Source organism: Streptomyces sp. NPDC111656, assembly GCF_055656965.1.
Genome location: NZ_JBVKCA010000031.1, coordinates 57672 through 102836 on the forward strand (window position 1 = coordinate 57672; position 45165 = coordinate 102836).

At 69.8% G+C, this 45165-nt stretch carries 38 protein-coding genes and 6 pseudogenes (1 of these 44 cut by a window edge); 26 read left to right on the plus strand and 18 right to left on the minus strand.

Translation table 11 applies throughout. The features are described 5' to 3' along the window. The 3 genes and pseudogenes from ACZ7M3_RS47425 to snpA form a co-directional block, all read left to right on the plus strand. On the plus strand, positions 1–295 hold the 3' end of the coding sequence (locus ACZ7M3_RS47425) for an MmyB family transcriptional regulator (protein WP_472072256.1). It extends 593 nt beyond the left edge of the window; the window shows 295 of its 888 coding nt (coding positions 594–888); its start codon lies off the left edge, out of view; it ends in the stop codon at positions 293–295. Positions 296–514: 219 nt separating this feature from the next. Then, positions 515–607: pseudogene (locus ACZ7M3_RS47430) on the plus strand (VOC family protein); the annotation flags it as partial. Positions 608–1156: 549 nt separating this feature from the next. After that, positions 1157–1921 carry a snapalysin gene (snpA, locus tag ACZ7M3_RS47435; RefSeq protein WP_472072258.1) on the plus strand — a complete coding sequence of 255 codons (765 nt, stop codon included), beginning with the start codon at positions 1157–1159 and terminating at the stop codon, positions 1919–1921. Positions 1922–2163: 242 nt separating this feature from the next. Here snpA and ACZ7M3_RS47440 read toward each other — a convergent pair whose 3' ends face one another. The 3 genes from ACZ7M3_RS47440 to ACZ7M3_RS47450 form a co-directional block, all read right to left on the minus strand. Then, positions 2164–2331 (minus strand): hypothetical protein, encoded by a 168-nt coding sequence (locus tag ACZ7M3_RS47440; RefSeq protein ID WP_472072260.1) that lies wholly within the window; start codon positions 2329–2331, stop codon positions 2164–2166. 221 nt (positions 2332–2552) lie between these two features. Beyond that, positions 2553–2987 carry a VOC family protein gene (locus ACZ7M3_RS47445; RefSeq protein ID WP_472072262.1) on the minus strand — a complete coding sequence of 145 codons (435 nt, stop codon included), beginning with the start codon at positions 2985–2987 and terminating at the stop codon, positions 2553–2555. Positions 2988–3382: 395 nt separating this feature from the next. Next, positions 3383–4069, minus strand: a complete 687-nt coding sequence (locus tag ACZ7M3_RS47450) for a DUF4232 domain-containing protein (protein ID WP_472072264.1) — start codon at positions 4067–4069, stop codon at positions 3383–3385. A 382-nt stretch (positions 4070–4451) separates the two neighbouring features. Here ACZ7M3_RS47450 and ACZ7M3_RS47455 point away from each other — a divergent pair, with 382 nt between their 5' ends. Next, the gene (locus ACZ7M3_RS47455) at positions 4452–4733 is read left to right on the plus strand and encodes a hypothetical protein (RefSeq protein ID WP_472072266.1); all 282 of its coding nucleotides are present in this window, start codon (positions 4452–4454) and stop codon (positions 4731–4733) included. A gap of 83 nt (positions 4734–4816) precedes the next feature. Here ACZ7M3_RS47455 and rph read toward each other — a convergent pair whose 3' ends face one another. The 3 genes from rph to ACZ7M3_RS47470 all read right to left on the minus strand — a co-directional run bounded on the left by rph (position 4817) and on the right by ACZ7M3_RS47470 (position 9131). Beyond that, complete coding sequence (rph, locus tag ACZ7M3_RS47460) at positions 4817–7423, minus strand: rifamycin-inactivating phosphotransferase (protein ID WP_472072268.1); 2607 nt, start codon at positions 7421–7423, stop codon at positions 4817–4819. Between the two features lie 543 nt (positions 7424–7966). Then, complete coding sequence (locus ACZ7M3_RS47465; RefSeq protein WP_472072270.1) at positions 7967–8323, minus strand: putative quinol monooxygenase; 357 nt, start codon at positions 8321–8323, stop codon at positions 7967–7969. A gap of 181 nt (positions 8324–8504) precedes the next feature. Further along, complete coding sequence (locus tag ACZ7M3_RS47470) at positions 8505–9131, minus strand: TetR/AcrR family transcriptional regulator (RefSeq protein WP_472072272.1); 627 nt, start codon at positions 9129–9131, stop codon at positions 8505–8507. A 120-nt stretch (positions 9132–9251) separates the two neighbouring features. Here ACZ7M3_RS47470 and ACZ7M3_RS47475 point away from each other — a divergent pair, with 120 nt between their 5' ends. Next, on the plus strand, positions 9252–10244 hold the full coding sequence (locus tag ACZ7M3_RS47475) for an aldo/keto reductase (RefSeq protein WP_472072274.1): 993 nt from the start codon (positions 9252–9254) through the stop codon (positions 10242–10244). On the opposite strand, the gene ACZ7M3_RS47480 is transcribed toward ACZ7M3_RS47475, so the two are convergent. Beyond that, positions 10205–10459 carry a hypothetical protein gene (locus ACZ7M3_RS47480; protein ID WP_472072276.1) on the minus strand — a complete coding sequence of 85 codons (255 nt, stop codon included), beginning with the start codon at positions 10457–10459 and terminating at the stop codon, positions 10205–10207. The two genes, ACZ7M3_RS47475 and ACZ7M3_RS47480, sit on opposite strands and share 40 nt — an antisense overlap. Before the next feature lie 1098 nt (positions 10460–11557). Here ACZ7M3_RS47480 and ACZ7M3_RS47485 point away from each other — a divergent pair. Next, positions 11558–12196, plus strand: a complete 639-nt coding sequence (locus ACZ7M3_RS47485) for a hypothetical protein (protein WP_472072278.1) — start codon at positions 11558–11560, stop codon at positions 12194–12196. A gap of 57 nt (positions 12197–12253) precedes the next feature. Here ACZ7M3_RS47485 and ACZ7M3_RS47490 read toward each other — a convergent pair whose 3' ends face one another. Next, positions 12254–14362, minus strand: a complete 2109-nt coding sequence (locus ACZ7M3_RS47490) for an alpha-galactosidase (protein WP_472072280.1) — start codon at positions 14360–14362, stop codon at positions 12254–12256. Positions 14363–14545: 183 nt separating this feature from the next. On the opposite strand from ACZ7M3_RS47490, the gene ACZ7M3_RS47495 reads away from it, so the two are divergent. The 7 genes from ACZ7M3_RS47495 (at position 14546) to ACZ7M3_RS47525 (ending at position 24796) form a co-directional block, all read left to right on the plus strand. Continuing rightward, positions 14546–15724, plus strand: coding sequence for an ROK family transcriptional regulator (locus ACZ7M3_RS47495; protein WP_355310666.1), 1179 nt, complete (start codon positions 14546–14548; stop codon positions 15722–15724). A 140-nt stretch (positions 15725–15864) separates the two neighbouring features. Further along, on the plus strand, positions 15865–17178 hold the full coding sequence (locus tag ACZ7M3_RS47500) for an ABC transporter substrate-binding protein (protein WP_472072282.1): 1314 nt from the start codon (positions 15865–15867) through the stop codon (positions 17176–17178). Between the two features lie 26 nt (positions 17179–17204). After that, positions 17205–18143: a carbohydrate ABC transporter permease gene (locus ACZ7M3_RS47505; protein WP_060900619.1), complete on the plus strand. Its 939-nt coding sequence runs from the start codon at positions 17205–17207 to the stop codon at positions 18141–18143. After that, on the plus strand, positions 18140–19066 hold the full coding sequence (locus tag ACZ7M3_RS47510; RefSeq protein WP_096240169.1) for a carbohydrate ABC transporter permease: 927 nt from the start codon (positions 18140–18142) through the stop codon (positions 19064–19066). Before ACZ7M3_RS47505 ends, ACZ7M3_RS47510 begins: the two co-directional genes overlap by 4 nt. Positions 19067–19102: 36 nt before the next feature. Then, on the plus strand, positions 19103–20920 hold the full coding sequence (locus ACZ7M3_RS47515) for an alpha-galactosidase D (protein ID WP_472072285.1): 1818 nt from the start codon (positions 19103–19105) through the stop codon (positions 20918–20920). 196 nt (positions 20921–21116) lie between these two features. Next, positions 21117–23549, plus strand: coding sequence for a glycosyl hydrolase family 95 catalytic domain-containing protein (locus ACZ7M3_RS47520; protein ID WP_472072287.1), 2433 nt, complete (start codon positions 21117–21119; stop codon positions 23547–23549). Further along, positions 23546–24796: an SGNH/GDSL hydrolase family protein gene (locus ACZ7M3_RS47525; protein WP_472072289.1), complete on the plus strand. Its 1251-nt coding sequence runs from the start codon at positions 23546–23548 to the stop codon at positions 24794–24796. The genes ACZ7M3_RS47520 and ACZ7M3_RS47525 overlap by 4 nt, the downstream gene beginning before the upstream one ends. Positions 24797–24818: 22 nt before the next feature. On the opposite strand, the pseudogene ACZ7M3_RS47530 reads toward ACZ7M3_RS47525, so the two are convergent. The 3 pseudogenes from ACZ7M3_RS47530 to ACZ7M3_RS47540 all read right to left on the minus strand — a co-directional run. Further along, positions 24819–25007 (minus strand): annotated as a pseudogene (locus tag ACZ7M3_RS47530) (coagulation factor 5/8 type domain-containing protein); the annotation flags it as partial. Between the two features lie 59 nt (positions 25008–25066). Further along, positions 25067–26290: pseudogene (locus ACZ7M3_RS47535) on the minus strand (RNA-guided endonuclease InsQ/TnpB family protein). 265 nt (positions 26291–26555) lie between these two features. Continuing rightward, positions 26556–26852 (minus strand): annotated as a pseudogene (locus ACZ7M3_RS47540) (coagulation factor 5/8 type domain-containing protein); the annotation flags it as partial. A 12-nt stretch (positions 26853–26864) separates the two neighbouring features. On the opposite strand from ACZ7M3_RS47540, the pseudogene ACZ7M3_RS47545 reads away from it, so the two are divergent. The 3 genes and pseudogenes from ACZ7M3_RS47545 to ACZ7M3_RS47555 form a co-directional block, all read left to right on the plus strand. Continuing rightward, positions 26865–26987, plus strand: a pseudogene (locus ACZ7M3_RS47545) (substrate-binding domain-containing protein); the annotation flags it as partial. Positions 26988–27146: 159 nt separating this feature from the next. Beyond that, on the plus strand, positions 27147–28019 hold the full coding sequence (locus tag ACZ7M3_RS47550) for a universal stress protein (RefSeq protein WP_472072323.1): 873 nt from the start codon (positions 27147–27149) through the stop codon (positions 28017–28019). Between the two features lie 124 nt (positions 28020–28143). Then, a complete protein-coding gene (locus ACZ7M3_RS47555) occupies positions 28144–28572 on the plus strand; it encodes a glycoside hydrolase family 16 protein (RefSeq protein ID WP_472072291.1) in 429 nt (142 codons plus the stop codon). Between the two features lie 93 nt (positions 28573–28665). On the opposite strand, the gene ACZ7M3_RS47560 is transcribed toward ACZ7M3_RS47555, so the two are convergent. After that, positions 28666–29019, minus strand: coding sequence for a hypothetical protein (locus tag ACZ7M3_RS47560; RefSeq protein WP_095856599.1), 354 nt, complete (start codon positions 29017–29019; stop codon positions 28666–28668). Between the two features lie 107 nt (positions 29020–29126). Between ACZ7M3_RS47560 and ACZ7M3_RS47565 the strand changes: the two genes are divergently transcribed. Next, the gene (locus ACZ7M3_RS47565) at positions 29127–29795 is read left to right on the plus strand and encodes an NUDIX domain-containing protein (protein WP_472072293.1); all 669 of its coding nucleotides are present in this window, start codon (positions 29127–29129) and stop codon (positions 29793–29795) included. Positions 29796–29814: 19 nt separating this feature from the next. On the opposite strand, the gene ACZ7M3_RS47570 is transcribed toward ACZ7M3_RS47565, so the two are convergent. Next, positions 29815–30732 carry an alpha/beta hydrolase gene (locus tag ACZ7M3_RS47570; RefSeq protein ID WP_472072295.1) on the minus strand — a complete coding sequence of 306 codons (918 nt, stop codon included), beginning with the start codon at positions 30730–30732 and terminating at the stop codon, positions 29815–29817. Positions 30733–30956: 224 nt separating this feature from the next. Here ACZ7M3_RS47570 and ACZ7M3_RS47575 point away from each other — a divergent pair, with 224 nt between their 5' ends. Further along, positions 30957–31829, plus strand: a complete 873-nt coding sequence (locus ACZ7M3_RS47575) for a helix-turn-helix domain-containing protein (protein ID WP_472072297.1) — start codon at positions 30957–30959, stop codon at positions 31827–31829. Positions 31830–31880: 51 nt separating this feature from the next. Here ACZ7M3_RS47575 and ACZ7M3_RS47580 read toward each other — a convergent pair whose 3' ends face one another. Continuing rightward, positions 31881–34424 carry a SpoIIE family protein phosphatase gene (locus ACZ7M3_RS47580; RefSeq protein ID WP_472072299.1) on the minus strand — a complete coding sequence of 848 codons (2544 nt, stop codon included), beginning with the start codon at positions 34422–34424 and terminating at the stop codon, positions 31881–31883. 256 nt (positions 34425–34680) lie between these two features. Further along, entirely contained in the window at positions 34681–35589 is a 909-nt protein-coding gene (locus tag ACZ7M3_RS47585) for a LysR family transcriptional regulator ArgP (RefSeq protein WP_472072301.1), read from the minus strand. 66 nt (positions 35590–35655) lie between these two features. Between ACZ7M3_RS47585 and ACZ7M3_RS47590 the strand changes: the two genes are divergently transcribed. Together ACZ7M3_RS47590 and ACZ7M3_RS47595 are read left to right on the plus strand one after the other, a co-directional pair. After that, positions 35656–36267, plus strand: a complete 612-nt coding sequence (locus ACZ7M3_RS47590; RefSeq protein WP_472072302.1) for a LysE/ArgO family amino acid transporter — start codon at positions 35656–35658, stop codon at positions 36265–36267. Between the two features lie 37 nt (positions 36268–36304). Then, the gene (locus tag ACZ7M3_RS47595) at positions 36305–37696 is read left to right on the plus strand and encodes an MFS transporter (protein WP_472072303.1); all 1392 of its coding nucleotides are present in this window, start codon (positions 36305–36307) and stop codon (positions 37694–37696) included. A 16-nt stretch (positions 37697–37712) separates the two neighbouring features. On the opposite strand, the gene ACZ7M3_RS47600 is transcribed toward ACZ7M3_RS47595, so the two are convergent. Beyond that, entirely contained in the window at positions 37713–38618 is a 906-nt protein-coding gene (locus ACZ7M3_RS47600) for a Gfo/Idh/MocA family protein (protein ID WP_472072304.1), read from the minus strand. Positions 38619–38739: 121 nt separating this feature from the next. Between ACZ7M3_RS47600 and ACZ7M3_RS47605 the strand changes: the two genes are divergently transcribed. From ACZ7M3_RS47605 to ACZ7M3_RS47620, 4 genes are all read left to right on the plus strand, one after another. After that, positions 38740–38895 (plus strand): hypothetical protein, encoded by a 156-nt coding sequence (locus ACZ7M3_RS47605; RefSeq protein ID WP_472072306.1) that lies wholly within the window; start codon positions 38740–38742, stop codon positions 38893–38895. A gap of 428 nt (positions 38896–39323) precedes the next feature. After that, the gene (locus tag ACZ7M3_RS47610; RefSeq protein ID WP_452981351.1) at positions 39324–39797 is read left to right on the plus strand and encodes a hypothetical protein; all 474 of its coding nucleotides are present in this window, start codon (positions 39324–39326) and stop codon (positions 39795–39797) included. 73 nt (positions 39798–39870) lie between these two features. Beyond that, a complete protein-coding gene (locus tag ACZ7M3_RS47615; RefSeq protein ID WP_472072307.1) occupies positions 39871–41679 on the plus strand; it encodes a S8 family serine peptidase in 1809 nt (602 codons plus the stop codon). Between the two features lie 323 nt (positions 41680–42002). Next, positions 42003–42233 (plus strand): DUF5958 family protein, encoded by a 231-nt coding sequence (locus tag ACZ7M3_RS47620; protein WP_472072325.1) that lies wholly within the window; start codon positions 42003–42005, stop codon positions 42231–42233. Positions 42234–42643: 410 nt separating this feature from the next. Here the strand turns inward: ACZ7M3_RS47620 and ACZ7M3_RS47625 are convergent, their stop codons facing one another. Next, positions 42644–43102 carry a DUF4291 domain-containing protein gene (locus ACZ7M3_RS47625; protein ID WP_472072309.1) on the minus strand — a complete coding sequence of 153 codons (459 nt, stop codon included), beginning with the start codon at positions 43100–43102 and terminating at the stop codon, positions 42644–42646. Between ACZ7M3_RS47625 and ACZ7M3_RS47630 the strand changes: the two are divergent. After that, positions 43086–43331 (plus strand): annotated as a pseudogene (locus tag ACZ7M3_RS47630) (ABC transporter permease); the annotation flags it as partial. The gene ACZ7M3_RS47625 and the pseudogene ACZ7M3_RS47630 overlap by 17 nt on opposite strands. Before the next feature lie 240 nt (positions 43332–43571). Further along, a complete protein-coding gene (locus tag ACZ7M3_RS47635) occupies positions 43572–44936 on the plus strand; it encodes a M1 family metallopeptidase (protein ID WP_472072311.1) in 1365 nt (454 codons plus the stop codon). 45 nt (positions 44937–44981) lie between these two features. Here ACZ7M3_RS47635 and ACZ7M3_RS47640 read toward each other — a convergent pair. Next, the coding region (locus ACZ7M3_RS47640; RefSeq protein WP_358581284.1) for an alpha amylase C-terminal domain-containing protein at positions 44982–45165 on the minus strand (184 nt) is incomplete at its 5' end.

The window sequence follows — 45165 nt, forward strand, 5'->3', positions numbered from 1 at the left end:
GATGACGGCCGCACTGCGGCGGCGCAGCGCGGAGTTCGCTGCCCTGTGGGACACCCACGACGTCGGCCTGCGCCGCACCGATCACAAGCGCATCGTGCACCCCGCGCTGGGCGTCATCGAGTTGGACTGCCACAGTCTGTTCAGCGAGGACGGCCGCCAGCGCCTCCTGTGGTTCACGGCCCCGCCCGGTACCGAGGGCGCCGCTCAGCTTGAGCTGCTCGGTGTCATCGGCACGCAGGACATGGCGGTGACCGAGAGCGCCTCCCGCACCGAAGGCGGCGTCCACGCGGACTGAGAGCGGACTGAGAGTGGATGGCCAGGCCCGGAGCCACCCGTGCGGCAGGCCCCGCCTCTCGTGGCCATCGCCAATGACGCACAGCAGAGCACCAGGCCCAGCGACAGCCCGGGCGAACAGGCGGGAGGGAAGATCGTGATTGTCTCGGCTCGCCTCGGGGCCAGGAGCCAATGCCGTGTGCTGGGTGTCTCGGATGTGCCGCGTGCGGCCGCGTTCTGGATGAAGGCCCTGGGATACGTCCCGCGCAAGGGCGTGGAAGGCGACTGGGCGGTGCTGGTCCCGGCGGAAGGGGTCGGAGTGCAGTCGGCACTCTACGACCGGGCACGCACCTATTCCGCGTGGCCGACGACAGCCCGGCCCGCATGGTCCTGAAGCCACCGGGTGAGGCGGACACGCTGCTGGTGACTCCCTGGGGCCCCTGGGCCGGTGGGGCGCGAAGGAAACGGAAGCTCATGTTCTATGACGTCGGTCACAGCGGCCCACCAACAAACCGGTGCACTTAGTAGACGCGGCATGGCAGACATCTGAGGATTTATCCGTCTTGGCCCGGATGTGGATCCTGTCGCGCGTCCCGGGATTCCGCCCGGTCGGCCCGCACGCCTGTTGCCCCGTGACGTAAGGCTTCTGACGCCGCGACAGATTCTCCTCCTGCCGCCATGTGCGGACCGGAGACCCGTGCACTGCCCTGGCGAGGTCCCGGGACCTACGAGGCGACGTAGTGGCGGGGCCCTTTGCGCTCCCTGTCGAGCCGTTCTAAGAATGTCGACCCACAGGACGTCGCCGCAGGTCGGAACCGGTGTTCACGCAGAGTCGACCGCGCACCGTGCGCTTGGCGTCACCGAGTGAGTAGGAGCCCCCCACATGAAGTCGTCCCGAACGTCCCCGAGACTCCTCGCCCTCGCTCTCGGCCTGGGTCTGGCCTCCAGCACGCTGGGCGCGGCGGTGTCGGCGAGTGCCCAGACGGCTGCCACCCCGTCCGCTGCCGCCGGTACCTCCGTGGCACGGTACGCCGGGTCGGTTGAGGAGGCCGCGAACAACAAGGCGTTCTTCGAGGCCGTGCTCAAGTCGGTCGCCGAGAAGCGCGCCGCCCAGCCCAACGCGCAGGCGGTGACCCTCTACTACGACGCCTCCCAGGCGCCGAGCTTCCGTTCGCAGATATCGAGCGCGGCCTCGATCTGGAACAGCTCCGAGTCCAACGTCAAGCTCCAGGAGGCGTCGAGCGGTGCCGACTTCTCCTACCGGGAGGGCAACGACCCGCGCGGGTCCTACGCCTCCACCAACGGCCACGGCGGCGGCTACGTCTTCCTCGACTACACCCAGAGCCAGCAGTACGACTCGGTCCGCGTCGTCACCCACGAGACCGGGCACGTGCTGGGCCTGCCGGACGACTACAGCGGGCCGTGCAGTGAGCTGATGTCGGGCGGCGCCGCCGGCCCGTCCTGCACCAACCGCTACCCGAACGCCACCGAGGCCTCGCGTGTCGACCAGCTGTGGGCCACCGGACTCGCGCAGTCCCCGGGCACGGTGACCGGCCCCGCTGACCAACCGAGCGCTACACCGCCGGTACGGACCGTGGCGCCGGGTCATGGTCCGTGGCATCGGCTCCACAGCAGGTCCTGGAGGTGAGTGCGTTCCCAAGCGGGAAGCGGCTCGCTGTCGAGGATGGCTTCAGGCACATGCTCAAGACGGTCGTCCGAGCACTCTTACAGGCTGGCCGGCTGACGCTGGTCCACGTGGGAAAGGACCTGTGGTGGCCCGTACCCACGTACGGTGTTCGGGTGTTCAATCGGCTTGAGGTCGGTGCGTTGCCCCCGGGGCCCCGATGGGCTGCCCAGTTGCGGTTCTGGGTTGATGGCGGGGAACTGGTGTCAGAGGTGGTCGGTGAGGGAGGTCGCGGCCCGTTTGCGGAGGAGGCGCTGCCCGTCGACAGCCACGGTCCCCTCTGGGCGACCGGCGAGGGGGGACGTGTAGTGCTGGGCGAGCCTGAGTGCACCGGCGGGTGCTGTGGCTACCTGTCCGTCTTCGTGCAGCGCCACGGCGGGATCGTGGAGTGGTCCCAGTGGCAGGTGCCCGTTGACAAGGTGCGGCCCCCAGCATTTCATTTCGACGCCGATCAGTACCACGCCGAACTCACCCGAGCACGGACGGACCGTCGGTGGCAGGTCCATACGGAGTGACTGACGCGCCGCGGAACGGCGACCCTCGTGATGGCGAACTGCACCAGCTCGACTCGCGAAGGTGCCATGTTCGCGGCCACTCAGTCGAGACAGAACTCGTTGCCCTCGATGTCCTGCATCCAGAGGCACGACTCGTTGTTGCCGTCGGCAAGCAGTAGTCGCACGCGTACCGCGCCGAGCGCGACCAGTCGTGCGCATTCGGCCTCGAGTGCGGCGACGCGGTCTTCACCCACGAGCCCGGTGCCGACCCGCACGTCAAGATGCAGCCGATTCTTGACGACCTTCCCTTCGGGAACGCGCTGGAAGTACAGCCGCGGGCCCACACCTGAGGGATCCATGCATGCGAACGCTGAACCCTGACGCTCAGGCGGCAGTGCGCGATCGAAATCGTCCCAAGTGGCAAATCCCTCCGGCGGCGGCGGTACGACGTACCCCAACACCTCGCACCAGAAACGAGCGACGCGCTCAGGGTTTGCGCAGTCGAAGGTGACTTGTATCTGCTTGATCGACGCCATCGGCCCATCGTAGAGGTGGGGGTCTTTCGTCGTCTCCACGTCCAGTGAGCCCGAGATCGACGACGAGGGTCGGTCGAGGAATCTGGCTTTACGTATTCACCCGCCGCTTCGCGCTTTTGGGCTGCGGCGGCCATGGCGGTCTCGATCGCGGCGACCTCGCCGAGCCGGCCCCCTCCCTGCGGCCAGGTTAGGTTCCCGGCCCCAGCCGCGAGCGCCCCGTCGCCGAGGTGCCCTGGCCATCCGCAGGCGGTCCTCGGCGACGTTGCGCCAGTCGGCCTGCGGAGGCCAGTCGGGAGGTGTCCATGAGTCAACTCGAACCCGCTGCGGAGTGCTCCGCTCGGTGACGGGGCCCCCAGTTAGGACGACATCTCGGGTACGGCCAGGGCCAGTTGCCGTCAGCCGCCGACGGGGCCGGTGTAGGTGCCGGGGTGCGTGGCGCCGTCCTGGAGCAGGACGCTGCCGCCGGGCCAGGCCAGGGTGGTCGAGGTGGTCTCGTTCGGCGGGGTGACGACGACCGAGGTGGCCTTGAACTCGGTGCCGCTGCCCTGGTTCCACGGCAGGAAGGTGATGGTGAACGTCGTGCTGCTGCCGGCGGCCAGGGTGACCTTCTTGGGCGTCGCACCGCTGCGGGTCAGCGACCAGCTGCCGCCGGAGGACTTCAGATCGACCCCGGGGAAGCCCTGGACGGTGCACGCGGCGGACGTCTTGTTCTTCAGCACCACGGCCAGCTGCTGCTGGTCGTCCGAGCTGCTGACCTTGCCGTCGCCGGAGCCGAACGAGAAGCCCAGCCCGGCGGTGTGGCAGCGGCCCGCGCCCGCGCCGGTGCCCCCACCGCTGCTGGTGCCACCAGTGCCGCCGGTGCTGGTGCCCGTACCGCTGCCTCCCGTGCTGCTGCCCGCATCCTTGGTGGCACCCGCGTTCTCGGCCGGGGCGCCGCCAGTCGCAGTGGCCGAGGCCGAGGAAGCCGGTGTGGACGACTGGTCGCCCGAGGCGTCGTTGCCGCTGCCGTTCCCGCAGGCGGTGAGCGTCAGGGCCAGCGCGGACGTGACGGCGAGTGCGGTGGCGGCGTGGAACTGGCGCATGGTGGTTCTTCTCCGTTGCATGAGGGGCGCCGGCGAGCGCCCTGTTGATCACCACAGTACGTGGTGATCCTCAACAGCCTTGTAACTGAGGCGTCCTGACCTGGCGTCAGCCATTCAGAAGGCTCTCGGCGCACTCGTCAGGTTCCGCGGTTCGCGTGCGACCGCAGTCGCCCGCCGCCGCCCACGCGTCGCCCGCCGTGACGTCCACAGCGTGGTGCAGCGTTCGCTCCGGATCGGTACTCATCAGCGGCGCATCAGGCGACCGTCCGCTCTCTCGAGGGCGAGGCTGCGACTTTCTTCCAACCATCCTCGTTTTAAAGGGACTTGTATGTATGGTCGGCTGCGGCTTCTCACCGGGAGGGGTCAACGCAGGGGGAGAACTGTGTCAGAGATATCCCGGCGGACCGTGCTGGGCGCCGCCGCCGGCACGGCCGCAGCGGCAACGCTTCTCACCACGGCAGGGACAGCGCACGCAGCCGCCACCGTGGACGACAAGAGCGACGACATCCGGCAGGCCACGAACCAGGAGACCGATACACCCATGGCCGTCACCACCGAAGAGCAGAAGTACGAAGCCTACGTGGCCAACAACGAGGGGGAATGGCTGACTCACGCCATCTTCGACCCCCACGCCGACATCGGCGACATGTGGGCCTTCGTCTGACTGTTGGGCGTGTCGGTCCCGAGAGTCGGTACGGCGGCTGTGGCACCGGCGCTGTGGGGACCGAATCCGCCTGATGCGGTCGGTCAAGACAGGATCTCGACGTATCCGTCGGTTCCGTGTACGCGGATCCGCTGCCCGTCCCGGATCAGCCGGGTGGCCTGCTCCACTCCCACGACGGCCGGCAAGCCGTACTCCCGGGCGATCACCGCGCCATGGGTCATCTGGCCGCCCACCTCCGTCACCAGGCCCGCGATTCCGACGAACAGCGGCGACCAACTGGGGTCCGTGAAGGTCGTGACCAGGATGTCGCCCGCTTCGAGATCGGCCTCCGCGATGTCAAGGACGACGCGGGCCCTCCCCTCGACGGTCCCGGCGGAAACCGGGAGGCCGATCAGGGCGCCGGCCGGCACGTCGTCGCGCCGGTACGCCCCGGTGACGGCCTCACCGTCGGAGGTGAGCACCCGGGGCGGTGTGAGCGCGTGGTACGACCGGAAGGCGTCCTTGCGAGGCTGGATGGACCGGCCGTCCACCTGGTGCGAGCGTACGACGTCGTGGAGTTCCTGGAACGTGAGGTAGAAGATGTCCTCCTTCTCAGAAAGCACGCCTGCCTGCACGAGGCGCTCGGCCTCCTCCAGTAGGGCCTGCTTGTAGACGAAGTAGCGGCTGACGATGCCGTACTTCGGGTACTCCCGGTAGCCGATGAAGGTTCTGACCCGGTCGATCATCCGCTTGGCCTCGTCGGCTTTCCGGTCCCCGTCCGGCAGGGCCCGCAAGCGTGACAGCACGTCCTGTTCCTTCTTCTGCGCCTTCTGTCGCCCTTGTTCGAAGCGCCGCTGGGCGGCGCCCGGCTCGAAGTTCCTGACGTTGTCGAGGATCACGGGCACGAGCGTGGTGGGGCGCTCGCGCCAACGTGGCCTCGTGATGTCGATCTCGCCGACGCAGCGCATGCCGTACCGGTCGAGGTAGGCCTCGATGGCGTCGCGCGCTTCGGTCCCGCCGGTGAGCTTCGCCAGCTCGTCCAGGAAGGCCTTGTCCTCGATGTACTCGACGCCCTGCAGGAACGCCACCACCTCCGAGTGCGGGCGGATCACGTCCGCGACGTCGAGCAGCGCCAGTCCCATCTCCGACGTGACGTTGTCGGGGGCGGACAGGGTGAGCGTGTCAGCGGCGTTCTTCTCGTCCAGCCACTCCTGCAGCGTGTCGTTGAGCCACCACGTGGCCTCCATCCCCGCCATGATCGCCTGCATGCTCAGTGGATCACTGAGGACCCGCTTGTGCTCCTCGAAGGCCTCCAGCAGGAAGTCGAACAGCGCCGGTCCGGTCTTCGTCCGGATGTCGCGCTCCAGGACGGCGATGGACACCTGGCTGCGCTCGATGAGCTCGGTGACGATGGCCGGGTCGGTCTCGATCGGGGCGGACGCACCGCCGGCCGGCGGCCCGCCGGGACCCGCGTCCGGGAGCGACGGGACGAAATCGTCGCGGTCGAGGACGGTCTCCAGAGCGTCCCTGATCAGCGGGTCGCCTCTCCCCATGGCGTCCAGGAGGCCGGATCGGCTCGCGGGCGAGGCCAGGCGCCGGGTGACGTCGACGAACAGCCTCCCGCCGGCCGTGTGCATCGGCACCATGGCCGTCAGCTGCCACATGGAGAGCCCCAGGGGCTTCATGGGGTCGGTCATCATCTGCCCATGACCAACGGAGACGTAGACGTGATTCTCCTGGTCGCCGGTCTCGGGGATGGGGAACAGCGTCGTGATCGGCCGGCTCTGAACGATCTGGAAGCCGCCATCGACCAGGCACCATTCGATGTCCTGCGGGCGGCCGAAGTGCGCTTCGATCCGCCGCCCGAGCTGCACGAGCCGCACGACCTGCGCATCCGTCAGCGCCGGCTGCTCCTGCCGCTGCGGGTCGATCGCCACTTCCTGCGTACCACCGGTCGGCAGGGCGTGAACGGCACGCTGTTTGGCGGCGATCGCCTTGGCGACGACTTCGCCGTGTCGCACCTTGAAGACGTCCGGGTTCACCAGGCCGGAGACCAGGGCCTCGCCGAGGCCGAAGCCGGCGTCCACGGTGGCGACCTTCCGGTTGCCCGTGACGGGGTCGGCCGTGAACAGGATGCCGGCCGCATGCGGGAAGACCATCCGCTGTACGACCACGGCCATGTGGACCGTACGGTGGTCGATGCCGTTCCGCCGGCGGTAGGTCACGGCCCGCTCGGTGAACAGCGAGGCCCAGCACCGGCTGACGTGCTGAAGGATCGCCGTCGGCCCCACGACGTTCAGGTACGTGTCCTGTTGGCCGGCGAAGGAGGCCGTCGGCAGGTCCTCTGCCGTCGCGCTGGATCGGACGGCGCAGGCGGCCTGCTCGCCGAGCTGGGCGAGCGCGCGGGTGATCGCCGCCGCGAGATCGCCCGGGACGGCGATCCCTTCGATGGTCCGGCGGATCTCCGCGCTGAGCGTGCGGATCGCCTCACGGTCGTCCGGGTTCAGGCGCGACAGCTGATCGAGCCGATCGTCGAGCGACGGTGTTTCCGCCATGATCCGCCGGAAGGCGTCCGTCGTCACGCAGAAACCACCTGGCACGCGGATGCCTTCGATCCGTGACAGTCCGCCCAGGTGCGCGCCCTTGCCGCCGACGACCGCGACCTGCGTCTCGTCAACCTCTTGAAGATCCCACACGTACCGCTCAGTCACTGCGGTACCTCCGAGGCAGCCGTGCTCCGCTGCACTGCGGTGGCCGATCGAATCACCGGCGCCTCGAACTCTGTCGAACCTCTTGTCGAGCACGTCATCGGCCGATACGTCGACAACAACACACGCACGTCGCGTCCCCATTTCCGCAGGTTGTGGCATCGGCCGACGATTCTGCGCCGTGACCCGGGTCTTGCGGCAAGCCCCCCAGTGCGCTATATGTTGAGACCGGCAAGGAGAGAGCTCTCCTTGCCTTTGCTTTTTGCCGTCCGCCGGAACTGACATGCTTCCCGCGAAGCGGTGTCACCGCCGTACGGGTCCCTCTGGAACCTGGGGCTTTGCGCACAGGGCTCGACGAGATCAGGATCGAGGTCCCGGGCCAACCCCGGCCATGCGCCGCGCAACGCTCTGTGCGGACAGGCCTTGGCCTGCGTCCGAGCGGGAATTGAGACGACGACGGCCCGTGCGGCACGCCCGAACATGCCGCACGAGCCCGATGTACGTCGGATCACGGCACCGGCGGAGTGGCCCGCCGTTGCCGGGCCGTCAGCGCTTGACCTTGCGGAAGGCGGCGTAGGCGTGGGTGCGCGGGCTGCCGAAGAGGTCCCAGAACCGGTCGCTCGCTTCGCCGAGGACGTTGACCTCCTCGACCTCGGTGGCCTCGGCCCACTCCTTCTGGCCCTCGGCGGTGGCCTCCATGTGACGCCACATGGCGTCCTCGTCGACGTACCGCTCGTGCTGGGTGTAGACGCCCTCGGCGTTCTTGTAGATGTTGTACGCCAGGACGTCCGGCTCCTTGTCCTCCACGATCGGGAGGATGTGCTCGATCGCCTTCTGGAACTGCTCCAGCTTGCCGTGCTTCACGCGGAAGCGGAACACCAGGTCGAGCTGGCCGTTGCTCATTGTGCTGACTCCTTCGGGGTGGGGCTTTGTCTCAGCGCGGCGAGTCTTGGCGAGTGCCAGTGACCCAAACCAAACGGTTTGGTTTGAAACATAGGCTCACTTCGAGATGCGCGTCAAACCAAATGGTTTGGGCCACCGTGCGACCGACTCCATCGGCGCCGATCGATGCTCTATGGCAGTCTCAGCTCGCGCGGGGGAACAGGCGCTCGACGGCGGTCACCAGGGCGGCGCGGCGGGCGGCGATGGACGGGTCCGCGGCCTGGTCCGCGGCGGCGCCGATCTCGGGCTGGCCCGCCCAGGTCGTGGCGATCTGGTTGATGAGCGCGAGCACGTCGACGGGGTCCCAGCTCGGGTCGAGCAGCCCGATGCGCTGGGCGTCGCGGAGTTGGTCGAGCTTGCGGGCGATGGTGGCCTGGAGGGGGCCGGTGGTGTCGGCGGCGGACCCGGTCAGTTCCAAGCGGCCCCAAGTGATCAGACGGTAGTGGTCCGGGTGGGCCGTGAAGTGGTCGAAGAGGACGCCGGCGTAGCCGGGCAGGTCGGCCGCATCCATCTGTGTGGCCTCGACGAACGCGTTGAGTTCGTGTTCGGCGACGTGCGCGTAAAGGGCTTCCTTGCTGCGGAAATAGGCGTAGACCCGCTCCTTGCTCGTCCTCGCCTGCTTGGCGATGCGGTCCACGCGGCCGCCGGCGATCCCGTGCCGTGCGAACTCCTCCTTGGCCGCGGCGATGATCCGCTGCCGGGTGGAGTCGGCGGAGTCGCCCGTGGTGGTGGCGTCCGAGGTCTGGCCGGGGGTGCTGGGGCGAGGCATGGGCCCAGGATAGGCGACCGAACCGTTCGGTTTGCATTGCGCCTTAGGTGCGTCTAGCGTCATACCGAACGGTTCGGTTTGGCGCGCTGAGGCGGCCGACATGACACGAGGAGCGATCTCATGAAGCACCGCACCCTGGGACAGCAGGGTCTGCGCGTCTCCGCGCTCGGGCTGGGCGTGATGGGGATGTCCATGGCCTACGGCCCCTCGAACGACGAGGACGGCGTCTCCACCATCCGCCGCGCCCACGAGCTCGGGGTCGACTTCTTCGACACCGCCGAGCTGTACGGCCAGGGCACCGGCAGCAACGAAGTCCTGCTCGGCACGGCGGTGGCGGGCTTCCGCGACGAGGTCGTCCTGGCCACCAAGTTCGGCTTCGACATGACTGCGGAGCCCTTCGGGTCCGGCGTCAACAGCCGTCCGGAGAACATCCGGACGGTCGCCGAGAACAGCCTGCGCTACCTGGGGACCGACCGTATCGACCTGTTCTACCAGCACATCTCCGACCCCGACGTCCCCGCCGAGGAGGTTGCGGGCACGGTCGGCGACCTGATCGCGGAAGGCAAGGTGAAGTACTTCGGCCTGAGCAACGTCGGCCCGCAGTACATCCGCCGCGCGCACGCCGTCACCCCGGTCGCGGCCCTCCAGTACGAGTACTCGCTCTTCGAGCGTGAAGTGGAGGAGAAGATCCTGCCGGTCCTGCGGGAGCTGGGCATCGGCCTGGTGCCCTACTCGCCGCTCGGCCGCGGCTTCCTGTCCGGCGTGGTCAAGCCGGCCGGCGAGTACCCCGAGGGCGACATGCGCCGGTGGGACGAGCGCTGGCAGGGCGAGAACTACGCCTACAACCTGAACGCCGCCGAGCAGCTCCGGAAGCTCGCCACCACCAAGGGCGTGACTCCCGCCCAGCTCGCCCTGGCCTGGCTGCTGTCCCAGGGCGAGGATGTCGTTCCGATCCCCGGTACCCGCAGCGCAACCCGCCTCCAGGAGAACACCGGCGCCGCGAACGTGACACTCACCGAGGCCGATCTCGCCCGTATCCGGGAGATCCTCCCGCAAGGCTCGGCGGGCGGCCGCTACCCGGCCTCGATGATGGTCGGCTTCCGAACCGACTGACGAGTCGTACGCCGCAACCGGACGGCGAACGGTGGATGGTGAGTGGTGGATGGCGTCGGCCCAGGACAGGCGGCGGCGAGCAGCCGCAGTGTGTCCTCGCGGGCGGGGCTGGAGCCGGGGTCCGTGCCGACGCGGGCGCCGGCTACGGGGTGCACCATCGCCTCGTCGACCAGCCACCGGTCGACCGGCTTGCCGCAGGACCGCAGCCCGATCACGGCCTGCGGGTACGGCCAGGCCGGGCGGTACGCCTCTTCGTCGGGAGCTCCAGTGCCTCGGCGGTGCCGGTGCCGAAGGAGTGAGCGTGCATCGTGTACGTCCCCTGCGGCGGGTACGGGCGCTGCGGTGTCGCACTGCCGGGTTGGTACCCCGTGCCCCACGGCACCGTGTCCGGGATCGGCGCGATGTGTCTGGTGCGCACCCGGGCCGCGGTCCACGAGGCGGGCGACGATCAGACGGGTGCGGCGCCCGCCGGGCTCGGTGGACACCGGGCACGGCAGGGGGGTTGCTTCCACCGCAGGCCGGTGCCGTCACCAGCTTCTCGTAGTAGGCGACCTGGGTGCCGCCGGGGGACCACCTCGGGTCGGCTCCGGCGTTCCAGTTCGGCTCGCTGACGCTTCCCGGCGCCCCGTTTCCGGCGTTGGTCGCTGTCCCTGGTAGGCGCCCCGGTCGCCGTATCGGTCGATCAAGTAGGGCTGGAAGAAGCGGCGTTGGCCGTTGTTGCGGACGGAACATCTGCCGGTCCGAGCCCCGAGTGTCGAGGGCGACGATCCACTTGTCGTCGGGCGAGGAGTCCACCGGGTCGGTGTACTCGGGGTTGCTGGTCATTCGCCGGACCTCGCCGGTCGTCAGGTCGGCAGCGAAGAGGTCGATGTTGGAGGACTCGGCGGGGTGGCCGACGTAGATGACCTCGCGGCCGTCCTTCGTGAACCCGCCGCTTCCGCCGGATCCCACGCGAACTCATGGAACGTCTCCAGCCCGCGCAGGAGACGGGTGACCTGCCCTCTGCCGCTGCCCTGACCGTACTCATGGGCGGTCTGGCACGCGTCCTCGCCATGGACGGCGCGCTCGGTGTCACCGAAGGCCACGCCGAAGCGCACGCTCTGGTGGAAGAACTCCTCGCCGCTTGGAAGGGCCCAGGCGCCACGCTGAAGGCAGCTCGACGTCGCTCGTGCCGTCCCGCGCCGAGACCCCGGATCGCCGTGGGCCGGACAACCCCAACGGGTCAGTACCGATCGCGGACGCGGAGCCCGGCACGGAGCATGAGGGAGGCCCGTAGAACGGGTTTTCGGACCGGCAGGAAGAGGACGAGCTCCATGAGCAGACGCACCCACGGTGTCCCGGCACGGACCGGCCGCAGCCGCGCGACCGCGGCCCTTCTGGCCACCCTGACCTGCGGCGCCGCGCTCGTCTCGTGCAGCACGAACAGCGGCGGCGACAGCGCCGCCGCCTCCGTCACCCCGCGCGCCACCCCGCCGGACACCTCGTCGTTCAGTGGCACACCGCCGTCCGCCCTGGCCTCGGCCGCCTCCTCGATCATCGGCTCCGCCCGGGCCTCGGCCTCGGCGGCGGCCTCCTCGCTGTCCGCCGCGGCCTCGGAGTTCGAGGCGTCCGTCTCGGCCGACACGGCCCGCGCGAGCGCGCAGGCACAGGCGGAGCTGAAGAAGGTGCAGGGCGCCGGGAACGCGCGGTCCGACGTCGCCATGACCGGCCTGCCCAGGGCGAAGACGGGCGGCCTGCTCGCCGTGCTCGTCAACATCACCAACAACACCGATCGCACGGCCTCGTACGCCGTCCAGGTCGACTTCAAGAACGCCGAAGGCAAGGTCGTCGAGACCAGGTTCGTGGGCGCGGAGAACCTCAAGCCGGGTCAGCGCGCCCAGCCCGTCGCCATCAGCAGACAACCCACCCAACCTCAGCTGACCCCGGTCCTGGCGAAGGCCCAGCGGTACTGACGGGCCCCCGACGGGCGAGAGCGACATCGGGCGGCCCAGCAGCACATTGACGGGGTGTCAGTCCTCCCGGACGAGGTGCACCGTCGTGCTGGCCCAGTCGCCCGTCGGCAGCTCGAGGTCGAGACCGTACTCGCCGAGCACCGTGGCGTGGTGCACGGCGCCGGTGCGGGCGTCGCGGTAGCGGCCCCCGGGGGTCAGACCGCGCGGCCGGACCGGCAGCCTCGGCGCGCCGTGGCGGGAGACACGCCGGTAGGCGAGCAGCAGGGTCTCCGAGGCGTCCGCGGCGGTGTACTGCACCACGCAGACCGAGTCCTCGGCGGGCGGCGACAGCCGGTCCAGCCTGCCGTGCTGGACGAGATGGCGGACCTTCTTGTACGTGGCGACCAGGTCGGCCCCCTCCCGCAGTTCCTCCTCGGACCAGCGGGTGAGATCGCCCCCGATGCCGAGCGCCCCGGCCATCGCGACATGGAAGCGGAAGCGCAGCGGGACCGTACGGCCGGTGAGCTGGTTGGGTACGTCGGTCACCCAGGCGCCCATCGTGCGGGCGGGGTAGATCTGGCCGTAGCCCTGCTGGATCCCCATCCGGTCGGCGGCGTCGGTGTTGTCCGACGCCCACGCCTGGTCCGTGCGGGAGAGAATGCCCAGGTCGACGCGGCCGCCGCCACCGCTGCACGTCTCGATCCGCAGCGCCGGATGGTCCGCGCGCAGACGGTCGAGGACGCCGTAGAGATTGCGCACGTACGCGGGGCCGAGGCGGTCGGCGCCGTCCTGCCGGCCGGGCCAGCCGGCCTCGCTGAACGCGCGGTTCATGTCCCACTTGAGGAAGTCGATGCCGTGGTCGCCGACCAGCCGGGTCAGCCAGCCGTGGGCCCAGTCGGCGACGTCGCGGCGGGCGAAGTTGAGGACCAGCTGGTTGCGCAGCTCGGAGCGGGGGCGGCCGGGGAAGTGCAGTACCCAGTCGGGGTGTTCGCGGTACAGGTCGCTGTCCGGGTTCACCATCTCGGGCTCCACCCAGAGGCCGAAGCGCATCCCGAGCCCGTGCACCGCGCGGACCAGCGGGGCCAGCCCGTCCGGGAAGCGGTCGGGCGCCGGTGTCCAGTCGCCGAGGCCCGCCCGGTCGCTGCGGCGTGCCCCGAACCAGCCGTCGTCGACGACGTAGAGCTCCACCCCGAGCGCCGCCGCCCGCTCGGCGAGTGCCTTCTGGCCGACCTCGTCGACGTCGAAGCCGGTCGCCTCCCAGGAGTTGTAGAGCACCGGGGCGAACTCGTCGGCGTGGGGCAGGACATGGGCCAGGACGTACGCGTGCCAGGCGCGGCTGGCCGCGCCGAAGCCGCCGTCGGTGCACAGTCCCGCGAACGGGGGAGTGGCGAACTCCTCGCCCGGCGCGAGCGGCACGGTCGTGCCGTCCTGGCCGGGGCCGCCGGTGAATCCGGCCCGCCCGTCGGGGGTGCGCTGCACGGTGACGCGCCAACTCCCGCTCCACGCGAGGGCGGCGCTCCACACCCGCCCGTGCTCCTCCGTCGCCTCACCCGCGTCGAGCATCAGCCACGGGTTCGCGTGGTGGCTGGTGATCCCGCGACGGCTGGTCAACACGGTTTCGCCGTACGGCAGTCGGTCGCGTCGCAACTGGCTCTCGGCGGACCACTGGCCCGTGACATGGCTGAGCCGGTAGTCCCGCTGCGGCGGCAGGGTCCAGGCGGCGGAGTCGGCACGCAGCAGGGTGACGGGCTCGTCGCCGTCGTTGCGGACGACGGTCCAGCGCTCGATGACGTCCGTGTCCTCGCGCACCCGGTAGTGGAGCGCCACCCGCAACGGGTAGCGGCGGTCGCGGAACGACAGGGTCAGCTCGCCCTCGTCGACCTGGTGGCCGGTCGGCTGCCATTCGAAGGCGCGCGAGCCGTCCGCGAACCGGACCTGCAGTGACGGCGGTCCGTAGCGCGTGCCGCTGTCGACCGGCAGCTCCTCCCCGACGGTCGGCCTGCCCTCGAAGCTGCTGGCCTCGGGCGCGGGTGGCACGGCGAGCTCCTCGGCCTCCGCAAGCGCCAGTCGTGGACCCCACGCGACATGGCAGGGCGCTCCGGTCTCGTCGATCCGCAGCGCGTACGAGGTGCGCGGTGTGGACAGCAGCCAGACCCCGGTGTCCGGGGCGAAGGAGATCGGCGACATGGATCCTCGCGTTCAGGTGGTGCTCACGTACGAGACAAGGAAAAGCCAACCCTGACCTTGGATCACGTGTCAATGCTTGCTCGCATTCTGGAATTCACAGGTCACAGGTACCTCATGGAGCATCCTCAAGAGAATCCTGCTTCTTTCATTGACAGCAGAAAATAAGGGCCTTAGGTTCCGGCCATGCGTTCGACCTCTCTCACCGAGGCGTTCCCGGCCCACACGCCGGCCGCTTCCCAGATCTTCACCACCGTGCTGTCCCACGGCCCGCTCACGCGGTCGGAGATAGCGGGGCGGACCCAGCTGTCGGCGGCGGCGGTCACCAAGGCGGTCCGGCCGCTGATCGAGGCCGGCTACCTCGTGGAGGACACCGCCGAGGACGCACGGCAGCCCGTCCTCGGGCGGCCCGCCAACCCGGTGCGGGTCGACGGTGGGAGGGCCCTGTTCCTGGGGATCAAGGTGACGGGCGACGAGCTCATCGCCGTACTCACCGACCTGTGCTGCCGCATCCGGGTCGCCCGGCGCGTTCCGCTCACCTCCCGCGAACCCAAGGCGGTACTGACCTCCGTCGCGGGACTCGTGCAGGAACTGCTGACGGAGGCGGACGGCTTCGGGGTGCAGGTCCGGGGGCTCGGCATCGCGGTCTCGGGTGACGTGGACCGGGCGGCCGGGGTGGTGCGCTACTCGCCGTTCCTGGAGTGGCGCGACGTTCCCCTCGCCGAACTGGCCGCGACCACGACCGGACTGCCGGTCACCCTCGACAACGACGTTCGGGCGCTGACGGTGGCCGAGCAGTGGTTCGGAGCCGGGGTGGGGCTGTCCGACTTCGCGCTGGTGACCGTCGGCGCGGGCATCGGCTGCGGCCTGGTGGTGCACGGACAGGTGGTGGCGGGAGCGCACGGCGTGGCCGGTGAGATCGGGCACGTGGCGATCGACCCGGCCGGTCCCCGCTGCCACTGCGGCAACCGGGGCTGCGTCGAGGCGATCGCCTCGGACCCCGCGATCGTCGGCCGGATCCGGGAGGTCACCGGCGCGAGTGTCGCCGACGCCACCGCGGCCCTGGCCCTCGCCCACGACGGCGACCCCGGCGCCCGGGAGGTGTACGCCCGGGCGGGAGCGGCGATCGGCCGGGGCATCGCGACCGTGGCCAACCTCCTCGGCCCCGAGCGCGTGATCATCTCCGGTGAAGGCCTGGCCGCCTACGACCTGTTCGCCGAGCAGATCCGTGACGCGTTCGCCGCGGCCGCGTTCGGTTCGGCCGCGGACTGCGACGTACAGACCAGGCCGCTGCCCTTCGAGGAGTGGGCGCGTGGCGCCGCGGCCACCGCCATCCAGTCCTTCACCACCTCGGACGCGCGCTGAGGAGTACGACGCCCTGAGGGGCGAGCACGCGCCGACGAGCACACCACGCACCGACCAGCACGTACTGAAGCACAGCCATGCACGGAAGCACAGCCATGCACCGAAGATCAGACATGTACGGACACGCGTGAGGAGCAACAATGACGCAGCAGAGCCGCAATCCCCTGGCTGCGCGTGACCCGGGCCGCCGCAGAGTCGTCGGCGGACTGTTCGGACTCGGCGCCGCCGCACTGGCCGCGCCCGTTCTGACCGCTTGCGGCGGGGGAGCGGGGGCCGACCCGAAGACGGTCACCTTCGGATCCAACGGCGGCGACGCCACGCCCAAGAAGGCCTACGCCTCCGTCACCGGAGCGTTCACCAAGGACAGCGGTCTGACGGTGAAGACGAACACCGTCGACCACGACACCTTCCAGAAGAGCATCACCAGCTATCTGCAGGGCACCCCCGACGACGTCTTCACCTGGTTCGCCGGCTACCGCATGCAGTACTTCGCCAAGAAGAAGCTCTGCAGCCCCCTGGACGACGTCTGGGACAAGATAGGCGCCGACTTCAGCGACGCCACCAAGCAGCTCTCGCGCGGCGAGGACGGCAAGTACTACTTCGTGCCGCTGTACAACTACCCGTGGGCCGTCTTCTACCGCAAGAGCCTCTTCAACGAGCGCGGCTACCAAGTCCCGCAGAAGTGGAGCGAGTTCATCGCGCTCACGAAGCGGATGAAGAAGGACGGGCTCTCGCCGATCGCCTCCGGATACGGCGGCGGCGACAGCTGGAGCATCCTCGGCGCCTTCGACTACGTGAACCTGCGGACCAACGGCTACGACTTCCACATGTCGCTGATGCGCGGCAAGGTCTCCTGGACCGACAAGCGCGCCCTCGCCACCCTCGACCACTGGCGCGAACTCGCTCCCTACTACCAGCAGGGTGCCGCCGGCCGTTCCTGGCAGGACGCCGCCCAGTCGCTGCTCGACAAGAAGTCCGGGATGGCCGTCATCGGCCTCTTCCTCGGACAGCAGATCACGGACGAGAAGATACGCGCCGACATCGACTTCTTCCCCTTCCCCGAGATCGACGCCGCGCACGGTCAGGACGCCGTCGAGGCACCCACCGACGGTTTCATGCTCAGCCGCCGGCCCAAGAACGAGGCCGGTGCCAAGAAGTTCCTGGAGTTCCTCGGCGGCGCCCACACCGAGGAGCTGTACATGGGCGTCGACCCGAGCAACCTCGCCGTCAACGACAAGGCGAGCACCGGCTCGTACAACGCGCTCCAGAAGAAGTCCGCCGACCTCATCGCCTCCGCCAAGCAGATCAGCCAGTTCGCGGACCGCGACAGCGACCCCGGCTTCATCTCCACCGTCGTACTCCCCGGCCTCACCGAGTGGCTCAGCCACCCCGACGACGGCTCGGGAACGCTGAAGAAGATCGAGTCCCAGCGTTCGCGCTTCTTCACGGCCTGACCAGGACCGGAAAGGTCTCACGCACCGTGTCCTCCGCGCCCACCACGCCCCCCGCCCCGCGGGGCGCCCGCCCGCGCCGCCTCGGCACCGGCGACCGGATCTTCCTCACCGTCATCATCGGCATCCCGCTGGCGGCCCTGCTCTTCTTCGTCTGGCTGCCCGCACTGGCCTCCCTGGGGCTGTCCTTCACGACCTGGGACGGCATCGACCTGGCCGACATCCACTGGATCGGCCTGGACAACTACAAGGAGATCTTCACCAACTACCCGCCGTTCTGGCCCGCGGTGCGGCACAACGTGATCTGGCTGCTGTTCACGGCCCTGCTGCCGACACCGTTCGGCATCTTCCTCGCCTACCAGCTCGACCGGAAGATCCGCTTCACGAGGATCTACCAGACCGCCATCTTCCTGCCGATGGTGCTCTCCCTGGCCGTCGTCGGCTTCATCTGGGAGATCATCTACAACCCCGACACCGGGCTCCTCAACGGCATCCTGGGCGCCGCCGGATCCAGCCACCACATCGACTGGCTGGGCAACCCCGACCTCAACCTGTGGGCCGTCCTGGTCGCCTCCAGCTGGCGGCACACCGGATACATCATGATCCTCTACCTGGCCGGCCTGAAGGGCTTCGATCCGGCACTCAAGGAGGCCGCCGCGCTCGACGGCGCCAACGGACGCCAGACCTTCCTGCGGGTGGTCTTCCCGGCCCTGAAACCGGTCAACGTCATCATCCTGGTCATCACGGTCATGGAGTCCCTGCGGTCCTTCGACGTCGTCTACGTCCTCGGTGGCGGCGTCGGAAGCAAGCCCGGCATGGAACTCCTCTCCCTCCTCATCACCGACAACATCATCGGCGAGTCCAGTCACATCGGTTACGGGTCCGCCCTCGCGGTCGTCCTGCTCGTGGTCTCCCTTGCCGCCATCGGCACCTTCCTCGTCCAGAACTTCCGCAAGGAGGACCAGTGACCACGACCGTGCCGCGCCCGGCCTCCCGACCGCGGACCCGGCGCGCGCAGCAGACGCCCAAGACCCCCTCCGGGCCGCGGCGCCAGACCGGCCGTCATCTGATGCTGGGCGGCATCGCCCTGCTGTGGCTCGTCCCGCTGCTGTGGGCCATGTACACCTCGCTGCGGCCCTATTCGGACACCGCGAAGCACGGTTATCTCTCCTGGCCCCACAGTCTCAGCCTCGGCAACTTCAGCGACGCCTGGAGCCAGTCCGGGATGCCGCACTTCTTCTGGAACTCCGTCCTCATCACGGTGCCGGCCGTCCTGTGCACCCTGCTGTTCTCGGCCGCGGTCGCCTTCTTCGTCTCCCGCTTCGACTTCCGCTGGAACATCGTCCTGCTGATGCTGTTCACCGCGGGCAACCTGCTCCCGGCCCAGGTCCTCATCACCCCCCTGTACCGCCTCTACCTCCTCATCCCGCTGCCGCAGTGGATGAGCGACTCCCTCCTCCTCTACAACTCGGCCTGGGGCATCATCGCGATCCACATCGCCTACCAGTCGGGGTTCTGCACCTTCGTCCTCAGCAACTACATGAAGACGATCCCGAAGGAGATCTCCGAGGCGGCGCTCGTGGACGGTGCCCCCGTCTGGCGCCAGTTCTTCCAGATCATCCTGCCGCTGTGCCGCCCCGCGTTCGCGGCCCTCGCGACCCTCGAATCGATCTGGATCTACAACGACTTCTTCTGGCCGCTCGCGCTGATCGAGAGCGGCGACAAGCGCCCGATCACCTCCGCCCTGGCCAACCTCCAGGGTGCCTACTTCACCAATCCCAACCTCATCGCGGCCGGTGCCCTGATGACCGCGATCCCCACTCTCCTGGTGTACTTCGCGCTCCAGCGCCAGTTCATCAGCGGACTCACCATCGGCTCGGGCAAGGGCTGAGCCGCCCCAACCCTGACCCCACAGGAGGCACGACCCATGCGGTCATCCTCGTATTCCGTCCTGCCCGCACGCACCCTGAGAGCCGTGGTGGTGTTCGCCCTCACGGCAGGACTCGCGACGACCGTCCCGGCCGCACAGGCCAAGACCCCGGTGCCGCGCGAGACCCCCGCCACCACTCCCGTCGCCGCCAAGCCGTACATGGGCTGGTCGAGTTGGAGCATGCAGTCGTCGAAGTACCCGGGCCTCAACCCGGACGGCGACTACAGCTACCTCACCGAGGCGAACGTCCTGAAGCAGACGGACGCCCTCGCGGCCAAGCTGAAGAACTACGGCTACGACCATGTCAACATCGACGCCGGCTGGTGGATGGACAAGACCTGGAAGACTGGCTTCGACCAGTACGGTCGCCAGACGCCCGACCCGGTCCGCTTCCCCCACGGCATGAAGTCGGTCGCCGACCACATCCACTCCAAGGGCCTCAAGGCCGGCATCTACCTGCCCGTCGGCCTGGAGAAGGGCGCGTACGGCGACGGCAGTACGCCGATCTGGAACGCCCCCGGCTGCACCACCGCCGACATCGTCTACCCGGACCTGCGCACCACCAACGGCTGGGACAACGCCTACAAGATCGACTTCGACAAGCCCTGCGCGCAGAAGTACATCGACTCGCAGGCCCAGCAGTTCGCCGACTGGGGCTACGACTTCCTCAAGCTGGACGGCGTGGGCCCGGGCTCCTTCAAGTCCGGTGACAACTACAACAACGTCCCCGACGTCGCCGCCTGGCAGCAGGCCATCGCCACCGCCGGGCGCCCGATCCACCTCGAACTCTCCTGGTCGCTCGACATCGGCCACGCCGCCGACTGGAAGAAGTACTCCAACGGCTGGCGCATCGACACCGATGTCGAGTGCTACTGCAACACCCTCGTCACCTGGGAGAACTCGGTCAACGACCGGTGGGACGACGCCCCCGCGTGGAGCCGCAAGGCGGGCCCGGGCGGCTGGAACGACCTGGACGGCATCGACGTCGGCAACGGCGAGATGGACGGCCTCACCAAGGCCGAGCGGCAGAGCTACATGACCCTGTGGGCCATCAACAAGTCGCCCCTGTTCACCGGTGACGACCTCACCAAGCTGGACAGCTACGGGGTCTCCCTGCTGACCAACAGGGAAGTCATCGCCGTCGACCAGAACGACTCGCCCGTGGCGCGTCCGGTCACCACCGTCGGCGACCAGCAGGTCTGGGGCACCAAGAACGCCGACGGCAGCTACACCGTCGCCCTGTTCAACCTCGCCGACTCGCCGGCCTCCGTCACCGCCCAGTGGGCCTCCCTCGGATTCACCGGAAACGCCTCCGTGCGCGACCTGTGGAACAAGGCGAACCTCGGGACCTACAAGAACAAGATCACCGAGGCGCTGCCCGCCCACGGCTCGCGGCTGTTCACCGTCAAGCCCGGCGGCGGCACGCTGACCACCACGAGCTACGAGGCCGAGTCCGACGCCAACACCCTGTCGGGCAACGCCTCGGTCGCCGGCTGCGACGCCTGCTCCGGCGGCAAGAAGGTCGGCAACCTCTACACCGGCGGCAAGCTGCGGTTCAACGACGTCACGGTGAAGAAGGACGGCATCTACACCGTCCAGGTCGCCTACGTCAGCGGCGACCCCCGCTCGGTGACCGCCTTCTCCAACAGCGGCAACGGCACCAGCGAGAAGTTCCCCTCCACGGGCGACTGGAGCACGGCCGAGACGGTCAGCGTCCAACTGGCGCTGAAGGCGGGCTCCAACACGATCACCTTCGACAGCGGCAGCGGATACGCCCCCGACATCGACAGGATCGTCGTTCCGCAGTCGGTCTGAGTTCCGTAGTCGCTTTCCTGGTACAGCAGCCGGTTCTCAGTTCAGCAGCCGGTTCTCGGTTCAGGGGTCGGTTCTCAGTTCGGCAGTCCGTCCGACCCGCTTCCCGCGGGGCCCGGTGACACGACCCGGGCCCCGCGGGGACCTGCAGCACGCCGACGGTCCGCAGCCGTCGTTCCCGCATGAGCAGCTCCCGGATATGGAGTGCAACACCGTGGACGTTCAGCACACCGCAGCACGCGACAACACCCCCAGCCGCAGAGGCTTCCTCGCCCTCGCCGCCGCAGCCGGCGCGGCCACCGCACTGGGTGGTCTGCCCGCCTTCACCGCCTCGGCGGCCCCCTCGCGCCCCACCGCGTCGCCCATGCTGTCCGCGGCCGACGCCGCGAAGAACCAGCTGTGGTGGGGGGCTCCCGGCTCCGCCGAGTCGATGATCGAGCAGGGGCTGCCGGTCGGGAACGGGCGCCTCGGGGTGCTCGCGAGCAACGACCCCGCCGACGAACTCCTGATGATCACCGACGCCACCCTGTGGACCGGAGGTCTCAACGACAAGCTGCAGAGCGACGGTCAGTTCCCTTACGGCCGGGACGACTTCGGCTCCCTGACGATGCTGGCCCAACTCACCGTCGCCCTCCCCGACCACGACCTGGGCAACGTCAACAACTACCGGCGCACCCTCGACCTGGCGCAGGGCCTGATCACCACCTCGTACGACATCTCCGGCGTCACCTACCGGCGGCAGATCTTCGCCAGCCGCCCCGACGACGCCATCGTCCTGTACTTCTCCCAGCAGGGCGGCGGCTCCTACACCGGTACCGTCTCCCTCGCGGGCACCCACGGCGAGTCCACCACCGCCAGCGGCGCGGGCCGTTACACGTCGTTCGGCGCCTCCTTGGCCAACGGCCTGAAGTACGGCGCCGCCCTCACCGCGTACAGCGGCACGGGCAGGGTCCGCGTCGACGGTACGTCGATCGCGTTCAGCGGCTGCAAGGACCTCACCGTCGTCGTCAGCGGTGGCACCAACTACGTGCCCGATGCGGCGACGAAGTACCGCGACCCGTCCCTGGCCCCGGAGCGCCTCGCCAGGACCAAGGTCCTGAGCGCGGCCGGCCACTCGGCGAGCACCCTGCTGCACACACATGTCGCCGACTTCCGGGCCGTGTTCGGACAGCTGGACATCGACCTCGGCACGTCCTCCGCCGCGCAGCGCGAACTGGACACCTTGGAGCGGCTGCGGGCGCGTCACCGGGACGACATCCCCGACCCGGAACTCGAGGCCGCCTACCTGCAGTTCGGCCGCTACCTCATGATCTCCGGATCCCGGGGCAGCCTGCCGATGGGCCTCCAGGGCCCCTGGCTGGACGGCAATGACCCGGACTGGATGGCCGACTACCACACCGACGTCAACCTTCAGATGAACTACTGGATGGCCGACCGGGCGGGCCTGTCCGACTGCTTCGACGCCTTCGCCGACTACTGCCTCGTACAGCTGCCCGACTGGACGGAGGTCACCCAGCGGCTGTTCAACGACTCCACCAACCGGTACCGCAACTCCAGCGGAAAGATCGCCGGCTGGACCGTGGCGATCTCCACCAACCCCTATGGCGGGGGCGGCTGGTGGTGGCACCCGGCGGGCAACGCCTGGATCTGCCAGAGCCTGTTCGAGCACTACGAGTACACGCAGGACCGCGCCTATCTCAAGAAGATCTACCCCCTCCTCAAGGGCGCCGTGCAGTTCTGGGAGGCCCGCCTCATCACCACGACCGTCACCGACGCGTCGGGGGCCGAGCGCGAGGTGCTCATCGCCGACAGTGACTGGTCGCCCGAGCAGGGTCCGCTCGACGCCAAGGGCATCACGTACGCCCAGGAACTGGTGTGGAACCTCTTCGGCAACTACCGCACCGCGACCGAGGAGCTCGCCGAGGACGCCGCCTACCGCAAGACCGTCGACGGTCTGCGGGCGCGCCTCTACCTGCCCGTGGTCAGCCCCAAGACCGGCTGGCTCGAGGAGTGGATGTCGCCCGACAACCTCGGCGAGACCACCCACCGGCACCTCTCCCCGCTCATCGGCCTCTTCCCCGGCGACCGCATCCGTCCGGACGGCTCCACGCCGAAGGACATCCTCGACGGCGCGACCGCCCTGCTCACCGCGCGCGGCATGAACAGCTTCGGCTGGGCCAACGCCTGGCGCAGCCTGTGCTGGGCGCGGCTGAAGAACGCCGAGAAGGCCTACCAGCTGGTCGTCAACAACCTCAAGCCGTCGGTCAACGGCAGCAACGGCAGCGCGATGAACCTCTTCGACATCTACGAGGTGGAGACGGGCCGGGGCATCTTCCAGATCGAGGCGAACTTCGGCACCCCCGCGGCGATCGTCGAGATGCTGGTCTACTCACGGCCCGGACACATCGAGCTGCTGCCCGCGCTGCCCGCCGCCTGGGCGGCATCCGGCTCGGTGTCCGGCGTGGGCGTCCGCGGCGGCTTCGTCGCCGACCTCAGCTGGAGGAACGGCAAGGTGACCCGGGCCACCCTGAAGAGCGTCGGTGGCCGCGAGACGACCGTCGTCTCGGGCGGCGCCTCGCGCAAGGTCAGCCTCAAGCCCGGTGAGTCCGTCACCCTGAGGGGCCTCGGGTGAGCGGCGCCCGGTTCCGACGCCGCGCCGTGGGCGTCGTATCGGCGCTGCTCCTCGCGGTCTGCGGACCCCTGACCGCCTCGGCGGCGGCGCAGCCGGGGGCCTCGTCGGGCACGCCGGTGACGCCCGCCGCCGAGGCGCGGGCGAAGCACTCCGTGGTCACCTGGGGCGCCAGCGCCGACCGGCAGGGGGCGGGACCCGCCGACCGCAGCTACCGACTGATCGTGCGCACCAGCGTCGGCGGCACGAACCTGCGGATCCGGCTGTCCAACGCCTTCGGCGAGCACCCGGTGACCTTCGCGAGCGCGTACGCCGGGCTGCGGAGACAAGGTGCGGAGCTGGTCCACGGCTCCAACCGGCGGCTGTCCTTCGGCGGGGCCGCGTCCGTCACCGTCCCGGCCGGCGAGACCGTGCTCAGCGATCCGCTGCCGGGAACACTGGCCGCCCAGAGCGACCTGGTCATCAGCCTGTACGTGACCGGCGCCCAGGGACCGACGACCGGCCACGGCATGGCCATGCAGACCAACTACGCGACCGCGGGCGACCACGCTGCCGAAGAAGGCGCGGCCAACTGGACCGACCCCATGGGCTCCTGGTACTGGCTGGACGCCGTCGACGTGGAGACGTCCGCCGCGGTCGGCTCGGTGGTGACCCTCGGCGACTCCATCACCGACGGATGGGCCTCGACCACCGACCAGAACCGCCGCTGGCCCGACTATCTGTCCCGGCGGCTCCAGGCGGCGTCCGGGCTCACCGTGAAGGGAGTGGCGAACGAGGGGATCTCGGGCAACAAGGTGCTCGCGGACGGCGCCGGGCAGGCCGCCCTGAACAGACTCCAGCGTGACGTCCTCTCCCAGCCCGGGGTCCGCACGGTCTTCCTCTTCGAAGGCATCAACGACATCAAGGCCCACTCCGGTGTCACGGTGGACGACATGATCGCCGGCTATCGGCAGATCATCGACCGGGCGCACGCGGCGGGCAAATGTGTCGTCGGCGCGACCGTCATGCCGTTCAAGGGCTGGTCCGAGTACGACGCCGCGTCCGAGGCCGTGCGCCAGGGCGTCAACGACTGGATCAGGAACGGCGGCGCGCTCGACGCCGTGACGGATTTCGACAGGATCACGCGCAATCCCTACGACCCGCAGCTGATCCTGCCGTTCTTCGACGGCGGCGATCACCTGCACCCCAACGACAAGGGGATGCAGGCGATGGCCGACGCGGTGGACCTCGGGAGCCTGACGTCCTGCTGAACTCGGGCTCCGGGCGGGGCGGTCAGGGGTACGAGACCACGGTGGACGGCACCGTCGAGGTGCCCGACGTGGGGACGCCGGTCTCGTTGACGACGTGCTCGTACTGACCCTGGCCGCCCAGCGAGACGACCAGCAGGTCGTGGAACTTCACGCCCGGTGTGTTCGGCGCGGCGAAGCCGTTGTGCTGGACGATCGTCGGGTCGACGTTGTATTGACTTGCTCCTCGGGCTGAAGCGCGAGGATTCTGGCCTTCTCGTCCGCCCTGTGCCGCTACGCGGCACAGGGTTCGGGCGGGAATCCGTGGCTTCCTGTTTCTTCGCGCTGTGCCGGAACGAGTCCTGGTCTTACCGGCGCTCCGCAGGCTGTCACCGCCAGTCCGGCGGCCGTCTTGACGTTCTTCGCGGCATTGCGGTCCCGGTCGTGGACGGTGCCGCAGGCGCTACAGGTCCATTCCCGGACGTTCAGGGGCTTGGGACCGTCTTTGACACCGCAGGCCGAGCAGGTCTGGGAGGTCGGCTCGAACCGGCCGATCTTGACCAGGGTGCGGCCGTACCGGGCGGCCTTGTATTCCAGCATGTGGACGAATGCCGACCATCCGGCGTCGTGGACGCTCTTGGCGAGCCTGGTGCGTGCGAGTCCTTTGACCGCCAGGTCTTCCACGCCGATCGCTTGGTTGTCGCGGATCAGCCTGGTGGAGAGCTGGTGGTGGAACTCGTGGCGGGCGTCGGTCACCTTCGCGTGGGCGCGGGCGACCTTGAGGCGGGCCCTTTCCCGGCTCTTGGATCCCTTCTGTTTGCGGGACAGCTCCCGCTGGGCCTTCTTCAGTTTCTTCTCCGCCCGGCGCAGAAATCGCGGCGAGTTGATCTTCGTCCCGTCGGAGAGGACAGCGAAGTGGGTCAGGCCCAGGTCGATGCCGACAGCGTGGTCGGTGCCGGGCATCCGGGCGGCGTCCGCTGCCGGGTCGGTGTCGACGACGAACGAGGCGAAGTACCGTCAAGCGGCGTCCTTGACCACGGTGACCGACGAGGGCTGCGCGGGTAGGGTCCGGGACCACTTCACCTTCACCGCACCGATCTTCGGAAGGTTCAGCCGCCCGGAACCGGTGATCGACCAGCGGGCATTGGCCGTGAACCGGATCGACTGACGGCTGTCCTTGCGGGACTTGAAGCGGGGTGCACCGGTCTTCGCGCCCTTACGCTCGTCCTTGAGGGAGGCGAAGAAGTTCTTGTAGGCGGCCTCCGTGTCGCGCAGGGACTGCTGGAGGACGACCGGGGAGACCTCGCCCAACCAGGACCGCTCGGGTGTCTGCTTGGCCTGGGTGATCAGCTTCTGGGACAGCACACCCGCCGTGGGGAAGGGTTCGCCCGCCCTGCGGGCGTCCTCGCGGGCGCGCACGGCATCGTTGTACACGACGCGGGCACACCCGAACGCCCTGGCCGGCGCGAGGCATTGGCTCGGTTCCGGGTACAGCCTGAAGGCGTACCGAAGCTGTATGCGGTGATCGTATGAACGAGCGCCGCCCGCTACCAGAGGGAACGTATGAACGGTCGGTACTCCCTTGAGCCGGGGGGAGCGGAACGGGCCGAACGAGGCAGGCGTCGCCCGGCTTCGTCAGACCGGGTCCCGTGCCGCTCCGCGTCGGCCATACTGACGCCTGTGCTCTCCTGCTCCGCAGGACAGCATCCGTGACGCTCCGCGTCGCCTTGACAGATTCGCTTCGCCATCGGCCTGAAGGCCGATGCACTGCGAATGAATCCCGGTAGCCGCCCAGGGCCCATCCCTCGTGCGTGGACTCGGAGTCGGTGACCTTGTAGGCCGAGTACCCCTTGACGCCGCCATTCTGGATGGGGCGTGGTGCGGATGCCGTATTCGGCCCGGTTGGTCTCCCAGCCGACGCCGGTGCCGCGGTCGGCGCGCCAGACCCAGGTGTGGTCGGTGATCGTGTTGCGGCTGTTGATCACCATGCGTGGTTCGCGGAAGCCCCCGTGGGGCCCAACTCCGGCAGCGTCGACGAGTTCACCGGTCCGGCGTCGATGAGGAATCCCGTGAGCCGCACCTGGCGTGCCAAGTGCTGCGGGAACGGGGCGGACGGGTGCCGGACGACGTCGCCTTCATCGGTTTCGACGACTCCAGCGCGGCGACGGCCTGCCGTCCACCGCTGACCACCGTGCGCCGGCCCGTCGAGGAGATGGCCTCGGTGATCTTCGATCCGGAACTCGTGGTGCGCGAGTCGGCGCAGGCGGCACCCCGGGCCCTGCGCGACCCGGCGGTCGCGGTGACCGACACTGGACCGGTCAGCAGGATCGAGGGACCGGCAGCGTGGGCGAGCCGGCGACGGAGAGGCAGGCGCATGACCGACAGGATCACCGTGGGCGTGGACGGATCCCCTGAGAGCCGGGCCGCGCTGGCCTGGGCGGGCAGGGAAGCCGTCCGCCGCGGGCTGCCCCTGCGCGCGGTGTACGCCTGGCAGTGGTCCCACCACGAACTGCTCGGCGGCGCAGACCGGGACGAGCAGGCGCGCTGGGCACGGGACATGGTCGAGGACGCGGCCCGCACCGTCACCGACCGGCACCCGGACCTGCCGGTGACGACCGAGGTACTGGACGGCGGCGCCGTCGACTCGCTGCTGGCCGAGGCCGCGGCGGCCGGGACGCTGGTCCTCGGATCCCGCGGACACGGCACGATCGTCGGCTTCCTGCTCGGTTCCGTCGGCCAGCAGGTGATCGCCGAGGCCCCGTGCCCGGTCATCCTGGTGCGGGCCGGTGACCGCGCCGCGTCCGAAGTGGGCGGCCGGGAGATCGTCGTGGGCCAGCAGGGCGGTCCGGACGACAGCGCGGCCGGCCTTCGGTTCGCCTTCGAGACCGCGGCGGCGCGTGGTGCCGGGGTGCGCGCCGTACGGGCGTGGAGCCTGCCGCCGGTGTTCGCCTACAGCCCCGGCTCGCTGAAGCTGCTGGACGAGGCCGGGGGCCTGGAGCCGTACGAGAAGAAGGCGCTCGCCGAGGCGCTCCAGCCGTGGCGGGAGCGCTTCCCCGACGTGCCCGTCACACAGCACGTCGAGATGGGCAGCGCCGGGCAGGTCCTGCTGTCGCTGGCCGACCGGGCCCAGCTGATGGTCGTCGGTCGTCGCGCACACCACTCGGCGGTAGGGGCACGGATCGGTTCGGTGACCCATGCGGTGATGCACCACGCGTCCTGCCCGGTAGCGGTGGTTCCGCACTCCTGAGCCGGGGGTACGGGCCGACCCCGCGCCGGCACGGGCGGGGCCTTCGGGATCGTTCAAGTCCCGAAGGCAAAGCCGGGGTCGAGGTTCGGCCCCGGCAATCTCGGCGTGAAGTATTGACGGCACCATGACAGTCCGGTTGACTCCCCGCCCAGCGCCGGAACCGCTTCCGGTACCGGTTCCGCCCCGGGCGTGTGAAGTCGCGATCCCCGTGTGCCGGGAGGCAGTTGTGGCCGTGACCATCGTCGATGTGGCCCAGGCGGCCGGCGTGAGCAAGACGACCGTGTCGCGAGTGCTGAACACCATGCGCTTCTACGTCGACGACGCCCTGGTCCAGGAGACGACGCGCAACAAGCTGGAATCGACCCGCGGCCAATGGGTCTTCGACCACAGCCAGTACGTCATCCTCAACCTCGCCCTGGGCGGCGCCTACCCCGCGGGATGGAACAAGGTCACCACTCCGTACTGGGGGCTGCCGCAGTCGAGTGTCGACCAGGTCACGGCCGGGGGAGTGCGGGCCGAGGTCGACTGGGTGCGCGTGGAGCAGAAGAGTTGACGGGCGCCCGGGCGTTGCGCACGGAGGAACGCCCGGGCCCGGAAACCCTCGCGCCGGCCTCACTCCCGGGATCGGGACAGCCCCTGACAGGTCCTAGGTGTTGTCGGCCCTCGACATGCGCAGGGCGAGGTCCTGGAGCAGGTCGGCCGTCGTGACGTCGGTGCGTCCGGAGTCGTGGAGGTCGGCGAGTTCGGAGAAGAGGAACGCGAAGGCACCCACGAGCGAGATGGTGGCGGGGAGGTAGGCGTCGGCGACGGCCTGCCCGGCCTCCGCGGGACCGGCGTCCCCCGGCACCTCCACCCTGGGGAACACCTCCGTGACGAGCGCGCCCAGTTGGGTCTCGGCCGAGTCGACCTCGGCGTTCTCGTCCTGGGCGATCCTGCGCACCATCGCGTTGGTCTCGGTGAGCACGCCGATGGCGCGCAGGATGATCTCCGTCTGTTCCATGCCGTGAGCCTAGACGGGCGAAGCCCCGCTGTGGCCTCGATGTTCGGGCCGGGATGGTAGACAGTGGTCATGAACCACTTCTCCCGCCCGCGCCCGGCCCGCACACGATGACCGCGGGAATCGACACCCCGGACCGCCGGGGCCGTACCGGACTCGACCGCGTCGGCCGCGATCTGACCGGCAACCCCCGGGTCAAGGTCCGCGACGTCACGCTCCTGTCCAGCCACTGGTACGTGGAGCGCACCACCACCTTCGACTTCCAGCACGCGGACGGCACCTGGAGCACCCAGGAACGCGAGACGCACGACCGCGGCAACGGAGCCACCCTGCTGCTGTACGACGCCGAGCGCGAGGCCGTGCTGCTGACCAGGCAGTTCCGCTACCCCGTGTACACCAACGGCCATCCCGACGGCATGCTGGTCGAGACCCCGGGCGGCCTGCTCGACGAGGACGACGAACATCCCGAAGTCGCCGTACGGCGCGAGGTCATCGAGGAGACCGGGCACACCGTCGGCGAGGTACAGCACGTCTTCGACGTCTACATGAGCCCGGGCTCGGTCACCGAGCGGGTCAGCTTCTACGCCGCCACCTACGGCCCGTCCACCCGCACCCACGAAGGCGGCGGGCTCGACGAGGAGGGCGAGGACATCGAGATCGTCGAACTGCCCTTCCGCACCGCACTGGCCATGATCCGCTCCGGGGAGATCGCCGACGCCAAGACGATCATGCTGTTGCAGTGGGCCGCTCTGGAAGGACCGTTCAAGGCCTTGCGTTGAACTGCGACCTGTCCGGCGGCTACCCAACCAGGTGCTCGCCGAAGAATTCGGTGAGCTTGGCGACTGCGGGGGTGACGTACGCGTCCTTGTCGTACAGGTCGATGTGGGTGGCGCCGTCGATGACGAACAGTTCCTTGGGCTCGGCCGCCTTCTCGACCGCTTCCCGGCTGAAGTAGCCGCTCTCCGCCTGCGAACCGGCGATCATCAGCAGGGGACGGGGCGAGACGAGCCGGATCATCGCGTACGAGTCGTACTGGGCGATCAGGTCGATGCCGCGCAGTATCCATCCCTGGTTCGCACGGGGGTGATGACCGCGCGGGGTGCAGTAGAACTCGAACGTCTCCCGGAACTGCCTGCCCGCGGTCTCCAGCAGTTCCTCGGCGTTGTCGGGAATCCATGCCTCCAGCTGCGGGGCCGCGCCGAGCGCTTCCGCGGTGCGCAGGGCACCGGCCTGGTCGAGCAGCGCCTGCAGGATCGCCGGGTCCTGTGTGCGGCCCAGCCCCTCACGGAACACCGACCCGAGGTCCACGGCGCTGACCGTGGCGACGCTCTTGATGCGGTGGTCGGTCTGCGCGGCGTAGGGGACGTAACCGCCGGACGCGCAGATACCCAGAGCCCCGATACGGTCCGGGTCGATGTCGTCACGAGTGGTCAGGTAGGTCACGGCGGACTTGATGTCCTCGGCCCGCTGGAAGGGGTTCTCCAGACCTCGCGGCTCACCCTCGCTCTCGCCCTGGTAGGCGGCGTCGAAGATGAGCGCGGCGAACCCGGCACCGGCCAGACGCTCGGCATAGACACTCGGGCTCTGTTCCTTCACGCCGCCTCCCGGATGGGAGATGACAACGGCCGGCAACCGGCCGTCGATGTGCGCGTCGGGGGTGAAGAGGACCCCGGCGAGGGCGAGATCGCCGCTGGGGAAGGTGACGCTGGTCTTCATGTTGTTCTGTGTCTCCTGGTGCAGGTGAGGAAGTGTCGTGACTGCGGACAGGACGGATTCGTCAGGGAAGGCCTGCCGCCCCGGGCGGCCGTCCGCCGGTCGCATCACCGACACTCGCACGTGGTGCGTGGTCGGGTAAGGGGCGTCCTGTGTCCCCGGACAGCGCTGTCCTGGGACAGACCAGGCCCCCTGTCATGGGCGGGGCGCGCTGCAAGACTGGTTCCATGAGAAGCAGCAACGCGGACCACGGCGAACTGGGCGCCTTCCTCAAGGCTCGGCGCACGGAGCTGAGCCCGGCTCAGGTCGGGCTGCCCGATGCGGCTGGCGGCAGGCGCAGGGTGAAGGGTCTGCGCCGGGAGGAAGTGGCCCTGCTGGCGTCGATCAGCCCCGACTACTACACGCGCCTGGAGCAGGGCCGCCGCCAGGCTTCCGAACCGGTGCTGGACACTCTTTCGCGTGTGCTCCGGCTCGACGACGGCGAGCGTGCCTACATGTTCGAACTGTCGGGTCGGGACGCCGCCCGGCCCCGTCGGCGCACCACGCAGAAGGTCCAGCCGGAGCTGCGGCGGCTGTTGGACGACCTGTCCACCACGCCGGCCGTCGTCCTGGGCCGGCGCACGGACATCCTCGCCTGGAACCCCATGGCCGCCGCCCTGTTCACCGACTTCGCGCGGATCCCGGAAAAGAAGCGCAACTTCGTACGGCTGGTCTTCTGCGAACCGGCCGTGAGAGCGCTGTACCCGGACTGGGACTGGGTGGCACAGATCAGCCTGGCGCAGCTGCGCATGGAGGCCGCCCGGGACCCGAAAGATCCACGGCTGGCAGAACTGGTGGGCGAGCTGTCACTTCAGGACCCCGACTTCCGACGGTGGTGGGGCGCCCATCGCGTCGCCGTCCAGGGCACGGGCACGAAGGTCCTGAACCATCCGATCGCCGGGCAGCTCACCCTCGACTGGTCCTTCCTCACCTGCACCGCCGACCCCGACCAGCAACTCATCACCTTGACCGCCGAGCCCGGCACACCCAGCCACGACCGTCTGCGCATCCTCGCCTCATGGGCCGCACAAGCCGCCGGCCACCCCGTGGCAGACCGCTAGACACGTGACACTCACCTGCTGCCGGGGGAGCAGGCTGGTGGGCTCGCCGGGTCAGTGGCGGACCTCGCGTGTGGAGCGGCGGGTGGTGAGCAGGAGTGCGATGTCGTCGGGGCGCTCGGTGGCCTGCCGGGCCTCCTCGGTCAGCAGGTCCGCGGTACCGGACAGGGAGGAGGCGCCGGGCCGGGCGTGCGGGGTGCCCGCGCGGGACAGCGCCGCGCGTATCTTCTCGATCCCGTCGTCGATGTCGGCCCCGGGGCGCTCGACCAGACCATCGGTGTAGAGGGCCAGCACGGCGTCGGGTTCGAGCAGCAGGTTCGTCACCGGGTAGCGGGCCCGCGGGGCCACGCCGAGCACCACGCCACCGGGCAGGTCGAGGAGCTCGGTGCGGCCGTCGGGATGGCGCAGCAGGGGCTGCGGGTGACCGGCGCGGGCGGCCCGGGCGACTCCGGTCACCGGGTCCAGCCTGACGTAGCAGCAACTGGCGAACTGGCCCGGGTCGAGGTCGATGAGCAGCCGGTTGGTATGGCTCATCACCTCGTCCGGAGGGTGGTCGCTGAGCGCGAACGCCCGTACCGCGCTGCGTAGTTGACCCATGGTGGCCGCCGCCTGGACGCCATGGCCCTGGACGTCGCCGATGACCAGGGCCAGCGCGTCACCGGCCTCCACGACGTCGTACCAGTCGCCGCCCACGTCCATCCCCTTGGTGCCGGACAGATAGCGCCCGGCCGTCTCCACCTGCGGGTGCGAGGACAGCCGGTGAGGGAGCAACGCCTCCTGGAGGCCACGGGCGAGGGCGGCCTCGGAGTCGTAGCGCCGCGCCCTCTCCAGGGCCTGCGCGATGAGTCCGGTGAGCGCCGTCAGTACGGAACGTTCCTCCGTGCTGAAGCCGCGCGGACGGTCGAAGCCGAGGATGCAGGAACCGACCGGCCGCCCCGAGGCGATCAGCGGCAGGAAGGCCCGGGCACCCTCCGTCGCGTCCAGCGGGATGCCGGGGTAGGCGGCGGCCAGTTGGGGCATCGACTCGAAGAACAGCGGGCGGCCGGTGGTGAGCGTCTCCACCCCGGGCAGCTTGGCGTCCAGCCCCACCCCGTCGAAGGGCGCGAGGAACCCCTGCGGGAAGCCGGTCTCCCAGGCCAGGTACAGGCGCCGGTCCTGCAACAGGTAGATGGCCAGGCGCCGTCCGCCGAACGCGGGCAGCAGCTCCCGCATCACGGTCTCGGACACCTGCCGGGCCGTCACGGCCTCGGTCAGGGCCATGGCCAGGACGACGGGCCGGTACAGCGCCGTCGCGGTGATGCCGGTCGTGGGCTCGGCGATGCCGGACCCGTTCGCCACGGGCCGGCCGTGGAGCGGCGCGGCCTCGGGGGCCTCCGTGGTGTCCGCGACCCGCCCCATGGGGATCAGTTTGCAGGTCAGACTGCCGGGGCCGGGATACACGGACAACGTCAGCCAGGTGTCGCCGTCGGCCGTCGCGGGTGTTCGGCGGCCCACGCTCGGGCGGGCGACCTGGAAGTGCACCGGCTCGGGTGACAGCAGCGCGCCGCGCAGATGATCCTCGTAGGACGGCTGGTTCAGCCAGGGCACGGCCTGCCACAGCGGTCGCCCCAGCAGTTCCGGCCGGGGCCGGCCGAGGAGCTCGGCGGCGCGCGGATTGACGTAGGTGATCAGCCCGAGCCGGTCCAGTGCGAACACACCCTCGGGGAGCAGATCCGCGGCACCGTCCGCCGCCGAGCCCGGGCCCGGATCGACGACCGCTCCGCCGACCGCGTACGGCGGCACGAGCGCGTTGCCCGAGGTCCACAACTCCAGCAGCCGCAGTCCGCCGTTGACCGTGTGCACGGGCAGCGGGTGGGCCGGGGGCCGCCCCGCCGCGGTCTCGTGCAACGCGGCCAGCAGCACATGCGGATCATCGAGGGCCAGCGTGTGGGTGAGCGCCTGCGGCGTCCCGGGACAGGCACCGGCGCCGGTGCCGAGCAGGGCCCACAGTGCGTCGTCCCCGGTGACCTCGCCCGTGACCGGGTCCCAGGTGAACCGCCCGACATAGCGACGCGGCAGACCCTCGACGGGCGGCCGTACGCACATCGGCTCCCCGTCCCAGACGACCTCGGCACCGTCCTTCTCCAGGACCGACAGAGCCGCCCCCAGGTTCTCCGCCACCGCCGTCATCCGGTCACGGTCCGGCAGTACGTCGGTGGCGTCCGAGGCCGCGGGACGCAGCACCGTCAGGACCCCGAAGGACGAGGAGGCGCCCACGACGGGGACGTACAGCGAACCGAACTGGAACGGCAGCCCCGCCGCGAGCTGCGGATAGCGGCGCATCGTCTCGGTGGCGTCGGTGAGCAGCACCTCCATGCCCAGCCGATGGGAGTCGGCGGCCGGGAACGGCCGGTCCAGGGGCATGCGCCACCAGCCACGGAACAACTGTCCCGGCAACCCGGCCAGCACGGCCAGTCGCAGCAGTTCGGGGGAGCTGGAGCGCAGGTACACACCCCCCGCGAAGCCGCGGGCCGCCCGGATCGCGTCCGCAACGGACCCGCTGAGCAGGGCGGCCAGGCTATTCAGCGCCTGGACCTCACGCTCGGCGCTCCCAGTCATCGGTCTGCCCTCGTCCGCCCGCCGTCAGGGGGTTTCCACAGCAAGAATGCGCCTTACGGGTACCCACCCGCACCTCGACGCCTCAGCCGTGATGGTCGCTTGGAGTTGCACTCGGCCGCATCCGGCCGTGTGCGGCCGTGCTCAGCTTCGCCCTGCGCGAAGATACCGCGCCCGCGCTCCGTCCAGGAGCCCCGCGTAGATGTTGCTTCAGGCGCCTTCGGGCCTCGGCGTCTGCTAATCCCGGCCATTTCGGTGCTCAGCGTCTCAAGGTCTCCGCGGCGACGGCCGCCACGGCCTCGGCCACCGCCGCGAGGGCAGGAAAGTCGAGTTTCCACTGCTGCCAGAAGAGCGGTACGTCGACGGTCCGGTCCGGCGCCAGGCGGACCAGCCGTCCGGCCCGCAGCAGCGGTTCGGCCTGCACCTCGGGCACCATGCCCCAGCCCAGTCCGGCGACGACGGCGTCCACGAACCCCTCCGAGGTGGGCATGAAGTGCCGCAGCGCGCTCGCTCCAGGACCGCCCCCGAGGCCCCGGACGAACTCGTCCTGGAGATCGTCGTTGCGGTCGAATGCCACCACCGGAGCGTCGGCGATCAGCTCGTCCAGCGCCGCGCCCGTCCCCGCGCCGAGCCACCGCCCGGCGAAGTCCGGCCCGGCCACCGCGAGATAGCGCATGCGGCCCAGGGCGCGCACGGAACAGCCCGCCACCGGGTCCGGCCACGTGGTCACCGCCGCCATCACCACCCCCTCGCGCAGCAGCGCGGCCGTGTGGTTCTCGTCCTCACGGCGCAGTTCGAGACAGAGCCGCAACTCGCGCGATACGCGGGTGAGGGCGGGCAGGAACCAGGTCGCCAGCGAGTCGGCGTTCACCGCGATCGACAGCCGCGTCGGCTCTCCGGCCTCGCTCATGCCGAGCTCGGTACGGGCGTCGCGCTCGAGGCGGGCCAGCCGGCGCGCGAACCGCACGACGACCTCGCCGGACTCGGTCGGACGCACCGGCTTCGTCCGCGTCAGCAGGACCCGGCCGGTGCGCTGTTCGAGTGCCTTGACACGCTGGCTGACCGCCGAGGGCGTCACATGCAGGGCGGCGGCCGCCGCGTCGAAGGTGCCCTCGTCGACCACCGCGAGCAAGGTGCGTACCTGGTCGAGCGGGAGATCCGTCATCACAGGTGCTAATGATACGTAAGAATCTTTAGCTGTACTCTTGACGGCCGTGTTCCTAGCGTCTCTGGCATGAACAACGCCCTGACCGCCGCGGCCGCCGGGTTCGGCACCGGCCTCACCCTCATCGTCGCCATCGGCGCCCAGAACGCCTTCGTGCTGCGCCAGGGGATCCGCCGCGAAGCGGTCCTGGCGGTGGTGGGCATCTGCGCGGTGTCCGACGCGCTGCTCATCGCGCTGGGCGTCGGCGGGGTCGGCGCGGTGGTCGTGGCCCGGCCCGAGGCGCTCACGGCGGTCGGACTGATCGGCGGCGTATTCCTCCTCTGCTACGGAATCCTGGCCGCGCGGCGGGTGCTGCGGCCCTCGGCGCTGGAGGCTGCGGCCGGTGCGGCGGGCTCCTGGCGGCAGATCGTCCTCGCCTGTCTGGCGATGACCTGGCTCAACCCGCACGTCTATCTCGACACCGTGTTCCTGCTCGGCTCCCTGGCGGCCGACCGCGGCCCGCTGCGCTGGACCTTCGGGCTCGGGGCCGCCCTGGCCAGCCTGTGCTGGTTCGCCGCGCTGGGCTTCGGCGCCCGGCTGCTCGGCCGCTTCCTCGCCCGGCCGTCGTCGTGGCGGGTCCTGGACGGTGTGGTCGCCGCGACGATGATCACCATGGGCACCCTGCTGATCGCCGACGCCTGAGACGACGTACGCGATAGTGAACCCTGACAACTGAAAGATGTATCGAGCAGCCAGGACGGTCGTGGACACGAGCAGGAGCAGTACGGACGGGGCGGACAGCGGGACGGACAGCGGGACCGACGGCGGGACGGACGGCGGGGCCGGGAGCGGTTCGGTGGCCGGAGCCGCCGAACACGACGGGCCGGCGGGAGCGGACCGTACCGGCTGGCGCCGCTGGGCGATGGACACTCGCCCGCTGCGCCGCCCCGCGTACCGCAGGCTCTGGTCCTCCACCATCGTCACGGCGGTGGGCAGCCAGCTCACCGCCGTCGCCGTGCCCAAGCAGATCTACGACATCACCGGCTCCTCGGCCTGGGTCGGCTACGCGAGCCTGGCCGGGCTGGTGCCGCTCGTGGTCTTCGCGCTGTGGGGCGGCGCGGTCGCCGACACCATGGACCGGCGCAAGCTGCTCCTCATCACCAACACCGGCATAGCCGTCACCTCGGTGCTGTTCTGGATACAGGCCCTCGTCGGGCTCGATTCGGTGCTCGTCCTGATGGTGCTGCTCGCTCTCCAGCAGGCCTTCTTCGGACTGAACTCGCCGGCCCGCAATGCCTCCATCGCCCGGCTCGTCCCCGAGGACGAACTGCCCGCGGCGAACGCGCTCGGTTCGACCGTCATGCAGACGGGCCTGGTGGCGGGACCACTGCTCGCGGGTGCCCTGATCCCCGTCATCGGCCTGGGCGAGCTCTATCTGATCGACGCCCTGGCGCTGTGCGTCACCGTGTGGGCCGTGATGCGGCTGCCCGCACTGCCGCCCCTGACGGGCTCCGCGTCCAAACGGGCGGGCTGGCGCGAGGTCGCCGCCGGCTTCCGCTACATCGCGCTGCACAAGGTGCTGCTGCTGTCCTTCCTCGCCGACATCATCGCCATGGTCCTCGGCATGCCCCGGGCCCTGTTCCCGCAGCTGGCCGCCGAGACCTACGCGCCCTACGGGGAAGGGCTCGCGCTCGGCCTGCTGTTCGCGGCGATCCCGATCGGCGCGGTCATCGGCGGACTGATGTCGGGCACGTTCTCCCGGGCCCGTCGCCACGGGCTCATGGTGATCGCCGCCGTGATGGCCTGGGGAGCGGCGATCACCGGCTTCGGCCTGAGCACCAGCCTCTGGGTGGCCGTCGCGTTCCTCGCCGCCGCCGGGATTGCCGACATGGTCTCCATGGTCTTCCGCGGCGCGATCCTGCTGTCGGCCGCCACGGACGAGATGCGCGGCCGGATGCAGGGCGTGTTCACCGTGGTGGTCGCGGGCGGCCCACGGCTGGCCGACGTCCTGCACGGAACGGCCGGCTCCGTCCTGGGCGCCCGCGCCGCCGTCGCGGGCGGCGGACTGCTGGTGGTCGTCGCCATGGCGATCCTGGCCGTCGCGGCGCCGTCGCTGCGACGCTACTCGTGACCTTCCGTGCCGGGCGTCAGCTCTCCGAGGCCTGCGCCATCAGGGTCTGGAGGTGAAGTCCCCGGTGGACGTCGAGCTCACCGGACACCCCGGTGCGTACGGCCGTGGCGAACTCCCGGCGCAGCACCGGCCAGGTTTCCTCGTGGTCGAGTTCGGTGGCGTCGTAGACCAGCGGGGCCTGCGGACCGAAGAGTTCGATACGCGTGTTGCCGTGCTCGACGTGGACCGATCCGGACAGTGAGGCCTGACTGACGACACCATTGGCGTGCTCGCAGGTCAGCTCGATCCAGCGGCGGGGGTCACCGGCGCCGCGGACCCGGACGATCGGTCCGACGGCGGCGTCCAGGAGATCCAGGAGATGGGGACCCAGGTCGAGCAGGGCGCCGTGCTCGAGCCGCCAGGTGGTGGCGAACTCGCCGCCCAGGAACGCCCCGTGCAGGAGACACGAACGGGCCCCGGTGATCTCCAGCTCCCGCGCTCCGTTCAGGAACTCCCGGGTGACCGGGTGGTAGCGGTTGGTCAGGACGAGCTGGGAGACGACCCCGGCCTCGTCGACGGCGTCGGCGAGGCGCCGCGCCGACGCCACGTCCAATCCGAGCGGTTTCTCCAGGAGCAGTGCCTTGCCCGCCTTCGCGGCCAGCGGAGCGAGTTCAGCCTGCACCGCGGGCGGAACGGCGAACGCGACCGCCTCGCAGCCGTCGAGCAGCTCCTCGAAACGTGTGACCGCCGCGGCCCCGTGGGGCTCGGCCGTCTCCCGGGCCGCCTCGGCGCGCCGCGCCCACACCGCGGTCAGCCGTGTCTCGGGCCCGGCGGCGAGCACACGCGCGTGCACGGCCCGCGCCCAGGGCCCGGCACCGACCAGTCCGACCTTCACCGGGGGATGGGGCCACGGCAGCGCGGCATCGGTCTCGATCGCGGTCACGGAGGTCTCCTTCTCCTGGCGCCCAAAGTGGGCTGGGGAAACTCCATCACGCGGGCTGGGCTCTCCACCAGGGGGTGCGGTGCGCCGCGGCCCGCCGGGCGGGCCTGCCGGTGAGCGGTTCTTGACCCTCCCTTTCCCTTGGCGTGAGCGGCGCACGGCTCTCGTACGCCGCCAGGTGGCCCGTCTCGACGAGGCCGAACGCGCGGCTCTGGAGGCGGCCCTTCCGGCCCTCCGCAAGCTGGCGGTGAGCCTGCACGAGGAGGCCGAGGAGACATGACGCGGAACCCGACGGGCGGGGGAGACCCCACCGAGGAGACGGATGCGGAGACGGACACGGAGACCGTGACGATGGCGGTGGCGGATGCCGGGACGGAGGCCGTCAGCTGCGCCGGGCTCGTCTACGCCTTCGGGTTGTGGAAGCGGCGTTCGGCGTCGCGGCATGGGGGGCGAGGGGGCTTGCGTCATCGCCGACTTATCCGTTGCCTCCGGCGCTGGGGCGATGCCGCTCGGGCACGACGCCCCCGGTACGTCTCGGTTGGCGGCGCGCGATTCGGGTCGGCGGTCGATCGGGATGCCTCCCCGGGAGGCGGTCGTCGGATTGCGGTGGGGCCGCGCGCCCCTTAATTTCAGGTCGTCGGATGTACTGACAAGGCAGCATAAAATCTTTATGTCTGCTTTTCTGTGGTGACATCGAATGGAGCATTCATGTCGGTGATGACCGGTACTCAACCCCAACAGCAGTTCGGCCAGCAGATGGGCGGCTCGCAGCAGATCGCCCAGGTGGTCCAGCAAGCGATCCAGCAGGCGTGCCAGCAGGCGAGCCAGCAGGTCGCGCAGCAACTGCAGCAGACGTTCCAGCAGATCCAGCAGGTCCAGCAGCAGCTCCAGCAGCAGGGATTGGCCCAGCAGGCGCACCCGTACCTGGCTCTCGCGCTGCACCGCTCGCTGCACACAGGCATTCAGCACGCTGTGGAACAGTCCGTGCAGCAGGCGCTGCCGACCGCGATCGTTGCGCTGCTCCAGCAGAGCCAGCAGAGCCAGCAGAGCCAGCAGGGCCAGCAGGGCCAGCAGCAGTGGGGTGGTGGGTTCGGCCAGCAGTCGTTCGGTCAGCCGTTCCAGCAGTACCAGCAGCCTGGCTTCGGCTTCGGCCAGATGGGCCAGCCGTACGGTATCGGCTGACCCTTGGGCGGCGTGATGCGGTGTGCCCGGAGCAGTCTCCGGGCACACCGCATCACCGTGGAAGCGCGAGATCGTGGAAGCGCGAGCCGCCCCGCCGCCGGATCAGGAGCACAACGACGACGTAGGCGTGGTGAAGGTGGACGTGATGGTCAAGGAAAGGCCCGGAAACGGCAGCGAGAGCGGGGCCGAGGGTGCGGGGGTGGGCGGGCCCGGACCCGAGGCTAGGCAAGCGGGGCCAAGCAAGAAGGGCGCGCAGTCACCGCTCCCGGTGCGGCCGCGCCGGGAGCGGTACATGGTGACACCGCTGCCGCAGCATCTGCTCCCGCAGGGAGTGCCCGAACTCGGCATGGACGCAATGTGTGACCGACTGGACCGGATGCCCGAGGTCAAAGTGGTCCGCAGACTCCGGCCGTCGGAGAAGGCCCAATCGGGCGAACTGCCCCCCTCCTGCCCGGAAATCGCGGTCGTCGAGGCAGCCGAGGCTCAAGTACCGGCGATGCGGTCGCTTCACGTGCACATCGAGCCGGACCTGCCGCTCTCCGGAACCGGCCCCGTCGCCGGGCCGACCACGGGGGTCCTGCCGCTCCGTGATCCGGGGCTGGTCGCAGCGCTGGAAGAACCGGTGGCGATCTCGCTGCGCATCTGCGGCCCGGAGGGCGAACCGCTGGCCGGCGCCGGGGTGTTCCTGATCGGGGCGTCATGGCCGGGCCAGGCCCTCACCGGGGCCGACGGGACGACCACCGTCATGATGGCCACGGAGACCCCGCAGTCCATTCAGTGTCTGTACGTCCGGCCCGCGGGCGGTTATGCGGACCGCTGGATCCATCGCCCGGACCTGTCGGTGACCCGGGAGAACCTGGTCACCCTCACCCCGCTGGTCAAGGTTTACCCAGGGCTGGAAGAGAGACAGCAGTACGGCTGGGGTCAGCAGGCCATGCGGTTGGACCGGCTGCCTCCCACATTCCGTGCCTTCGGAGTCAAGATCGCGGTCATCGGTTCGGGTGTTGCCGCCGAGCACCCCGATCTCAAACAACGGGTGCGCTCCGGGGCCGATCTCGTACGCGGCACGGAAGAGGGCTGGGCCCACGACACGGTGGGCACCGGTACCCACGCAGCGGGCATCATCGCCGGGGCGGACACCGGCACGGGCGTCATCGGCATCGCGGTCGACGCGGAGATCGATGTCTGTCAGGTCGTGCCCGACGGCTGCTTCAGCGACGTGATCGCCGCTCTGGACTACTGCATCGAGCACGAGGTCGACATCGCCCATATCGCGGTGGCGACCCCCTACTCGTCGGCGCTGCTCTCACGCAAACTTGCCGATGCCAACGCGGCGGGTATCGCCTGCGTCGCCCCGGCGGGCGACACGGCTGGACCGGTCGCCTTCCCGGGCTCGTTGCCCACCGTGTTCACCGTGGGCGCCCTGGGAGTCTTCGGGTCCCTTCCACCGGACACATCCCAAGCCACCCATTCGGGCCCGCAGCTGACACCGGAAGGGCTGTTCGCCGCGCCGTTCAGCTGCTACGGCCCCGGAGTCGACGCGGCTGCCCCCGGCGTGGCAGTTCTGTCGTGCTCGCCGCTCGGCGGATACACGGCTCTCGACGGCACCGGCACGGCGTCGGCCCACGTCGCCGGTCTTGCCGCCCTCGTTCTCGCTCACCACGAGGACTTCCACGGCCAACTGCTGCCACGCGGACCTGGCCGGGTGCAGCGCCTGTTCGACATCATCGCCGGCAGCTGCCGCCCGCTGGCTGCCCCTGGCACGGTGGAGGCGGCCCGCGTCGGACGCGGCCTCCCCGACGCCCTCGTCGCCCTCGGCCTGGCCGTCCAAGTGCAACTCGCTCCGGCCTTGTCCCCGTACGCCTCGTCCATGGCCGGTTAGGCCCACGCCCACAACAGCAAGCGCACGCAACGGCGCCCGCCTTGAGGGGACGGGCGCCGTTGCGCTTGCCACGCGTCCCAGCAGACCCGCAGTACCGGGCCGGAATCCTGCTGATGTCGAGGCACTGCCGACCACTGGGTCGGGGGCGTGAGATTCAGTCCTCAGCGGACGCGATTCCCGTCGGGCAAGACGCTCCCCGGTTCGTCCCGAACGGGCCACTGGCTTGACGCCCGTCCGGCCGATCCCGCAATACCCGTTTATGTTGCGGTCAAGATTCTGCTGGTGGCTGCGCTCGGCTGCGATATTTCCATGCCGAGGAGGCCATTGCGCGCTCTGTGTTGCGCCCGACCTACATGCCGACCGTGATGCTGACGCGATGGCGGCTGAACACGGCGGATCTGCCGTCCTACGACCGTGCCAGGGCGCTTCGTCTGCTGGTCGCTCTGTTCGCCAACGCAGACACCCGTCGGCGCGAGCGCGACTGCGTCGGCGGGTGCAGCCATGAGTGGCACCAGCTGGCCGCTTGCGGGGATGCCGGGCCGACCCCTACATGAGCATCCTTCGGTGGGAGCCACACCGACGGGGTTCGCGGCCATGCTCAGCGCTCGACGAAGCGGGGCTCCCGCCATGTGCTGATCGGCTCGCTGGAGGCCGAGTAGATCTCCAGGAGCGAGAGGTATCCGTCCTTCGTGAAGACCATCACTCCGGCATCCTCCGGTTCGGCGTACCAGGTGTCCGCGGCCGCACCTGCGGACGACCCGGGCGTACGGAAGCTGAGTACGCAGCGCGCTGCTCACCGGATCGGAGCCGGTCAGCAGCGCGTTCACCGCCGCCGCGACTTCCAGCGGGAGGGGTTCAGCCATCCGCCTTGGCCACGCCGATCGGGCACGAAACGCCCGTCCCGCCGAGTCTGTGTTGCCATGTGACCCGTAGGCCGCCGCCGGCGGGTCGTCGGACTTGCCTGTCACGGTCGCAGGGCGGCCAGTAGTTCGTCCGCGGCGGGGTAGGGGCGTTCCTGCGGCAGCAGTCCGGCCGCGGCGACGAGTTCACCGCGACTTACGAGCCCGTGGACCTCTCGGGCGAGCGGAGTCACGTCGCTGATGGCCACCGTCCACTCGTCCGCGTAACGCCGCACGGCCTCGCCGGAGAGCCCGAGTCGAAGTGAGCGGTACGTCAGGGGGTGCAGGTGCAGGTCACGCTCGGGGTCCCACTGGACGCGGGCCGGTGCGCGCTTGAGCGAGCGTTGCCAGGTGCTGAGGTCGGGGTGCAGCCCGCGCACGTAGCTCGACAGGCAGGCATGGCGCAGAGCCCACTCGAAGCCGTCGCGAGTGATCTCGATGGCCAGGACGGTCTCCTGCCCGGCCTTCTTCGCCCAGCCACAGCGGTACATCATCCACAGGAAGGACGGCTTGATCCAGGCCATCACGATGCCGCTGTTCTTCGGCTCCAACGCCCTTTACCCGGTCGCGGTCATGCCCGGCTGGCTCCAGGCCATCAGCAAGGTCAACCCGTTGAGCTACCAGGTGGACGCGCTGCGCGGCCTGCTGCTCGGCACACACGCCCACCTGGCCCTCGACTACGGGGTCCTCGCCCTGGCCGCTGCCCTCGGCGTCCTGTCCGCCTCGTCCCTGCTGGGCCGCCTGGCCCGCTGATCCGGGCGTGGCCTCGAACTTCCTGCCGGGTCCCTCCTGTACGACGGTGCGTGTGCACCGGCCCCCCGGCCACGACTTGACCAGATGATGAGGGTCACCGGCCCGCGGGGCTCATAGGCTGTGCGTCATTGATCACTTGATCCCTGATCACCTGATTGCCGTCGCACCGGAGGAGCCAACGTGACGCCACGTCCGCATCAGACCACCAGACGCACAACTGTCCGTCGAAGGGAGGCAGTTGTGGCTGCGGTTCCCGTCGCCGTCGCGGCCCTGCTCGTCGCGGCGGGCCCGGCGGCGGCCGGTACGGTGGGCTCGTCCGGTGCGGGGGACGCGTACTTCCCGCTCTCGGGCAACGGCGGCTACGACGTCCGGCATTACGACCTGACCCTCGGCTACGACCCCCAGAGCCGCCACCTCGACGGCAAGGCGGTCATCACCGCCCGGGCCACCCAGCGACTGACCCGCTTCGACCTCGACCTCAAAGGGCTGAAGGTCACCGGCGTCACCGTCGACCACGTCAAGGCGTCCTACCGGCGTGACGGCCAGGAGTTGGTGGTCACCCCCCGCCACTCCCTCCGGCGGAACCAGGAATTCCGAGTCACCGTCACCTACTCGGGCACGCCCAAGCCGACCACCGACCCGGACGGCTCCCCGGACGGGTGGATCCCCACCGACGACGGCGCGTTCGTGGCCGGCGAACCGCAGGGCGCCATGACGTGGTTCCCCGCCAACAGCCACCCCAAGGACAAGGCCTCCTACGACTTCACCCTCACCGTCCCCAAGGGACACACCGCCGTGGCCAACGGAATACTCCGCGGACAGTCGACCAGCCACGGCCGTACTACGTTCCGCTGGCGGCAGTCCGAGCCGATGGCGGCCTACCTCGCCACGGCGACGGTCGGGAAGTTCAAGGTCGAGCAGTACACCACCCGCGACGGACTCAAGGTCTACAACGCCGTCGACCCCCGTGAGGCGACCGCCGCGGCGCCCGTACTGAAGAAGCTGCCGTCCGTGCTGGCGTGGGAGAGCGGTGTCTTCGGGCCCTACCCCTTCCGGGCCGCCGGGGCCATCGTCGACCGGGCTCCGCAGGTCGGATACGCGCTCGAGACCCAGACGCGCCCTGTGTACGACTCCGCGCCCGACCTGAGCACCCTCGTCCACGAAAGCGCGCACCAGTGGTTCGGGGACTCCGTCAGCCTCACCGCGTGGAAGGACATCTGGCTCAACGAGGGCTTCGCGACGTATGCCGAGTGGCTGTACGCCGAGCAGCACGGTGGGAAGACGGCGCAGCAGACGTTCGACTCCCTGTACGCCAGTCCTGCCGGCAGCGGTCTGTGGGCGTTTCCGCCGGCGGATCCCGGGAGTGGGGCGCACATCTTCGACACGCCCGTGTACGCGCGGGGTGCGATGGCTCTGCAGAAGCTGCGTACGGCCGTGGGGGACGGGGTGTTCTTCCGCATCCTGCGGACCTGGGCGACGGAGCACCGCGGTGGACATGGCACCACCGCCCAGTTCATTCGCCTCTCCGAGCGGCTGTCCGGGAAGGACCTCGGCGCGTTGTTCCACACATGGATCGGCACGGCGGGCAAGCCGGCCTCTTCCTGACCGGTTCCTTCGCCCCCGCGCCTCTGGCGCGGGGGCGGGAACGCGTCAGGTGGGGCGGAGCCAGATGGTGGCCAGGGGAGGGAGCGTCAGACGCAGGCCGCCGTCGTGGGCCCGGGGGTGGGGGTTGTGGATGCCGCTGCCGCCGTAGCGGGCGGCGTCGGTGTTGAGGACTTCGTGCCAGGCGGGGATGTCTTCGGGGATGCCGAGGCGGTAGTCGTGGCGGACGACG

Bases quoted from the DNA above. Each gene is read 5' to 3' on its own strand.
- snpA (WP_472072258.1), top strand. From the start codon at position 1,157: ATGAAGTCGTCCCGAACGTCCCCGAGACTCCTCGCCCTCGCTCTCGGC.
- ACZ7M3_RS47445 (WP_472072262.1), bottom strand. From the start codon at position 2,987: ATGGCGTCGATCAAGCAGATACAAGTCACCTTCGACTGCGCAAACCCT.
- ACZ7M3_RS47450 (WP_472072264.1), bottom strand. From the start codon at position 4,069: ATGCGCCAGTTCCACGCCGCCACCGCACTCGCCGTCACGTCCGCGCTG.
- ACZ7M3_RS47465 (WP_472072270.1), bottom strand. From the start codon at position 8,323: ATGAGCAACGGCCAGCTCGACCTGGTGTTCCGCTTCCGCGTGAAGCAC.
- ACZ7M3_RS47470 (WP_472072272.1), bottom strand. From the start codon at position 9,131: ATGCCTCGCCCCAGCACCCCCGGCCAGACCTCGGACGCCACCACCACG.
- ACZ7M3_RS47475 (WP_472072274.1), top strand. From the start codon at position 9,252: ATGAAGCACCGCACCCTGGGACAGCAGGGTCTGCGCGTCTCCGCGCTC.
- ACZ7M3_RS47485 (WP_472072278.1), top strand. From the start codon at position 11,558: ATGAGCAGACGCACCCACGGTGTCCCGGCACGGACCGGCCGCAGCCGC.
- ACZ7M3_RS47490 (WP_472072280.1), bottom strand. From the start codon at position 14,362: ATGTCGCCGATCTCCTTCGCCCCGGACACCGGGGTCTGGCTGCTGTCC.
- ACZ7M3_RS47495 (WP_355310666.1), top strand. From the start codon at position 14,546: ATGCGTTCGACCTCTCTCACCGAGGCGTTCCCGGCCCACACGCCGGCC.
- ACZ7M3_RS47500 (WP_472072282.1), top strand. From the start codon at position 15,865: ATGACGCAGCAGAGCCGCAATCCCCTGGCTGCGCGTGACCCGGGCCGC.
- ACZ7M3_RS47515 (WP_472072285.1), top strand. From the start codon at position 19,103: ATGCGGTCATCCTCGTATTCCGTCCTGCCCGCACGCACCCTGAGAGCC.
- ACZ7M3_RS47520 (WP_472072287.1), top strand. From the start codon at position 21,117: ATGGAGTGCAACACCGTGGACGTTCAGCACACCGCAGCACGCGACAAC.
- ACZ7M3_RS47550 (WP_472072323.1), top strand. From the start codon at position 27,147: ATGACCGACAGGATCACCGTGGGCGTGGACGGATCCCCTGAGAGCCGG.
- ACZ7M3_RS47555 (WP_472072291.1), top strand. From the start codon at position 28,144: ATGACAGTCCGGTTGACTCCCCGCCCAGCGCCGGAACCGCTTCCGGTA.
- ACZ7M3_RS47560 (WP_095856599.1), bottom strand. From the start codon at position 29,019: ATGGAACAGACGGAGATCATCCTGCGCGCCATCGGCGTGCTCACCGAG.
- ACZ7M3_RS47565 (WP_472072293.1), top strand. From the start codon at position 29,127: ATGACCGCGGGAATCGACACCCCGGACCGCCGGGGCCGTACCGGACTC.
- ACZ7M3_RS47570 (WP_472072295.1), bottom strand. From the start codon at position 30,732: ATGAAGACCAGCGTCACCTTCCCCAGCGGCGATCTCGCCCTCGCCGGG.
- ACZ7M3_RS47575 (WP_472072297.1), top strand. From the start codon at position 30,957: ATGAGAAGCAGCAACGCGGACCACGGCGAACTGGGCGCCTTCCTCAAG.
- ACZ7M3_RS47580 (WP_472072299.1), bottom strand. From the start codon at position 34,424: ATGACTGGGAGCGCCGAGCGTGAGGTCCAGGCGCTGAATAGCCTGGCC.
- ACZ7M3_RS47590 (WP_472072302.1), top strand. From the start codon at position 35,656: ATGAACAACGCCCTGACCGCCGCGGCCGCCGGGTTCGGCACCGGCCTC.
- ACZ7M3_RS47595 (WP_472072303.1), top strand. From the start codon at position 36,305: ATGTATCGAGCAGCCAGGACGGTCGTGGACACGAGCAGGAGCAGTACG.
- ACZ7M3_RS47610 (WP_452981351.1), top strand. From the start codon at position 39,324: ATGTCGGTGATGACCGGTACTCAACCCCAACAGCAGTTCGGCCAGCAG.
- ACZ7M3_RS47625 (WP_472072309.1), bottom strand. From the start codon at position 43,102: ATGGCCTGGATCAAGCCGTCCTTCCTGTGGATGATGTACCGCTGTGGC.